The organism is Halosaccharopolyspora lacisalsi (assembly GCF_014137975.1).
Classification (GTDB): domain Bacteria; phylum Actinomycetota; class Actinomycetes; order Mycobacteriales; family Pseudonocardiaceae; genus Halosaccharopolyspora; species Halosaccharopolyspora lacisalsi.
The window spans coordinates 1-57,671 of the sequence record NZ_JACGWZ010000002.1; the positions used below are offsets into that span (position 1 = coordinate 1).

54 protein-coding genes, 2 rRNA genes and 1 pseudogene (1 of these 57 running past the window's edge) are annotated in these 57,671 nt (G+C 68.2%); 36 read left to right on the plus strand and 21 right to left on the minus strand.

Translation table 11 applies throughout. The features are described 5' to 3' along the window. From FHX42_RS07795 to FHX42_RS07850, 12 genes are all read left to right on the plus strand, one after another. Nucleotides 1-138, plus strand: a 23S ribosomal RNA gene (locus FHX42_RS07795); the annotation flags it as partial. A gap of 79 nt (nt 139-217) precedes the next feature. Beyond that, a 5S ribosomal RNA gene (rrf, locus tag FHX42_RS07800) occupies nt 218-335 on the plus strand. A gap of 721 nt (nt 336-1,056) precedes the next feature. Beyond that, on the plus strand, nt 1,057-1,842 hold the full coding sequence (locus FHX42_RS07805; protein ID WP_182543589.1) for a tetratricopeptide repeat protein: 786 nt from the start codon (nt 1,057-1,059) through the stop codon (nt 1,840-1,842). Continuing rightward, on the plus strand, nt 1,839-2,879 hold the full coding sequence (locus FHX42_RS07810) for an HAD-IIA family hydrolase (protein WP_182543590.1): 1,041 nt from the start codon (nt 1,839-1,841) through the stop codon (nt 2,877-2,879). The genes FHX42_RS07805 and FHX42_RS07810 overlap by 4 nt, the downstream gene beginning before the upstream one ends. Nucleotides 2,880-2,962: 83 nt before the next feature. After that, a complete protein-coding gene (locus FHX42_RS07815; protein WP_235987135.1) occupies nt 2,963-3,208 on the plus strand; it encodes a hypothetical protein in 246 nt (81 codons plus the stop codon). A gap of 4 nt (nt 3,209-3,212) precedes the next feature. Beyond that, nucleotides 3,213-4,097, plus strand: coding sequence for a TlyA family RNA methyltransferase (locus tag FHX42_RS07820; protein WP_182543591.1), 885 nt, complete (start codon nt 3,213-3,215; stop codon nt 4,095-4,097). Further along, nucleotides 4,094-4,984 carry an NAD kinase gene (locus tag FHX42_RS07825; protein ID WP_182543592.1) on the plus strand — a complete coding sequence of 297 codons (891 nt, stop codon included), beginning with the start codon at nt 4,094-4,096 and terminating at the stop codon, nt 4,982-4,984. The genes FHX42_RS07820 and FHX42_RS07825 overlap by 4 nt, the downstream gene beginning before the upstream one ends. An 82-nt stretch (nt 4,985-5,066) precedes the next feature. Beyond that, nucleotides 5,067-6,836 (plus strand): DNA repair protein RecN, encoded by a 1,770-nt coding sequence (gene recN / locus FHX42_RS07830; protein WP_182543593.1) that lies wholly within the window; start codon nt 5,067-5,069, stop codon nt 6,834-6,836. 154 nt (nt 6,837-6,990) lie between these two features. Further along, the gene (steA, locus tag FHX42_RS07835; RefSeq protein WP_182543594.1) at nt 6,991-8,187 is read left to right on the plus strand and encodes a putative cytokinetic ring protein SteA; all 1,197 of its coding nucleotides are present in this window, start codon (nt 6,991-6,993) and stop codon (nt 8,185-8,187) included. Then, nucleotides 8,184-9,116, plus strand: a complete 933-nt coding sequence (locus FHX42_RS07840; RefSeq protein WP_182543595.1) for a copper transporter — start codon at nt 8,184-8,186, stop codon at nt 9,114-9,116. Before steA ends, FHX42_RS07840 begins: the two co-directional genes overlap by 4 nt. A gap of 232 nt (nt 9,117-9,348) precedes the next feature. Next, a complete protein-coding gene (locus FHX42_RS07845; protein ID WP_182543596.1) occupies nt 9,349-11,058 on the plus strand; it encodes a CTP synthase in 1,710 nt (569 codons plus the stop codon). Between the two features lie 24 nt (nt 11,059-11,082). Further along, nucleotides 11,083-11,754, plus strand: coding sequence for an NUDIX domain-containing protein (locus FHX42_RS07850; protein WP_182543597.1), 672 nt, complete (start codon nt 11,083-11,085; stop codon nt 11,752-11,754). A gap of 12 nt (nt 11,755-11,766) precedes the next feature. On the opposite strand, the gene FHX42_RS07855 is transcribed toward FHX42_RS07850, so the two are convergent. After that, complete coding sequence (locus tag FHX42_RS07855; protein ID WP_182543598.1) at nt 11,767-12,306, minus strand: DUF1707 domain-containing protein; 540 nt, start codon at nt 12,304-12,306, stop codon at nt 11,767-11,769. Between the two features lie 118 nt (nt 12,307-12,424). Here FHX42_RS07855 and xerD point away from each other — a divergent pair, with 118 nt between their 5' ends. The 5 genes from xerD to FHX42_RS07880 all read left to right on the plus strand — a co-directional run bounded on the left by xerD (nt 12,425) and on the right by FHX42_RS07880 (nt 16,877). Beyond that, nucleotides 12,425-13,366 carry a site-specific tyrosine recombinase XerD gene (gene xerD / locus FHX42_RS07860; RefSeq protein ID WP_328795970.1) on the plus strand — a complete coding sequence of 314 codons (942 nt, stop codon included), beginning with the start codon at nt 12,425-12,427 and terminating at the stop codon, nt 13,364-13,366. 187 nt (nt 13,367-13,553) lie between these two features. Beyond that, nucleotides 13,554-14,501 (plus strand): ParA family protein, encoded by a 948-nt coding sequence (locus tag FHX42_RS07865; RefSeq protein ID WP_182543600.1) that lies wholly within the window; start codon nt 13,554-13,556, stop codon nt 14,499-14,501. A gap of 84 nt (nt 14,502-14,585) precedes the next feature. Continuing rightward, a complete protein-coding gene (locus tag FHX42_RS07870) occupies nt 14,586-15,449 on the plus strand; it encodes a segregation and condensation protein A (protein ID WP_182543601.1) in 864 nt (287 codons plus the stop codon). Continuing rightward, on the plus strand, nt 15,446-16,102 hold the full coding sequence (gene scpB / locus FHX42_RS07875; protein ID WP_182543602.1) for an SMC-Scp complex subunit ScpB: 657 nt from the start codon (nt 15,446-15,448) through the stop codon (nt 16,100-16,102). Before FHX42_RS07870 ends, scpB begins: the two co-directional genes overlap by 4 nt. Then, the gene (locus tag FHX42_RS07880; protein ID WP_182544192.1) at nt 16,095-16,877 is read left to right on the plus strand and encodes a pseudouridine synthase; all 783 of its coding nucleotides are present in this window, start codon (nt 16,095-16,097) and stop codon (nt 16,875-16,877) included. Before scpB ends, FHX42_RS07880 begins: the two co-directional genes overlap by 8 nt. Nucleotides 16,878-16,889: 12 nt before the next feature. On the opposite strand, the pseudogene FHX42_RS07885 reads toward FHX42_RS07880, so the two are convergent. Together FHX42_RS07885 and FHX42_RS07890 are read right to left on the minus strand one after the other, a co-directional pair. After that, nucleotides 16,890-17,670, minus strand: a pseudogene (locus FHX42_RS07885) (cation:proton antiporter); the annotation flags it as partial. 153 nt (nt 17,671-17,823) lie between these two features. Next, complete coding sequence (locus FHX42_RS07890; RefSeq protein ID WP_182543603.1) at nt 17,824-18,306, minus strand: cation:proton antiporter regulatory subunit; 483 nt, start codon at nt 18,304-18,306, stop codon at nt 17,824-17,826. A gap of 161 nt (nt 18,307-18,467) precedes the next feature. On the opposite strand from FHX42_RS07890, the gene cmk reads away from it, so the two are divergent. The 4 genes from cmk (at nt 18,468) to FHX42_RS07910 (ending at nt 22,291) form a co-directional block, all read left to right on the plus strand. Further along, entirely contained in the window at nt 18,468-19,193 is a 726-nt protein-coding gene (cmk, locus tag FHX42_RS07895; RefSeq protein WP_328795971.1) for a (d)CMP kinase, read from the plus strand. Beyond that, entirely contained in the window at nt 19,190-19,918 is a 729-nt protein-coding gene (locus tag FHX42_RS07900) for a lysophospholipid acyltransferase family protein (protein ID WP_407926210.1), read from the plus strand. The genes cmk and FHX42_RS07900 overlap by 4 nt, the downstream gene beginning before the upstream one ends. After that, nucleotides 19,915-21,369 carry a ribosome biogenesis GTPase Der gene (gene der, locus FHX42_RS07905; protein ID WP_182543606.1) on the plus strand — a complete coding sequence of 485 codons (1,455 nt, stop codon included), beginning with the start codon at nt 19,915-19,917 and terminating at the stop codon, nt 21,367-21,369. Before FHX42_RS07900 ends, der begins: the two co-directional genes overlap by 4 nt. Nucleotides 21,370-21,457: 88 nt before the next feature. Next, entirely contained in the window at nt 21,458-22,291 is an 834-nt protein-coding gene (locus tag FHX42_RS07910; RefSeq protein WP_182543607.1) for an aldo/keto reductase, read from the plus strand. Between the two features lie 46 nt (nt 22,292-22,337). Here FHX42_RS07910 and FHX42_RS07915 read toward each other — a convergent pair whose 3' ends face one another. Then, nucleotides 22,338-24,431, minus strand: a complete 2,094-nt coding sequence (locus FHX42_RS07915; protein WP_182543608.1) for a S9 family peptidase — start codon at nt 24,429-24,431, stop codon at nt 22,338-22,340. 179 nt (nt 24,432-24,610) lie between these two features. On the opposite strand from FHX42_RS07915, the gene FHX42_RS07920 reads away from it, so the two are divergent. The 3 genes from FHX42_RS07920 (at nt 24,611) to FHX42_RS07930 (ending at nt 27,962) form a co-directional block, all read left to right on the plus strand. Next, nucleotides 24,611-26,824, plus strand: a complete 2,214-nt coding sequence (locus FHX42_RS07920; protein ID WP_328795973.1) for a family 43 glycosylhydrolase — start codon at nt 24,611-24,613, stop codon at nt 26,822-26,824. 105 nt (nt 26,825-26,929) lie between these two features. Next, the gene (locus FHX42_RS07925) at nt 26,930-27,574 is read left to right on the plus strand and encodes a class II aldolase/adducin family protein (protein WP_407926222.1); all 645 of its coding nucleotides are present in this window, start codon (nt 26,930-26,932) and stop codon (nt 27,572-27,574) included. A gap of 55 nt (nt 27,575-27,629) precedes the next feature. Next, complete coding sequence (locus FHX42_RS07930) at nt 27,630-27,962, plus strand: glyoxalase superfamily protein (protein ID WP_182543609.1); 333 nt, start codon at nt 27,630-27,632, stop codon at nt 27,960-27,962. Nucleotides 27,963-27,970: 8 nt separating this feature from the next. Here the strand turns inward: FHX42_RS07930 and FHX42_RS07935 are convergent, their stop codons facing one another. The 3 genes from FHX42_RS07935 to FHX42_RS07945 form a co-directional block, all read right to left on the minus strand. After that, a complete protein-coding gene (locus FHX42_RS07935; protein ID WP_328795974.1) occupies nt 27,971-29,305 on the minus strand; it encodes a NupC/NupG family nucleoside CNT transporter in 1,335 nt (444 codons plus the stop codon). A gap of 200 nt (nt 29,306-29,505) precedes the next feature. Further along, the gene (locus tag FHX42_RS07940; protein ID WP_220480075.1) at nt 29,506-29,826 is read right to left on the minus strand and encodes a hypothetical protein; all 321 of its coding nucleotides are present in this window, start codon (nt 29,824-29,826) and stop codon (nt 29,506-29,508) included. Nucleotides 29,827-29,869: 43 nt separating this feature from the next. After that, nucleotides 29,870-30,355, minus strand: a complete 486-nt coding sequence (locus tag FHX42_RS07945) for an Asp23/Gls24 family envelope stress response protein (RefSeq protein ID WP_182543610.1) — start codon at nt 30,353-30,355, stop codon at nt 29,870-29,872. Between the two features lie 563 nt (nt 30,356-30,918). Between FHX42_RS07945 and FHX42_RS07950 the strand changes: the two genes are divergently transcribed. The 4 genes from FHX42_RS07950 (at nt 30,919) to FHX42_RS07965 (ending at nt 37,598) form a co-directional block, all read left to right on the plus strand. Beyond that, the gene (locus FHX42_RS07950; RefSeq protein WP_182543611.1) at nt 30,919-33,273 is read left to right on the plus strand and encodes an arylsulfatase; all 2,355 of its coding nucleotides are present in this window, start codon (nt 30,919-30,921) and stop codon (nt 33,271-33,273) included. After that, on the plus strand, nt 33,266-34,201 hold the full coding sequence (locus FHX42_RS07955) for a formylglycine-generating enzyme family protein (RefSeq protein ID WP_182543612.1): 936 nt from the start codon (nt 33,266-33,268) through the stop codon (nt 34,199-34,201). The genes FHX42_RS07950 and FHX42_RS07955 overlap by 8 nt, the downstream gene beginning before the upstream one ends. Before the next feature lie 16 nt (nt 34,202-34,217). Further along, the gene (locus tag FHX42_RS07960; protein ID WP_182543613.1) at nt 34,218-35,126 is read left to right on the plus strand and encodes a LysR family transcriptional regulator; all 909 of its coding nucleotides are present in this window, start codon (nt 34,218-34,220) and stop codon (nt 35,124-35,126) included. An 888-nt stretch (nt 35,127-36,014) separates the two neighbouring features. Beyond that, a complete protein-coding gene (locus FHX42_RS07965; protein ID WP_182543614.1) occupies nt 36,015-37,598 on the plus strand; it encodes a BCCT family transporter in 1,584 nt (527 codons plus the stop codon). Nucleotides 37,599-37,809: 211 nt separating this feature from the next. Here FHX42_RS07965 and FHX42_RS07970 read toward each other — a convergent pair whose 3' ends face one another. Continuing rightward, nucleotides 37,810-38,049: a hypothetical protein gene (locus FHX42_RS07970; protein ID WP_182543615.1), complete on the minus strand. Its 240-nt coding sequence runs from the start codon at nt 38,047-38,049 to the stop codon at nt 37,810-37,812. A 53-nt stretch (nt 38,050-38,102) separates the two neighbouring features. On the opposite strand from FHX42_RS07970, the gene FHX42_RS07975 reads away from it, so the two are divergent. Further along, nucleotides 38,103-38,597 (plus strand): hypothetical protein, encoded by a 495-nt coding sequence (locus tag FHX42_RS07975; RefSeq protein ID WP_182543616.1) that lies wholly within the window; start codon nt 38,103-38,105, stop codon nt 38,595-38,597. Nucleotides 38,598-38,771: 174 nt separating this feature from the next. Continuing rightward, a complete protein-coding gene (locus FHX42_RS07980) occupies nt 38,772-39,458 on the plus strand; it encodes a DUF4383 domain-containing protein (protein WP_182543617.1) in 687 nt (228 codons plus the stop codon). Between the two features lie 59 nt (nt 39,459-39,517). On the opposite strand, the gene FHX42_RS07985 is transcribed toward FHX42_RS07980, so the two are convergent. Continuing rightward, nucleotides 39,518-40,036: an Lrp/AsnC family transcriptional regulator gene (locus FHX42_RS07985; protein WP_182543618.1), complete on the minus strand. Its 519-nt coding sequence runs from the start codon at nt 40,034-40,036 to the stop codon at nt 39,518-39,520. 75 nt (nt 40,037-40,111) lie between these two features. On the opposite strand from FHX42_RS07985, the gene FHX42_RS07990 reads away from it, so the two are divergent. Next, nucleotides 40,112-40,774 carry a LysE family translocator gene (locus FHX42_RS07990; RefSeq protein ID WP_182543619.1) on the plus strand — a complete coding sequence of 221 codons (663 nt, stop codon included), beginning with the start codon at nt 40,112-40,114 and terminating at the stop codon, nt 40,772-40,774. An 11-nt stretch (nt 40,775-40,785) separates the two neighbouring features. On the opposite strand, the gene FHX42_RS07995 is transcribed toward FHX42_RS07990, so the two are convergent. From FHX42_RS07995 to hisD, 7 genes are all read right to left on the minus strand, one after another. Next, nucleotides 40,786-41,121, minus strand: coding sequence for a hypothetical protein (locus FHX42_RS07995; RefSeq protein WP_182543620.1), 336 nt, complete (start codon nt 41,119-41,121; stop codon nt 40,786-40,788). Nucleotides 41,122-41,161: 40 nt separating this feature from the next. Further along, nucleotides 41,162-42,004: a class I SAM-dependent methyltransferase gene (locus FHX42_RS08000; RefSeq protein WP_182543621.1), complete on the minus strand. Its 843-nt coding sequence runs from the start codon at nt 42,002-42,004 to the stop codon at nt 41,162-41,164. A 110-nt stretch (nt 42,005-42,114) separates the two neighbouring features. Further along, entirely contained in the window at nt 42,115-42,738 is a 624-nt protein-coding gene (locus tag FHX42_RS08005; RefSeq protein ID WP_182543622.1) for a maltokinase N-terminal cap-like domain-containing protein, read from the minus strand. A gap of 224 nt (nt 42,739-42,962) precedes the next feature. Next, nucleotides 42,963-43,235 (minus strand): hypothetical protein, encoded by a 273-nt coding sequence (locus FHX42_RS26465; RefSeq protein WP_235987137.1) that lies wholly within the window; start codon nt 43,233-43,235, stop codon nt 42,963-42,965. Between the two features lie 90 nt (nt 43,236-43,325). Then, nucleotides 43,326-43,481 (minus strand): hypothetical protein, encoded by a 156-nt coding sequence (locus FHX42_RS26470; protein ID WP_235987138.1) that lies wholly within the window; start codon nt 43,479-43,481, stop codon nt 43,326-43,328. A 284-nt stretch (nt 43,482-43,765) separates the two neighbouring features. Then, nucleotides 43,766-45,106, minus strand: a complete 1,341-nt coding sequence (locus tag FHX42_RS08015) for an MFS transporter (RefSeq protein ID WP_182543623.1) — start codon at nt 45,104-45,106, stop codon at nt 43,766-43,768. 41 nt (nt 45,107-45,147) lie between these two features. Beyond that, complete coding sequence (gene hisD / locus FHX42_RS08020; protein ID WP_182543624.1) at nt 45,148-46,467, minus strand: histidinol dehydrogenase; 1,320 nt, start codon at nt 46,465-46,467, stop codon at nt 45,148-45,150. A 107-nt stretch (nt 46,468-46,574) separates the two neighbouring features. Here hisD and FHX42_RS08025 point away from each other — a divergent pair, with 107 nt between their 5' ends. From FHX42_RS08025 to purU, 3 genes are all read left to right on the plus strand, one after another. Continuing rightward, complete coding sequence (locus tag FHX42_RS08025; protein WP_182543625.1) at nt 46,575-47,594, plus strand: LacI family DNA-binding transcriptional regulator; 1,020 nt, start codon at nt 46,575-46,577, stop codon at nt 47,592-47,594. 363 nt (nt 47,595-47,957) lie between these two features. After that, complete coding sequence (locus tag FHX42_RS26480) at nt 47,958-48,266, plus strand: hypothetical protein (RefSeq protein WP_235987139.1); 309 nt, start codon at nt 47,958-47,960, stop codon at nt 48,264-48,266. Between the two features lie 284 nt (nt 48,267-48,550). Then, a complete protein-coding gene (gene purU / locus FHX42_RS08035; RefSeq protein WP_182543626.1) occupies nt 48,551-49,435 on the plus strand; it encodes a formyltetrahydrofolate deformylase in 885 nt (294 codons plus the stop codon). An 830-nt stretch (nt 49,436-50,265) separates the two neighbouring features. Here the strand turns inward: purU and FHX42_RS08040 are convergent. The 4 genes from FHX42_RS08040 to FHX42_RS08055 all read right to left on the minus strand — a co-directional run bounded on the left by FHX42_RS08040 (nt 50,266) and on the right by FHX42_RS08055 (nt 55,488). Further along, nucleotides 50,266-51,738 (minus strand): mannitol dehydrogenase family protein, encoded by a 1,473-nt coding sequence (locus FHX42_RS08040; RefSeq protein WP_182543627.1) that lies wholly within the window; start codon nt 51,736-51,738, stop codon nt 50,266-50,268. Between the two features lie 61 nt (nt 51,739-51,799). Continuing rightward, complete coding sequence (gene manD / locus FHX42_RS08045; protein WP_182543628.1) at nt 51,800-53,008, minus strand: D-mannonate dehydratase ManD; 1,209 nt, start codon at nt 53,006-53,008, stop codon at nt 51,800-51,802. A gap of 54 nt (nt 53,009-53,062) precedes the next feature. Beyond that, nucleotides 53,063-54,088, minus strand: coding sequence for an alcohol dehydrogenase catalytic domain-containing protein (locus tag FHX42_RS08050; RefSeq protein ID WP_182543629.1), 1,026 nt, complete (start codon nt 54,086-54,088; stop codon nt 53,063-53,065). Continuing rightward, nucleotides 54,088-55,488, minus strand: coding sequence for an Nramp family divalent metal transporter (locus FHX42_RS08055; RefSeq protein ID WP_182543630.1), 1,401 nt, complete (start codon nt 55,486-55,488; stop codon nt 54,088-54,090). The genes FHX42_RS08050 and FHX42_RS08055 overlap by 1 nt, the downstream gene beginning before the upstream one ends. 69 nt (nt 55,489-55,557) lie before the next feature. On the opposite strand from FHX42_RS08055, the gene FHX42_RS08060 reads away from it, so the two are divergent. Next, nucleotides 55,558-56,286, plus strand: coding sequence for a GntR family transcriptional regulator (locus FHX42_RS08060; protein WP_182543631.1), 729 nt, complete (start codon nt 55,558-55,560; stop codon nt 56,284-56,286). A gap of 553 nt (nt 56,287-56,839) precedes the next feature. Here the strand turns inward: FHX42_RS08060 and FHX42_RS08065 are convergent. Beyond that, complete coding sequence (locus FHX42_RS08065; RefSeq protein WP_182543632.1) at nt 56,840-56,995, minus strand: hypothetical protein; 156 nt, start codon at nt 56,993-56,995, stop codon at nt 56,840-56,842. Between the two features lie 337 nt (nt 56,996-57,332). On the opposite strand from FHX42_RS08065, the gene FHX42_RS08070 reads away from it, so the two are divergent. After that, nucleotides 57,333-57,671 carry the 5' portion of a Gfo/Idh/MocA family protein gene (locus FHX42_RS08070; protein ID WP_182543633.1) on the plus strand. It continues 843 nt past the right edge of the window, so the window shows 339 of its 1,182 coding nt (coding positions 1-339); its start codon is at nt 57,333-57,335; its stop codon lies off the right edge, out of view.

The following is a 57,671-nucleotide window of genomic DNA, read 5'->3' on the forward strand; positions in this document are numbered from 1 at the left end:
GGGAAGCCCGTTCCCAGATGAGGTCTCCCACCCCCAGTGGGTTAAGGCCCCCACCCGACCAGTGGGTTGATAGGCCCGACATGCACGCACAGCAATGTGTTCAGTGGACGGGTACTAACCGGCCGAGGACTTACCCCACACCACACCGCACAGCACCACTACTCGCATCCACCATCCGGCTCTGAAACAACAACCCCCAACCCCATACAGACTTGTGGTCGGTGGCCACAGCGGGGCGGGACACGCCCGGACCCATCCCGAACCCGGAAGCTAAGCCCCCCAGCGCCCAAGGTACTGCACCCCCACGGGTGTGGGAGACTCGGACACCGCCGACCACATTCACAAGGAAGGGGCTACCGGTGGTTCCCGCGAACAGCGGGACCCCGGTAGCCCTTTTTCGTCGTGTACACGACGAGATGCTTCGTTCGTCACGGTTGCTCGACGTCCCCGAACTCGGCGGAGGACGAGCGGCTAAGCTGGTAAGTAGCCATTCTTTCGATGCTGCAGGAGGATCCGGTGGCCGGTTCCGAGGAGAGGTACGGCGAGGACCGCCGTGGAGCTGGAGCCGGTCGAGGTGACTCGAAGCGCGGTCACTCGCCGAACAACGGCACGGGTGGGAAGGACCGCCGCGACCAGGGACGAGGTTCGTCCGGTCGCGACGATCGTGGTGGAGGTCGACCCTCCGGCAACCGAGGTGCGGAGCGGGGCCGGTCCGGCGCGAACCAGGGACCGCGCGACCGCGGTGGCGCTGGTTCCGAGCGCAAATCCGGGGATCGGCGAGAGGGTGGCCCCCAGCAGCGCAACCGTAACCAGGGCTCCTCTTCTCAGGGCGACCGTCGTGGAAAGTCGTTCGACCGGGATCGTCGTGGTGGTCCGCCCGGCGGAGACCGCCGGAAGGACGAGCGTGGTGGTTCGGCCGGCGGCGACCGTGGATCCCGCCACTCGAACGAGCGGCGGGGCAAGCAAGGACCCCCTCGAAAACAAGGCGACCGTCCGCAGCGGGATCGACGTCGCGATGACCGGTCCGGTAGGGGTGCTTCCGGTGACGCGGCGGACATGAAGCCGGAAGCGCCGGAGCTGCCGGAGGACACCGACGCCTCCGAACTGCACACCGAGATTCGGCGTGAACTCCGTGCGCTCTCCAAGGGCTTGGCGGACAAGGTGGCCGGCCACCTCGTCGCAACCGGAAACCTGATCGACACCGATCCCGAGCAGGCGTTGACGCACGCGCGTTACGCGCGTAAGCGCGCTTCGCGGGCCCCCTCCGTGCGGGAGGCAGCCGGACTCGCCGCCTATCGAAGCGGTGAGTGGAACGAGGCGCTGTCCGAACTTCGTGCGTCCCGCCGCATGGGCGGAGGTTCGGGACACTTGGCGATCATGGCCGACTGCGAGCGCGCGCTGGGACGACCGGAACGCGCCATCGACCTCGGTCGTAGCCCGGAAACGGCGGAGTTGTCGCAACAGGAAGCGGTGGAGCTGCGCATCGTGACGGCCGGAGCCCGACGTGACCTGGGCCAGGTCGAGGCTTCGGTGGTGAGTTTGCAGACGGCCGAGCTCGATCCGCAGCGGCAGGAGTCGTGGAGTGCGCGGCTGTTCTACGCTTACGCCGACAATCTCCTGGCCGCCGAGCGCGTGCAGGAAGCGTTCACCTGGTTCGTTCACGCCGCTCATGCCGACGACGACGGTGAGACCGACGCCCCCGAGCGTCTCGACGAGCTCGTCGTGCGACTGGGCGGTCCCGAGATGGCCGAGGAACTGGTCGCCGAGGCCGAGTCCAATGATCCGAACGTCGTCGAATCCTCGGAGGACGAGGGCCCGGAGGGAGGCTCCGCCACATCGTGACGGGCACATTGCTCGATCATCACGACGCCGTACTGCTCGATCTGGACGGCACGGTGTATCGCGGCGGCCGACTCGTTCCCGGTGCGGGGGAAGCGATCGGTGCCGCGCACGGTGGTGCGGCCGTGCTGCGCTACGTGACCAACAATGCCTCGAAGCCGCCCGAAGCGATCGCCCGGCAACTGACCGATTTCGGCCTCGAAGCCGAGTCGGCCGAGGTCAGCACGAGCGCTCAGGCCGCTGCGGCGCTGCTGGCCGCTGAACTCCCGCCCGAAACACCTGTCCTCGTGGTCGGTACGGCCGCGCTGGAGTCCGAGATACGCGCGGTGGGGCTCGCCGCGGTGCGCGAGCACTCCGAGCACCCCGCCGCCGTGGTGCAGGGGCATTCACCCGAGACGAGCTGGCGAGACCTTGCCGAGGCGTGTCTGGCCATCCGTGCCGGTGCGCTGTGGGTGGCCTCCAACGACGACGCCACGTTGCCCGGCGAGAGTGGGGAGTTGCCCGGCAACGGAGCGATGGTGGAGGCACTGACCGCTGCCACCGGTCGGACCCCCCGGGTGGCGGGCAAACCGCAGCGGCCGTTGCTGGACCGCGCGGTCGATTCAGCAGGGGGATCTCGACCGGTGATGGTGGGTGATCGGCTGGAAACCGACATCGCCGGAGCGGTACGGGCTCGGATGCCTTCGCTGATGGTGCTGACCGGAGTCAGCACCCCGGCGGACCTGCTCGCGGCCGCCGAGGACTGTCGCCCTGACTACGTCGCCTCCGACCTGGCCGCACTGCACCGTGCCCCCGAGGAGTCCGCGATCGGGGAGCATCCGGCCTGGAAGGTCCGGGTCCAGGACTGTACCCTCACGCTCGCCAGCGCCACCGCTTCGGAAGTCGCTCCGTTGCCGGCGCTGCGAGCCCTGTGCTCGGCATGGTGGTCGGTGGGTTCCGGCCCGGTGCGGGTACGGGGTGATGACGATGACGCCCGCGAGGCGCTACGGCGGTTGGAACTGACTGATACGGACACTCCTCGGCTGTCGACGGACGACTGACAGCGGTCGAGCGTCACGTTCGATACCGTGGAGAACACCGTCGTGCATCATCCGACGGCGTGAGAAATGGAAGCGGGGAGAAGATGACCTCTCCAGCAGGCCGGCATGGCGATACCGATCCGGCGGTGTTGTCCGCTGCGGGTGGTTCGGAGGAGACGCAGGGTGCCGAACAGGCCGTCGCCGAGGCACTCGCCGGGTTGAACGGCTTGGACGAACTGCCCGTCTCCGAGCATGTTTCGCGGTTCGATGCCGTGCACACCGCGCTCACCGACGCGCTGAGCAAGGCCGAGAACCTGCTGTCCGGTTCCAGTAGCGAAGCCGGGAGTTGAAGCGGTGCCACGAAAGGTGCGCCTGGACGCGGAACTGGTACGGCGTGGACTGGCTCGCTCGCGCGAACACGCTTCGGAACTCATCTTCGCGGGACGAGTCACCATACGCGGGTTCGCCGCGCACAAGGCGGCCACGGCGGTGCAGACCGATGCGCCGGTGGTGGTCGCCGACGACGTCGACGATCCGGGATGGTCCTCCCGGGGGGCGCACAAGTTGTTGGGTGCCCTGGAAGCGTTCGAGCCCGCGGGACTGACCGTCGCCGACCGGCGCTGCCTCGACGCGGGAGCCTCGACTGGAGGTTTCACCGACGTACTCCTGCGCCGCGGGGTGCGCGAGGTCGTGGCGGTCGACGTCGGATACGGCCAGCTGGATTGGAAGTTGCGCACCGACGAACGGGTGCGGGTCCACGACCGAACGAACATCCGGGCCCTGTCGAGCACCGACATCGACGGTGCGGTCGACGTGGTCGTGGCCGATCTCTCGTTCATTTCGCTGCGGTTGGTGCTTCCGGCGCTGACCGCGTGCAGTCGTTCCGGAGCCGACCTGGTGTTGATGGTCAAACCCCAGTTCGAGGTGGGAAAGCAGCGACTGGGGGCCGGCGGTGTCGTGCGTGACTCGCAGCAGCGGGCCGAGGCGGTGCTGGAGGTGGTGAACCTCGCCGAGAACAACGGGCTCGGGCTGATGGGAGTCGTGGCCAGTCCGTTGCCCGGTCCCTCCGGCAATGTCGAGTACTTCCTCTGGCTACGGGACGCGGCAGCGGGTCGCGGTGACCCCGAGACCCTGGTCACCGAGGCGGTCCGGCAGGGACCGCAGGGGCCGCAGACCCAGGGCACACCGGGCGGCGCCGGTGGTCGAGCCGAGCAGCAACGCCAGGGGGGTGCGGGGTGACCAGGGAAATACTGCTGGTGGTGCACACGGGAAGGCAGCACAACCTCGGTATGGCGGAGAAGGTCGCGGGCCAGCTGATCGGGTCCGGGATGCGGCTGCGCGTGCTGGCCGGGGAAGCGCCCGATCTCAGCCCTGAGTGCTACACGGAGGTGGTGGCACCGAGCTCGAAGGCCGCGGAGGGCACTGAGCTGGTGCTCGTCCTCGGGGGTGACGGGACGCTGCTGCGCGCCGCCGAGCTCGCTCGCGTGGCGGGCGTTCCGGTTTTCGGTGTGAACCTGGGCCGGGTCGGCTTCTTGGCCGGTGCGGACTTCGACGCCCTGGACGAAGCGGTCGATGCCGTGATCGAGGGGCGCTACCACGTCGAGGAGCGGATGACGGTCGACGTGACGGCGTGGCTGGACAGCCGAGTGCTGGCCCGTACCTGGGCGCTCAACGAGGCCAGCGTCGAAAAGAGCAGCCGGGAGCGGATCCTGGACGTGGTCGTCGAGGTGGACGGACACCCCGTGTCCGCGTTCGGCTGCGACGGAGTGCTGTGCTCGACCCCCACGGGATCCACCGCTTACGCGTTCTCGGCGGGGGGTCCGGTGATCTGGCCGGAGGTGCGGGCGCTGCTGGTCGTACCGAGCAATGCGCACGCGCTGTTCTCGAGGCCGTTGGTGGTCTCGCAGGATTCCCTGTTGGCGCTGGAGATCGACGCGCAGGGGCACGATGCCGTGCTGTGCTGCGACGGCCAGCGGCACTTCGATCTCCCGGCCGGTGCCAGGGTGGAGGTCGTGGAGGGCGAGACCCCGCTGCGGCTCGTGCGGTTGTACGACGCCTCGTTCACCGATCGGCTGGTGCGCAAGTTCGAACTCCCGGTACACGGGTGGCGCGGTCCGGGGCGGTAGTCGATCACCGCGCTCGTCGGTGAGGTTCAATACGGGTGTGGCAGGCGTCGTCGGGTGGTCCGGCCAGCTAGGGTGCGGAACTGTGTTGGCGGAGATGCACATCCAGGGGCTTGGGGTGATCGACGACGCCACGCTCGAACCGCACCGCGGCTTGACCGTGGTGACGGGTGAGACCGGCGCCGGAAAGACGATGGTGGTCACGGGGCTGCACCTGCTCGGAGGGGGGAGGGCGGACAGTTCCCGGGTGCGGGCGAGTTCGAAGCGGGCGGTGGTCGAGGGCCGATTCCTGACGGCGAGCGACGCACCCGCTGTGCGGGTCGCGGCGGATGCGGGGGCCGATACCGACGATGACGGAAGTCTGATCGCGCTGCGGCAGGTCACCGCCGAAGGCCGGTCGCGGGCGCACCTGGGGGGACGGTCGGTGCCCAACGCGGTGCTGTCCGAGCTGGCCGAACAGGTACTGGCGGTGCACGGGCAGAACGATCAGCTGCGGTTGCTGCGCCCGGCCGAACAGCGAGCCGTGCTGGACCGCTTCGCCGGGGACGAGGTCGCCGGTCCGCTCGCCGAGTACCAGCGGGTCCGAGCGAAGTGGACCGAGACGGTACGGGAGCTGACCGAGCGCACCGAGCGCTCCAGGGAAATGGCCAGGGAAGCCGACTTGCTGCGGCACGGGGTTTCCGAGATCCGCGCCGTGGCACCGGAGCCGGGCGAGGATCACGCGCTGGTGGACGAGGCCGCCAGGCTCGCCGACGTCGATCAGCTTCGTGACACGGCCGCCGGTACCCAGGCCGCGGTCAGCGGCACCGCGGACGACGACTCCGACACCGCCAGCGCGTTGAGCCTGGTCGCCGAGGCGCGACGTCGTGTGGCCGCGGTCGAGGACCCCGCCCTTCGGGAACTCGAGCCGCGACTGGCCGAGGCCGCCGCGGTTCTGGTCGACGTCGGTGCGGAGCTGGGAAGTTACCTCGACCGGCTGGAGGCCGATCCGGACCGGTTGGAGCAGGTGCTGGCCCGACAGGCCGAGTTGAAGCAGCTGACGAAGAAGTACGCCGCCGACGTCGACGGTGTGCTGGCCTGGGCCGCGGAGGCGGAGGAGCAGCTGTCCGGCATGGACACCTCGGAGGAGGCCCTGGCGGCCTTGGCCGCACGGCGTGACGAGCTGGCCGAGGAACTCGCCGGGCACGCTCGGGACCTGTCCGCGGCGCGTCGTCGGGCGGCCGGCGATCTTGCCGCGGCCGTCACCGAGGAGCTCACGGGGTTGGCCATGGGGCAGGCCCGGGTCGAGGTCGGCGTGGAACCCCGGCAGGCCGAACGCGGTGATTCCGCCGCCCTGCCCGTCGACGGCAGCACGCTGCACGCCGGACCGGAGGGAGTCGACGAGGTCGAACTGCGTCTGGTCGCGCATTCCGGGGCTCCGGCGCTGCCGGTCCACAAGGGTGCTTCCGGGGGCGAGCTGTCCCGTGTGATGTTGGCGCTGGAGGTGGTGCTCGCCGGGGCAGACACCGTGCCGACCCTCGTTTTCGACGAGGTCGACGCAGGAGTGGGAGGACGCGCCGCCGTGGAGGTGGGACGGCGGCTGGCGCGGTTGGCCCGCACGCACCAGGTCATCGTCGTCACGCACCTTCCCCAGGTGGCGGCCTACGCCGATCGGCATCTCGTCGTCGACAAGGGATCCGGCGAGGGGGGTCTGACGCGCAGCGACGTGCGTGCTGTCGCCGACGAGCAGCGGGTGACGGAGCTGGCTCGGATGTTGGCCGGACTGGATTCCACGGAAACGGGGAAGGCCCACGCGGAGGAACTGCTCGCCACGGCGGCCAAGCACAAGAGCGAAGCTCCGCCCGCGGCCTCCTAGGGGCGCGGCGAACGCTTCGGGGACGGTGGATCCGGCGCTGATACCGCGGTCCGCACGATGTGGCGCGAGTGGGTGAGCGATCACTGGTCCGAATGGACCAAGAGTCCCGGCGTGGCGCGCTGTCATTGGGTCACATGTTTGTCACCATCGGTATATGAGAATCAGCGGCCTGCTTGGCAACAGGCAGGAGGACCTGCCCGGTGTCGTCGGACCCGCCAGGATCCAGCGGCGACCGGGTGGCCTGCCGGAAAAGATCGGCCCCGGTGACATCGCCGTGCTCGATCAGGCGGACTTGGACCGGCGAACCGCGGAAGCCCTGATCGAGACCGAGGTGGCGGGAGTCATCAACGCGGCTCCCTCCATCTCGGGGAGATTTCCCAGCCTCGGTCCCGAGATACTGCTCGCCGCCGGGGTGACGTTGGTCGACGGCGTGGGCAAGCAGGGGCTGGAGCACATCAGGGACGGTGCCGTGCTGTGGCTGCACGAAGGCGGTGTCTTCCTGGATGAGCGATCCGGCCAGCGGGAGATCGCTCGCGGTACGGAGCAGGACGCCGATTCCGTGGCCGAGGCGATGATCGAGGCCAAGGCCGGGATGTCGGCGCAGTTGGAGGCTTTCTCGGCCAACATCGTCGAGTTCCTGAGCAGGGAACGCATGCTGGTACTCGAAGATATCGGCGTGCCCGAGTTGGTGGTGCCGATCGAGGGCAGGCATGCGTTGGTGCTGGCGCCGGGATACGGCCACACCGAGGACCTGCGGCGACTCCGGCGCTACATCGGCGAGCAGCGGCCGGTGCTCATCGGTGTCGACAGGGGCGCCGACACCCTGTTCCGGGCCGGCTACCGTCCCGACGTGATCGTCGGTGACCCCGGCGGGATCGACACCGAGACGCTTCGCGGGGGCGGGGAGGTCGTGGTGCCGGCCTCCCTCGACGGTCATGCCCCCGGCCTCGAACGGATCCAGGACCTCGGTGTCGGAGCGGTCACGTTCCCCGCGTCGGGGAACGCGGAGGACCTGGCCCTGTTGCTGGCCGACGCCAACGGTGCCGAGCTGGTGGTCACGATCGGTTTCCAGGCGACGCTGCACGAGTTCCTCGACGGGGGGCGCTCGGGTTCGAACCCCTCCACCTTCCTCACCCGACTGAAGTTGGGCAGCAAACTCGTCGACGGCGGGACCGTGGCGAGCCTGCACCGCGGCGGGGCCTCCGTCGGCGTGGTGACGTTCCTGGTGCTGGCCGCGATGCTGGCGATGCTGGCGGCGCTGGCGGTGTCCGGACTGGCCGCCCCCTGCGTCGACGTCGTCGTGGGTACTGCCGAGACCTTGATCGACTTCGTCGGGGGGTTTTTCGCGTGATTTCCTTGCGATACCACGTCGTTTCGATCGCCTCGGTGTTCCTGGCCCTGGCCGTGGGCGTGCTCATGGGATCCGGCTCGGTCAGCCAGACTCTGTTGTCCGGTGTCTTCGGTCAGCGGGACTCGCTGAGCAAGCAGGTGAGTCACTTGCGTGGCGAGCTCGATACCACCCACGGTGAGCTCGCCGACGCGCGGCAGTTCGGTTCGGCCGTGGCACCGTTGGCGGTTCGGGGAGCGCTGGAGAAGCGCAGTGTCGTGGTGATCACGGCGCCGGACGTGGCTCCGCGGCACCACGACGCGATGAAGAAGCTGCTGACCTCGGCGGGCGCGGAGGTGACCGGTACGCTGCGATTCACCGACAGGGTTACCGACCCCGCCAGGGCCGGACAGTTGCGCGACGTGGTCACCCGGCTGCTTCCCGCAGGTGTACGACTTCCCGTGACGGCGGACCCGGGCACGCTGGTCGGTGGTCTGCTCGGTCCGCTGGCGTTGCTGGATCCACGCACCGACCACCCGCAGTCGTCTCCGCAGGAACGCGCGGCGGCACTGTCCGGGTTGTCCGAGGGCGGCTTCCTGCGTGCCTCGCCGGAGCTCCGTCCCGCGCAGCTGGCCGTCGTCCTTACCGGTGGAGATCGGACGGACAGCGGTCCGCGGGCCGCGTCGACGATGTTGGCCAGGTTGGCCGCGCAGGTGGACCGATCCGGGGCAGGTGCCGTGTTGGCCGGTATGGCCGCCTCGGAGAACGGCACGGTGGAGATCGCGCGTGCGGACAGGGCGATCTCGTCGACGTTGTCCACCACGGATCACGCGGGCACGGCATCGGGTCGGGTGGCCACCGTCCTGGCGTTGCGCGAGCAGCTGAGTGGGAAGTCCGGTCACTACGGTGTGTCGGGAAGTGCCGAAGGACCCGTCCCGCGACTTCGTGGTTGAGCTTTCCCGTCTGATTACGGAGAGTTGTTTCGAGTGGCCGTGCGGCACCGGTGACGTGTCGCCCGGAGGGGCGTTGAGCAGCGAATTGGCCGATTTCGGCGACTGGCCGGGGGCACTGCGGACGCCGCTGTTCGTGGGATAGACTGGAATCCCGTGGGAGCGACGGTACCGGCCGTCCTGCCAGCGCAAATCATCGGCCCGGCGACAGCGTTGACCACGGGAGCCTTTTTTGGTGTCGCAAGCACACACGATCAAACACGTTTTCGTTACGGGAGGCGTGGCCTCCTCGCTCGGTAAGGGGCTCACGGCTTCCAGCCTGGGTGAGCTGCTGACTTCCCGTGGACTGCGGGTCACGCTGCAAAAGCTCGACCCCTATCTCAATGTCGATCCCGGAACGATGAACCCGTTCCAGCACGGCGAGGTGTTCGTCACCGAGGACGGCGCCGAGACCGACCTCGACATCGGTCACTACGAGCGGTTCCTGGACCGCGCGCTGACCCGCAACGCCAATGTCACGACCGGCCAGGTCTACTCCTCGGTGATCGCCAAGGAGCGCCGGGGCGAGTACCTCGGTGACACGGTCCAGGTGATCCCCCACATCACCGACCAGATCAAGTCCCGCATCTACGCGATGGCCGACCCCGACGAGGACGGGCTCACTCCCGACGTGGTGATCACCGAAGTCGGCGGCACCATCGGTGACATCGAGTCCCTGCCGTTCGTGGAGGCCTGCAGGCAGGTTCGGCACGACGTCGGCCGGGACAACTGCTTCTTCCTGCACGTGTCCCTGGTGCCGTACCTGGCGCCTTCGGGGGAGCTGAAGACGAAGCCGACCCAGCATTCCGTGGCCGAGCTGCGCAACATCGGTATCCAGCCGGACGCCCTGGTCTGCCGTGCCGACCGCGAACTGCCGGAGGAACTCAAGCGCAAGATCGCGCTGATGTCCGACGTCGATTCCGACGGGGTCGTGACGTGCCCGGACGCGCCCTCGATCTACGACATCCCCCGCGTGCTGCACTCCGAGGGGCTCGACGCCTACCTGGTTCGCCGGCTCGGGCTGCCGTTCCGTGACGTGGACTGGTCGGTGTGGGGCGACTTGTTGGAGCGCGTGCACAACCCCACCGAGAAGGTGCGGATCGCTCTGGTCGGCAAGTACGTCGACCTGCCCGACGCCTACCTCTCGGTCACCGAGGCCCTGCGCGCCGGTGGCTTCGCCCACCGTGCCAAGGTCGAGATCTCCTGGATTCCCTCGGACACGTGCGAAACCGAGTCGGGCGCGGCTCACGCGCTGGCGGGGATGGACGGGGTCCTCATTCCCGGCGGGTTCGGCGTGCGGGGTATCGAGGGCAAGCTCGGAGCCATCCGCTACGCCCGTACTCACAGCATTCCGACCTTGGGGCTGTGCCTGGGGCTGCAGTGCATGATGATCGAGACCGCTCGCGACCTGGCCGGACTGAATCAGGCCAACTCCACCGAGTTCGAGGAGCCCTGCCAGCATCCGGTGATCAGCACCATGGCCGACCAGCACGACGTGCTGGCCGGGGATCGCGACATGGGCGGCACCATGCGGCTCGGTTCCTACCCGGCGCGTCTGCAGGCCGGTTCGATCGTGGCCGAAGCCTACGGCGAGTCCGAGGTGGCCGAACGCCATCGGCACCGCTACGAGGTCAACAACGCCTACCGGGATCGGTTGAGCAAGGCCGGACTGGTGTTTTCCGGGACGTCACCGGACGACAGGCTCGTCGAGTTCCTCGAACTCCCGCGCGAGGAGCACCCCTTCTTCGTCGGTACTCAGGCCCACCCGGAGTACAGGAGCCGCCCGACCCGTCCGCACCCGCTGTTCGCCGCTTTCGTGCGTGCCGCGCTGGATTACCGGGCGGCCGAGCGGTTGCCGGTGGAACTGCCCGAGACCGGTCAGACCACGGTGGCCGCGAGCGTGTGAGCACGTGCCGCCTAGAGTGGCCGTGTGCAGACGAGTGACAACAGCGCCGATGGTGGCGAAGCGGTGACACGGACCAACGGCGAGCACGAGTTCCGGGCGTTGTCCAGCACCGACCTGTACGTGGGGGGCATTCTGGCCCTGCGGGCCGACGAGGTCGCCATGCCGGGAGGCAGGCGGGCTCGTCGTGAGGTCGTGGAGCATTCGGGGGCGGTGGCCGTCGTCGCGCTCGACGAGCACGATCGGGTCGTGCTGATCCACCAGTACCGGTACCCGCTCGATCGCAGACTGTGGGAGCTTCCGGCCGGCCTGCTGGACGTCGCAGGTGAGGACCCGCTGCACACCGCGCAGCGGGAACTCGCCGAGGAGGTCGGTCTCGCGGCCAGCGACTGGTCGGTGCTGGTCGACATCGCCTCCTCCCCGGGTTTCACCGACCAGTCCGAACGGATTTTCCTGGCACGGGGACTGTCCGAGGTGGACCGGCCGTCCGCCGTCGGTGACGAGGAGGCGGATCTCGTGATCCGCCGCGTACCGCTGGACGACGCGGTCCGCGACGTCTTCGCCGGTGAGATCGTCAACGCTCCGGCCGTCTCCGGCCTGCTGGCGGCTCAGGCCGTGCGGGCGGGACGAGCCACCGCCCGTTCCGCCCAGGCGCTGTGGCGTGATCGGCCGACCCGGTTCACCGCGCGGGAGCGGTGACGGGACGGGGGATCAGTCCCTCAGCCGTCGGCCGGACGCGTCGGTGGTCGGGTTGGACAGGATGACGATCCCGTCGACCACGCACCACACGAAGGCGGCGAGCGTCCCGAGTCCGCAGGGCAGGATTCCCACCCAGAAGAGCAGCAGCTGTCCCACGGCGATGCCGGTGTGTCCGGTGTAGAAACGTCCCACCCCGAAGGGCAGGAAAATCTGCAACAGTCCCGCGGCGAGCTTCGACTTGTCCGAGGTCTGGTACTGCGGAGGAAACCCGGGCTGGGGGACGGGGTGAGCGGAGCCGGGAGGAGCGGGAGCGGGCGGCGGCATGGGCGGGACGAAGGCGACCGGTGGTGCGAGTGGATGCGGACCGGGAAGATCCTCGAACAACGAGCCGAGCTCGTTGGCGGTTCGAGCGCTCACGGCCTTGGAGACGCGCTCGTCGTACTCGTGGATGTCGATGCGGCCTCGGGAGGAGTGCTCCTGTAGCGCGCGCATCGCCCGTTCCCGTTCGGCGTCGCCGATGCGCTGCTCGCCGGATTGTCCGGGGGTGGTCACGGACGCTACGGTAGTCGACTTCGCGGTGTCACGGGCCGGTTCGCCCGTCGCGTCACTCTTACGGCCGACTGTTCGTATCCTGCTGTCGGTGAGGACCTTTCGCGAAGGAGCTGCGGCGGTGCGAGGCTTTGAACATCTGCCGGACGGGTTGCGAGCAGTGATCACCGATTACCTGCACCACCTGGCGGTGGAACGCGGAACGGCCCGCAGCACCCTGGATTCCTACGCCCGGGACCTGCGGCGCTACGCCGACCACCTGCTCGCCGACGGTGTCCGCGCACTCGGCGACGTCGGTGCCGAACAGGTCACCGATTTCCTGGTGCGACTCCGTCGGGGTGATGCGGACCGGACTCCGCTGGCGCCGTCGTCGGCGGCCCGCGCCCTGGTGGCGGCACGTGGTCTGCACCGCTTCGCCCAGGCCGAGGGAGTGGTGGCCACGGACGTGGCGCGTGAGGTGTCTCCTCCCTCCCCACCACAGCGGCTTCCGAAGGCGTTGCCGGTCGACGACGTGCTGCGACTGCTCGACAGCGCTGGTGGCGACGATCAGCGCGGGCTCCGGGACCGCGCCCTGCTGGAGTTGCTGTACTCCTCGGGCGCCCGCATCTCCGAGGTGGTGGGATTGGACCTCGACGATGTCGACGCCACGGAACGAACGGTGCTGCTCGACGGAAAAGGCGGACGACAGCGGCTGGTCCCGGTAGGACGTCCCGCTTTGCGAGCTCTGGACGCGTACTTGGTGCGCGCGCGTCCGACGCTGGTGGATCGCGGCGGGGGGAGTGCTGCCGTGTTCCTGAATTCGCGCGGCACCCGACTGTCGCGGCAGAGTGCCTGGAACGCGCTGAAAACCGCTGCACGACGTGCGGACATCACCGAAGAGGTCTCCCCGCACGTACTGCGTCACTCTTTCGCCACCCACTTGCTGGAAGGCGGTGCCGACGTCCGAGTGGTGCAGGAATTGCTGGGGCACGCCTCGGTGACGACGACGCAGGTGTATACCTTGGTTACGGTGAACGCGTTGCGCGAGGTGTATGCGACGGCGCATCCGCGCGCGCACGATTGAGCGGCGTGTTCGGCGGAAAGTCCGGACTGTGCGGGCCGCGGGAGGAGCATGTGGTGGGGAGAACCACTGCCAACACATTGAGGACGTCACGGCGAGCCGCGTTGCCGCTGGTCGTGAAAGCCGCTTAGGCTGCGCTCGTAGAGCCACAGGCCCGATTGACACCGGCAGACGAAGGAGTCGGATCGCCATGTCGACACCGCAGCCCTCCGCCGACGGGCGGTCCCGGGGCGCGGTCGACCTGAGCATCGCCCCCGAAAAGACCGACGCCCCCGGTGGGGAGGTTGGCAATTCCCGCGGCCTCGGCGAGACCGCGGGGCCCACCGGTAGGCCGCGGCGCCACATTCCCGAACCGCCGATGCTGGACAAGCACGGACCAGCGGTGGTGCTGGCCATGTGCAACCAGAAGGGCGGTGTCGGCAAGACCACCTCGACGATCAATCTCGGGGCCGCGCTGGCCGAGTACGGACGACGGGTACTGCTGGTCGACTTCGATCCCCAGGGCGCTCTTTCGGTGGGCTTGGGAGTCCAGCCCCACCAGCTGGAGCAGACGGTCTACAACGTCATCATGGAGCGTTCCGTCGGCCTCTCCGACGTGGTACGTGGCACCAGCGTGGCGGGGATGGACCTGTTACCCAGCAACATCGACCTCTCCGCGGCCGAGGTGCAGCTCGTGTCCGAGGTCGGTCGGGAGCAGACGCTGGGACGTGTGCTGCACCCGGCGACGAAGGAGTACGACTACATCCTCGTGGACTGCCAGCCGTCCCTGGGGCTGCTCACGGTCAACGCGCTGGCCGCGGCCGACGCGGTCATGATCCCGCTGGAGTGCGAGTTCTTCAGCCTCCGCGGGGTCGCGCTGCTGATGGACACCATCGAGAAGGTGCAGGACCGGCTCAATCCCCGGCTGGAGATCAGCGGCATCCTGGCCACGATGTTCGATCCGCGTACGTTGCACTCGCGGGAGGTGATGTCCCGGGTCGTCGAGGCCTTCGGCGACATCGTGTTCGACAGCGTCATCAATCGCACGGTGCGCTTCCCGGAGACGACCGTGGCGGGGGAGCCCATCACGCGCTGGGCGCCGCAGTCGTCCGGCTCCGAGTCCTACCGCTCGCTGGCCCGCGAAGTGATATCGAGGTGATGGTCCCGTAGCGCGGTCGGCGAGGTCTGGCATCCTGGAGTGGGGCCGAGGTGCCGCGTCGAAATCCGGGTGGGGGCGTGCGAAATGGTTGTGGCATCCGCGCCGGATGAGCCAGCAGCCGAGCAGGAGCTGTCGTCGTCCGGCCGTTTCACCGTGCGGCTGGAGAATTTCGAGGGCCCCTTCGACCTGCTGTTGCAGCTGATCTCACAACACCGGCTCGACGTGACCGAGGTGGCGCTGCACCGGGTGACCGACGAGTTCATCGCCTACACCAAGGAACTGGGTGAGCGCTCGGACCTGGATGAGATCACCGAGTTCCTCGTGGTGGCCTCGACCCTGCTCGACCTCAAGGCAGCACGACTCGTGCCCTCCGCGGAGGTGGAGGACGAGGAGGACCTCGCCCTGCTGGAGGCACGCGACCTGCTGTTCGCCCGGCTGCTGCAGTATCGCGCCTACAAGCAGGTGGCGGCGGTGTTCGCCGAGTGGGAGGCCGGCGCACTGCGTCGCTATCCTCGTTCGGTGTCGGTGGAGGACCGCTTCGCCGGGCTGCTGCCCGAAGTCGTGCTGGGAGTGGACCGGGACGGGCTCGCCGAAGTGGCCGCGGCCGTGTTCCGGCCCAAGCCGCCACCGGAGGTCTCGCTCGAGCACCTGCATCAGCATCGGATCTCGGTTCGTGAGCACGTGGCCGTGCTGCGCGTGCTGCTCGCCGAACGCGGGACGGCGGCCTTCACCGATCTGACCACCGACTGCGATCACGGTATCGAGGTCGTCGCGCGGTTCCTGGCGCTGCTGGAGTTGTATCGGGACACCGTGGTCCTGTTCGAGCAGGAGGACCCGTTGGGGGCGTTGACGGTGCACTGGGTCGGCGGCAGTGCGCAGCAGGCTCGCGAGCAGGCCGAGGTCGAGGCGGCAGGGGCCGGCGGTGACGAGGAAGAGGAGTACGGGTGAGCGAGAGCGGTGCTGTCGACGCGGTGGGGGAGCGGAGCACTCCGGAACCGGGTGAGTCGGAGGAGTCCGAACGTCCGGACCCGGCGCAGGACGCACGGACACCCCCGGATCTCGACACGGACGCGGCGCTGGACTCCGCGTTGGAGGCGCTGCTGCTCGTGGTCGACGTGCCCGCCGCGGAGGAGCTGCTGGCAGATGTGCTGAAGCAGCCCGTCGAGCGGGTCGGTACCGCGCTGCGGCGTTTGGCCGAGCAGTACACGCGAGAGGAACGGGGCGTCGACCTGCGCAAGGTCGGTGACGGGTGGAGGTTCTACACCCGCGACACCTACGCCCCCTACGTGGAACGTTACTTGTTGGACGGCCGACGGGCGAAACTGACGCGGGCGGCGCTGGAAACCCTGGCGGTGATCGCCTACCGCCAACCGGTGACGCGTTCGCGGGTGGCGGCGGTACGCGGTGTCAACGTCGACGGGGTCATCCGTACCCTATTGGTACGTGGCCTTCTCGAAGAGGCCGGAACCGACCCGGAAACCGGCGGTCTCCTGTACTGCACGACCGAACTGTTCCTCGAACGGCTCGGCCTGTCCTCACTCAAGGAATTGCCGCCGCTCGCCCCGTTGTTGCCCGAAGTGGATGCGATCGATGATGTCTGAACACCCTGACCGGACCGGGAAGCCCGGTACGGGTTCCGCCGGTACCGCCGAGGGCGGAGTACGCCTGCAGAAGCTGCTGTCCCAAGCCGGTGTCGCCTCCCGGCGGGCCTCGGAGCAGATGATCACCGAAGGTCGGGTCGAGGTCAACGGCCGGCCGGTCCTCGAGATGGGAGTGCGCGTCGACCCGGCCGTGGACAAGGTCCACGTGGACGGGACCCGTGTGGTGGTCAACCGCGAGGCGACGTATCTGCTGCTGAACAAGCCGACGGGGATCCTGTGCGCGATGTCCGACGACCAGGACAGGCCCTGCATCGGTGACTACCTCGGTGAGCGGCAGGGGCGCCTGTTCCACGTCGGCAGGTTGGACGTCAACACCGAGGGCCTGCTACTGCTGACCAATGACGGTGAGCTGGCGAATCGGCTCATGCACCCCTCTTATCAGGTGGCCAAGACGTATTTGGCGGAGGTTCCCGGGCCGGTGCCCAAGGACCTGGGGCGGACCCTGAAAAACGGCATCGAGCTCGACGACGGGCTGGCCGCCATCGACGGTTTCCGGCTCGTCGACGTCGAGCAGGGACGCGCCCTCGTCGAGGTGGTCCTGCACGAGGGACGCAAGCACATCGTGCGCCGGCTGTTGAAGGCCGCCGGGCACCCGGTTCAGCGCTTGGTGCGGACCGCGGTGGGCACCGTGCGGCTGTCCAACGAGCGCCCCGGCGCGATTCGTCGGCTCGACGGCAACGAGGTCGGCAGCCTCTACAAGGCCGTGGGCATGTGAGTTCGGCCGGAGGCGGCTCCGGCGCTGGACGAACCGCCGTGTCACCGGTCCGATGACGGCCATGAGCAGCCCGTGGGCCGTGGGGAGAGCGGCGAGCTCACCGGTGATGGCACCGGATCCCACGGCCGGCCAGGCCCGCGATGACGATGGAGACCTCGGGCGACCGGGGCCGGCCCCGGCTCGGGCGCACCCCAACCGGTCGCCCCCTGCATCCGGGCGGTGAACCATCCCGTGGCGACCTTCGTGACGGTGGTGGTCACGGCCAGCATCAGGGCGAGCGCCCGGAGGAGGAACACCTCGGGGTCGGGACTGCGCACCAGGGTCGAGACGTGCTTGCCGAAGCGCAGGGCGATGACGAGCACCAGCGTGATCACGATCGGGGAGATCCCCACGGCGGTCAGACCGCCGAGAAAGCTGACTCCCGCCAGCAGCGCGGTCAGGATCGGTGGGTACACCGCCATCGCGAGGCCCTCGAAGACCGGGATCGACAGCACCACCGGGGTTTCCCGGTTACCGAGTCGCCCAGGACCTTGGCCACGATCCCCGAGGACGAGATGTAGGTGATCCCGGCCACGGCCAGGGCGCCGAGCGGTCCCCACCCGAGCAACAGCGCCACGAGCGCTCCGGGAGCGGCGTTGAGGACGAGATCGAGCAGACCGGCCAGCCACGAGCGCCGTAGGCCGGTGACCAGCTCGCTCGCGGAGCACTCCAGCCCCGGCAGGAGCAGCAGGAGCACGACCTCCGTCTCCGATGCGATCTCGATGAAGGGCTCGGTGCCCTCCAGCGGAACCAGCTCTCTCCCACGCCTGCGAAGTTGTTCCGGTGCCGCGCCGCACCCTGCCGGTCGTGTCGTCGCGGACCGGCGGCGAACTCACTCGTGCCCGGGGTGAGGCCCGGTGCATGACACATCCGGCCGCTCCCCGCTTCTGCCGGCGGTGTCGCGCGCTCAGCCCTTCTCGAGGATCTCGTTGGCCGCGCGCAGCCCGTCGACGGTACCGACGACGACCACGAGGTCCCCGCCGGCGAACACGAAGTCCGGACGCGGTGAGGGGTGAGCGGTCCCCTCGCGAGCGACCGCCACCACGGACACGGAAGTGCGGGTACGCAGCTCCGTTTCCCCCAGTTGCCGACCGGCGTAGGGCGATCCGGAAGCGATCGGTAGCTGCCAGGTGGTGATTCCGCTGACTTCCCGCTGTTGCTCGCTGAGCTGGGAGACCAGCTGCGGAGCGCCCAGCAGATTGGCCAGCGTGCTGGTCTCGGCCGTGGTCAGCTCGACCGAGGCCACGACCTTGTCCGGGTCCTCCTGCTCGGAGGCGATCAGTTCGAGCCGACCGTCGCGGTAAGTGATCGCCCCGACTCGGTTGCCCACGTGGGTGGTGAAGTCCTGCTGCGTACCGAGTCCCGGCAGCGGGGTCACTGTGACGTCCACGTGTCGAACTCTAATTCGCTGAACCTGAACATGGTCAAGCGCATTCGCGGCGTGTCCGTGTGCGAAACCGGGACGCGATTGTCCGCCGAACGGCGGAGGCAGGCAGAATGAATGGTTGGTCCGGTGTTGTCGCCGGTTGTCGGTGCGTTAAGGAGGAGGGTGTGGCCCACCCCGAGCTTCGCGGTGTCGTGGCGCTCGACGGCCCCTCGGGGACCGGTAAGTCCACGGTCGCCCGGCGGCTGGCGTCCCGATACGGTGCCGCCTACTTGGACACGGGGGCGATGTACCGGGCGGTCACGCTCGCGGTGTTGCGAGCGGGGGTCGTGCTCTCGGACGCCGAGGCCGTGGCGCGCGGCGCGCGGTCGGCCGAGTTGACCATGGGGACCGACCCGGAGCACCCGTGCGTGCTGCTCGCCGGTGAGTACGTCGACGACGAGATTCGCGGGGCTGCCGTGACCGAGGCGGTGTCGGCCGTCTCGGCGATTCCGCAGGTCCGGCGAGCGCTCGTCGCCGAGCAGGTCCGGCTGATCGAGGCAGCGATGAGCGAGCCGGGCGGTATAGTCGTGGAGGGACGCGACATCGGCACCGTCGTCGCGCCCGATGCGGGCCTGAAGGTTTACCTCACGGCCTCGTCCCAGGTACGCGCGCAACGGCGAAGCGCGCAGGACACCGCAGCGGGCCGCGAGAGCGATGTCGACGACACCCGTGCCGACGTGCAACGCCGCGACAAGCTGGATTCCGGCAGGCAGACCTCGCCGTTGCGCATGGCCGAGGACGCCGTCGAACTGGACTCCACCGGCCTGGACGTGGCAGGAGTCCTGGAACATCTGCACAAGCTCGTCGAGAGTCGAGGACTGCTCGTGTACGCGGAACGGACGGCCCGGTGAGCGCCGAGGAGCACGCGGCGGCCACGAGTAACGGAACCTCGACGCGAGAAGGTACCCTGCCTGAAGGGGCATCGCCCGCATGGCACCGGGTGGGCCGGTGGATCGGAACCACGTTCGTCCGCCTGCCGTACCGGGTGCGCATGCACCATCGTGAAAGGCTCCCGAGATCGGGCCCGGTCGTGCTGGTGGCCAACCACAGCTCGATGATCGACGGCCCACTGTTGTTCGGCATGCTGCCGCGTCGAGCGGTGTTCCTGGTCAAGTACGAGATGTTCCGGGGACCACTGGGATGGTTTCTGCGCAAGATAGGCCAACTGCCGGTCCGTCGCGGAGAACCCGACCGGACCCCGCTGCTGGCGGCGGTGCGGGTGCTGCGTGCCGGTGGCCTCGTCGGGGTGTTTCCCGAAGGGACCCGGGGCGATGGCGCGGTGAGCAACGCGCAGCACGGAGCCGCCTGGCTGGCTCGCTCCTCCGGGGCACGACTGGTGCCGGTCGCCTGCCGCGGTACGCGGCGTCCCGACGGCCGAGGGCGCAGGTTGTTGCCGAAGGTGGACGTGCTGTTCGGCGAGCCGGTGACGCTGCCCGTGGCCAAGGGACGAACCGGGTTGGCCGCGGCGACCGAGCAGGTGCGTGGCGAGCTGGTCGAGGTGCTCGACGAGCTGGACCGCCTGACCGAGCGCAAGCGCGACGACCATGATGAAGACGTGAGAGGGAACCAAGCGTGACCGAGGAACCGCTGGCGGACGCCGGCGAGGGTGACGAACTGGACGGGACTTGGACCGACGAGTCCGAGTGGACCACGTTCGACGATATCGAAGGAGCCCCGGAGGAGGGGGCGGTGCCGGCGCAGCCGGTGCTGGCGGTGGTCGGCCGCCCCAACGTGGGCAAGTCCACGCTGGTCAACCGACTGCTGGGGCGCCGCGAGGCTGTCGTGCAGGACACACCGGGGGTGACCCGGGACCGGGTGGCCTACGACGCGCTGTGGAGCGGGCGACGCTTCACCGTCGTCGACACCGGTGGCTGGGACCCGGACGCCAAGGGATTGCAGGCGTCGGTGACCGAGCAGGCCCGGATGGCGATGTCCACGGCGGACGCGGTGCTGCTGGTGGTGGATGCCACCGTTGGTGCCACCGCCACGGACGAGGCGGTGGCCAAGGTGCTGCGGCGCTCGCAGCGGCCGGTGCTGGTGGTGGCGAACAAGGTCGACAACCAGCGGACCGAGCAGTCCGAGGTCGCGCCGCTGTGGTCGCTGGGGCTGGGAGAACCGCAGCCGGTCAGCGCTACGCACGGACGGGGATCCGGTGACCTGCTGGACAAGGTTCTGGAGTCCTTCCCCGAGACCCCTCGTGAGCGGTTCGGCACTACCGGGGGGCCGCGCCGGGTCGCCCTGATCGGCAAGCCCAACGTCGGCAAGTCCAGCCTGCTCAACCGGCTGGTCGGTGAACAGCGTGCCGTGGTGGACGAAGCAGCCGGTACCACCGTGGACCCGGTGGACTCGTTGGTCGAGCTCGACGACGAGGTGTGGCGCTTCGTGGACACCGCCGGCCTGCGCAAGCGGGTCAAGACCGCCAAGGGCACCGAGTACTACGCCTCGCTGCGCACCAAGGCCGCGATCGAGGCGGCCGAGGTCGCCATCGTGCTCATCGACGCCTCGGAGCCGCTGAGCGAGCAGGACCTGCGTGTGATCGGCATGGTCGTCGAGGCGGGGCGGGCGCTGGTGCTGGCCTACAACAAGTGGGACCAGGTCGACTCCGAGCGCAGGCGCAAGCTCGAGAAGGAGGTCGACCGCGAGCTGGTGCGCGTCCGGTGGGCCGCGCGGGTCAACGTCTCGGCGGAGACGGGCCGGTCCGTGAGGAAGCTGGCACCGGCACTGCGCGAGGCGCTGGATTCCTGGGACCAGCGGATCTCCACGGGACGGATCAACTCGTGGCTGTCGGAGGTCATGGCGGCCCATCCGCCGCCGGTCCGGGGAGGCAAGCAGCCGAAGGTGCTGTTCGCGACCCAGGCCCATCCGCGGCCGCCGACGCTCGTGCTGTTCACCACCGGTTTCCTGGAGGCCGACTACCGCCGGTTCCTGGAACGCAAGTTCCGGGAGACCTTCGGTTTCCCCGGCAGCCCGATTCGTCTCTCGGTACGGGTACGCGAGAAGAAGGACTCCAGGTCCTCGCGGCGCTAGGCGATCCCGTCGACGCTCCGTGACCCGTAGGCTGTGGGTGCGCCCGGCACGATCTGCGGATCATGGCGAAAAACGGAGTGTGCGAGAGATGCGACACCTGCGGTTGCCCTCCGGTGCCGAGCTGCCCGTGCTGGGGCAGGGCACCTGGGGGATGGGAGAACGCGGAGGCGACCGCCGTACGGAGGTCGCCGCGTTGCGACACGGCCTCGACCTGGGGCTGGGACTGCTGGACACCGCCGAGATGTACGGCAACGGCGGTGCCGAGGAGGTCGTGGGTGAGGCGATCTCCGGGAGGCGGGACGATGCCTTCCTGGTCAGCAAGGTCTTCCCGCACAACGCGACCAGGCGCGGGACCGTCGAGGCGTGCGAGCGCACCCTGCGGCGGTTGGGCACCGACCACGTGGACCTGTACCTGCTGCACTGGCGGGGCGGTACACCGCTGGAGGAGACCCTGGAGGCGTTCGAGGGGCTGCGCGACAGTGGCAAGATCGGCCACTACGGCGTGAGCAACTTCGACCCCGACGACATGCGGGAGCTGTTCGCCACCGAAGCCGGGCGGCGGGTTCAGACCGACCAGGTGTTGTACAACCTGACCCGCCGCGGTGTGGAGTTCGACCTGCTGCCCTGGTGCCGGCAGCAGCGGCTGCCCGTGATGGCCTACTCGCCCATCGAGCAGGGGCGGTTGTTGAACGACACCGTGCTGCGGGACGTCGCCGAACGGCATCGCGTCCCCGCCGCTCAGGTGGCCATCGCCTGGGTGCTGCATCAGGAGGGGGTCTGCGCCATTCCGAAGGCGGCCACGGTCGAGCACGTCGAGCAGAACCACGCAGCGCTCGGGGTACGACTCGGCGACGAGGACCTGAAGGCACTGGACGCCGAGTTCCCGGCTCCTCGGCGGGCCACGCCCCTGGAGATCCTGTGAGGTGACGGTGGCCTTCCGGGAACGGTCGCCCGGAAGGCCCACCTGCTTATGCGGATCCGTCGCCGCCCAGCGCTGTGCGCAGGAAATCCAGCTGCAGTAGCAGCAGGTTTTCCGTCGTGCTCTCGGCCGTGGGCATGTGACTGACGCCCGGCAGCGGCAGCAGCGAGTGCGGCCGGCAGGAGGCGGTCAACGCCTCGGACAACCGCAGCGAGTGTGCCGGTACGACGTTGTCGTCGACGGTGCCGTGGATGAGCATCAGGGGCCGTTGGAGGCGGGACGCCTCGTCGAGCAGCGAGTTCGCTCCGTAGGTCGCGGGCACCTGGTTCGGGTCACCCAGGTAGCGCTCGGTGTAGTGCGTGTCGTAGAGCCGCCAGTCGGTGACCGGGGCTCCGGCGATGGCGGCGTGGAAGACGTCGGGACGCCGCAGCACCGCCAGGGCCGCCAGGTATCCGCCGAAGGACCAGCCGCGAATGGCCACTCGTGTCGGATCCAGCTCGTCGCGCTCCGCTGTGAGGGCTTGCAGCGCGTCGATCTGGTCGTCCAGCGGCGGTCCCGCCAGGTCGCCTGCGATCGCGCGGTCCCACCCCGGTCCGCGTCCACCCGTCCCGCGGCCGTCGGTCACCACGACCGCGAACCCCTGGTCGGCGAACCACTGGGAACTCAGGTAACCGGCCTGCCGGGCGAGCACGCGCTGTGCCTGGGGGCCGCCGTAGGGATCGAGCAGCACCGGAAGGCGGCCTTGGTCCGGTTCGTACCCGTGGGGCAGCAGGAGCGCGCTGCGCAGGGAACGTTCGCCGGAACGGAGCAGTTCCACGTGGGCACGAAGCTCGGGCGACTCGGCGTACGAGTCGATTTCGGTGAGGGTGCGGGTGCCGTCGACCACGGAGACGGTGGTCGACGGTGTGTCGAGTCCGGAGGAGGACAGCACCACGGTCGATCCCCCTCGCGTGGCCGTGTGCACTCCGGGGGTGGGGGAGAGTCGCTCGGTTCCGTCGGGGCCGACCCGGTAGACGTGGATCTCGGCCGGGTCCTCCTCCGAAGCGGAGACGAGGATGTCCTCGGTGCCGATGTGCAGCACGGCACGGACCTGCACGTGCGGTCCGGTCCGTTCCCGGTCCCCGACGACGAGCCGGTAGGCCCCGTCGCGAGCGCTGATCCGGACCAGGTGACCGTCCGGTGTCCACGCGGGCCAGCCCGCCTTGATCTCCACCCAGTGCGGGTCGGTTTCCCTGGCGATCTCGCGCGTGCGTCCGGTCGTCGGGTCCACCTCCAGGACGAGCTGGCAGCGCTGGTCGCGGGTCTGCACCGCCACCAGGGGTGGGCCGTGCTCGGACCAGTGCGCGGTGACCACGTAGGGGAAGGTCTCCCGGTCCCAGGAGAGCTCCACCGGCCGGTGCTCCGTGCCGACGAGGAAGAGACCGACCTCGGCGTTGGGGGTCCCCGCGGCGGGGTAGCGCATGGTGGTCGGCGGTTGTGCCGGCTCGGCCGGATCACCGAGGTACCAGTGCCGGACCTCGGAGTCGTCGACGCGAGCCACCAGCAGTTCCGTGCCCTCCGGCGACCACCAGTACCCCCGGTTGCGTCCCATCTCCTCTGCGGCGATGAACTCGGCGACGCCCCAGCGCACGGCATCCTCGTCGGGGGTGACCAGTGCCCGGTCGCCGGTTCCGTCGAACCCGATCAGGCGGAGCTCACCTTCCGAGGCGTAGGCGATGTGACTTCCCGTGGGATCGGGTCTGGGGTCGGCTACGGGCCGCTGAGCCGGTAGCTCCCGCACGTCCCCGGTGGAGAGGTCGGCCGCGAACAGTCGTCCCGACAGGCTGAACGCGATCCTGGTGACGGTCCGGTCCGTCGCGTAGCCGGTGATGCCCGTGGCACGTTCGCGGAGGCGTTCCCGGCGGGCCCGCTCGGCGGCGGGCACGGTCTCGTCGCTCTGGAGTCGTCCCGGATCCGCGACGCAGCGCGTCTCCCCCGTGCGGGCTTCCAATATCCACAGGGCGTTGCTGCGGTCCGTTCCCGCCGACGAGCGCAGGAAGAGCACCGAGGTTCCCGCGGGATCGACCGTGAAGTTGCGCGGGACGCCGAGTGTGAATCCCTGCGTTCGAGCACTGTGACGGGGGAAGGATTGGGCTGCCGACATGGAGTCAGACTGTCAAACCGCACCGTATGGCGCCGAGTCCGGGTGGCGAGGTTGTTGTGGGGTCGTGACCCATTACCACGCTCGGGTGGTAATTATTGACATTGCTCGCACGGTCGGGAACAGTCTGCTTACAGCGCCCGCCCGTTCCCGGTGCGTCCGGTGGTTACCGAGGGGGATCGGTGTCCGTACGTCTGTCCCGCCTGCTGAGCGTTCTCATCACCGTGCCGTGGGTGATGACGGTGGCCCTCACCGGTGCCGCTTCCGCGTCCGGTCAACCGGGGGACCGGATCACGACCAACGCGACGTACCACAACGATGCCGGGGTCGTCGGCGCCGATCCCCACGTCTTCTTCGACGAGGACAGCGGCTACTACTACGCGTACACGACCAAGGGGGCCGATCCCGGCTACCGGTTCGGTATCTATCGCTCACCGGACCTGGTGACCTGGGAGCACGTTCCCGGCGGCGCGCTGGACGTGGACGACGGCACCCAGTGGGGCCACGACTGGTTCTGGGCGCCGGAGGTGTACCACAATTCCGAGACCGACCTGTACTATCTGTTCTACTCGGCTCGGCTGAACGAGAACGTCGCCGAGCACTTTCGTCATCCCGACTTCGAGGAGCCCTCCAAGCTCGGCGTGGCCGTCGCGGAATCCCCCCGGGGGCCTTTTCGGAACATCACCGATCACCCGATCGATTACCGTCCTTACGACCCGGAGTACCACGACGTCAACCAGATCATGGGACCGGAGCAGAAGAAGCCCCCGGAAACCCTGGCCGAGGGACGTACGGCTCCGCTGGGAACCTACATCCCCTCCATCGATCCCAACGTGTTCTTCGACGACAACGGCAGGATCTACCTCTACTTCTCCCGCAACGCCTACCGCAACTGGGTGTGGGACCACGAGCGCGGCAAGTACATCGAGACCTCCAACATCTACGCCGTCGAGCTGACCACCGAGTGGTGGCACGATCCGACGGGCCGCACGATGCCGACCGTGCGACCGCGCTACGTCAACGCGAACAAGGACCCGCAGGACCCGCCCGGTGTGCGCAAGGACGGTTTCACGCCGATCCTGAACTACCGCTCGGACAAGCAGGAATGGGAGAACGCCCACGTCAACGACTACCGGGAATCGGGAGGCGAGCTGAAGGATCGACGTTGGGAAGAGGGATCGACGGTCGTCAAGCGTTACCGGAATGTCGACGGGAAACGAGTGCCCGTCTACTACCTTCTCTACTCGGCGAATCACTACAAAAGCAGTGAATACGGTGTGGGGTACGCGGTTTCCGACAGTCCGTTGGGACCGTGGAGGAAAAGCGACGACAATCCGATCCTGCGGCAGGACCCGCGACTGCCGATGTATTCCACCGGACACGGCGACGTGGTGCGTTCGCCCGACGGTTCCGAGCTCTACTACGTCCACCACGGTCGCCCCTCGCCCACGAGCAACCGTCGGCTGTACACCGAACGGATGCGGTTCCTGCCCGAGCAGCCGGACGTGAGCGGGGCCGCGTCCCTGGCGATCGACCAGTCGGTCGGTGACGAGCCGATCCCCTCCGGGGTGGCGCCGTACTCGCTGACCACCGACGAATCCCTGATCGACGTGGGCGGGAGGGAACCGACCGAACTGCGGTGGACCGTCAGCAGCGCCGCCGGTGCGGCGATGGACCTGTCCGACCCGCTCAACCGGGTGGCGGTCACGCTCGGCCCGAGTTCCTCGGTCGTGGTGGACTCGGATGCCGACAGTGCGACGGTCTCGGGAGATCAGGCCGGGGTCACGGCGCTGACCCTGCGGTATCAGCGCCGGCGTGCCGGCGGGGACCACGCCGATGTCGACAACATCTTCGCCGCGGGCACCGCCGGGGAAAGGCACGAGCCGGTGGCGGCCACGATTCCCGTCGTCGGGTGCACCTCGACCATCACGGGGACGCGTACCGCGGCGCTGCGGATCGACCGGGGGGTGATCTGCCTGAAAGGTGCCACGGTCACGGGACCGGTGCACGTCGCTTCGGGAGCGTCGCTGGTCGCCGTCGGTTCGACGATCGCGGGGCCGGTTCGGGCACGCGATGCCGGTTCGGTGTGGTTGTCGGACACGACGGTGTCGGGCCCGGTCGACATCCGCGGTGCGACTGGGCTGGTCCGCTTGGACGGGACGACGATCACCGGCCCGGTGGCGGTCACCGCTTCACCCGCGGCGATCACGATCGCGCGGTCGGTGGTGCACGGTTCGGTGACTCTGCGCGGGAATCTCGGAGAACGAGCGATCAGCGTGGGCGACAACATCATCGACGGCCTGCTGAAGTGCACCGGCAATGCCTCGAAACCGACCGATGTGCTGCATCCGAACTCGGTGCACGCGTCCTCGTCGGGGCAGTGCGGGAAGGTCTGAACCGTTCCCTCCTCGGGCCGGGCCGGTATTGACGTCGGCGTGGCCGGGACTGTTGAGTTCGGGTCGAAGCAGCCGCGAGTGGACGGAGTCGCCGTGACCGAGCAGATCCCGCTAGCCGACGAACGTCACGAAGTGATCAGGATGTCGCGGCGGATGGTCGCCGACGGATTGGTCGTGGGTACCGCGGGCAACGTATCGCTGCGCAGGGGCGGACTCGTCGCGGTGACTCCGAGCGGGGTGGAGTACGACCGGCTCACCTTCGCCGACGTGCCGATCGTGGACCTGGACGGAAATCCCGTCCACGGCTCGCTCAAGCCGACCTCGGAACTGCCCATGCACCTCGCGGCCTACAACAGGCACGAGACCGGGGCGGTGGTGCACACCCATTCCCTCTACGCCACGGCGTTGTCCCTGGTGCGCGACGAGGTCCCGGCCGTGCATTACCAGCTCGCGGAGTTCGGGGGCGGTGTCCGGGTCGCCGAGTACGCCACCTTCGGCACCGCCAGGTTGGCCGAGAACATGTCCGCGGCACTGACCGGTCGTGGCGCTTGCATCCTGCGCAACCACGGTACGGTCGCCGTCGCGGACACGCTGGTTCACGCCTACAACCGGGTGCGACAGCTGGAATGGCTCTGCCAGCTCTGGTTGACCGCTCGCCAGGCCGGGGAGCCGGTGCTGCTCGACGAGGCCGAGCTGGCGCGCAGCGCCGAGCAGTACGCCACCTACGGCCAGACCGGCACCGAGCACTGAGTCCGCGAGCGCCGCCTCGTGGCGCGGGCCTGCCGACAGTGCCATGCTCACCCGCGTGGACGAGGAAGTCATCCCGATCCTGCGCGTCGAGGATGCCGACGTGGCGGTCAGGTGGTACGAGCTGCTGGGATTCACGGCCCAGTGGAAGCACCGTTTCGAAGCGCGGCTGCCCGCCTTCGTCGAGGTCGCGCGCGGTCGGATCCGTGTCTTCTTGTCCGAGCACGAGGACGACGCTTTCCCGGCTGCGTTGGTCTATCTGCGGGTGCACGATGTCGACGCGATCGCCGCCGAGTTCGGCATGTGTCCGGAGGAGGCGCCGTGGGCTCGCGAGATCGAGCTTCGCGACCCCGACGGCAACCGCCTGCGGATCGGTACTCCCGTGGGATGAGGGCCGACTCAGCCGATGAGCATCCCAGCGATGGTGGCGCTCATCAGGTTGGCCAGCGTTCCCGCCAGCACCGCGCGAACGCCCAGCTGGGCGATCAGCGGGCGCCGCTTGGGGGCCAGCCCGCCGAGCCCGCCGAGCAGGATCCCCAGCGAGCTGAAGTTCGCGAACCCGGTGAGCGCGAAGGTGACGATGACGCTCGTCTTGTCGCTGAGCTGCCCGACGACGTCCCCGAAGGAGGCGAAGGCCACGAACTCGTTGAGGGCCAGCTTCTGGCCGAGGAAGCTGCCCGCCTGGATGGCCTCGTCCATCGGCACACCGATGGCCACCATGATCGGCGAGAAGATGTAGCCGAGGATCTGCTGGAATGTCAGGTCCGGGATCCCGACCAGCCCGCCGAGACCACCGACGATCAGGTTGAGCAGGGCGATCAGGGAAATGAACGCGAAGAGCATGGCGCCGACGTTGAGGGCGAGCTTGAGCCCGTCGGAGGCGCCGGTCGCGGCGGCGTCGATGACGTTGCGCGGCTTCTCCGGTTCGTCGGTCGTGTCATCGCCCCGCGACTCCTGGCGGTCGTCCTGCGACTCCTGGTGCTCGGAGTCGGCAGGGGGCTCTTGTGAGCTTGAGGCCGTACTCGCTCCGCCGGGTTTCGACGAGGCCAGCACCTCCTGGTCGCTGGCCGGTTGTTCGGTCTCGGGAACGATGATCTTCGCCATGAGCAGACCCGCCGGGGCCGCCATGAAACTCGCCGCGATCAGGTACTCCAGTTGCGCCCCCAGCAGCGAGTAGCCCACCAGTACCGTGCCCGCGACGGTGGACAGCCCACCGGCCATCACGGCGAAGAACTCCGACCGCGTCATCCCGGCCAGGTAGGGACGGATGACCAACGGTGCCTCGGTCTGTCCGACGAAGATGTTGGCCGTGGCGTTGAGGGACTCGGCCCGGGTGGTGCCCAGCAGTTTCTGGAGACCACCACCGATGATGCGCACGATCCACTGCAGGATGTTCCAGTGGTAGAGCACGGCCGTGAGCGAGGCGATGAACACGATGATCGGCAGCACCTGGAAGGCGAACAGGGTGCTGTTCTCGTCGAGGAGGTCCAGCAGCGGACCGACCATGAAGTCGATGCCCTCGTTGGCGGAGTCGATCACCTTGCCGACCCCGTTGGCGACCGTCTGCAGGACCTGCTGCCCGGTGTCCCAGCGCAGCACCAGGAACGCGAAGACCACCTGGAGCACCAGTGCGCCGACCACCGTTCGAGGTCTGACGGAGCGAGGGCTGGTGGACAGCGCGAAAGCGAGCAGTAGCAGCAGGGCCATGCCGCCGATTCCCCATAGCACTTGCACGTGTAAACCGCCCTTTCCGAGCCGCGTACCACCACGGCTCACCCGATCGGGGGCACCATGGCGATGTTGTTCGTCGAGCGGGAATGCTCGCACCCCCTGGCAACCGGCGGTGACACGGATGACCTTTTCGCAATGATCGGCGGTTTATTCTTCCGCTGAGCGGAAGTACCGGAGCACGTGCTGTCGGAGCTGCGAGGCGTTCATCGCCGACGCCGGACCACGGCGGCGAGGTGATCGATCAGCAGGTAAAGGAGCGGGAACGCGCCCAGCACGGCCCACCGGCCGTCGTCCGTCCACAGCCAGAGGGCGAGACCGGCGGGCAGGGCCAGCACGCCGGCCGTCGTCGAGACCTCTCCACCACGTCGCCACAGCACCGTGGCCGCGATGACGGCACCGGCGATGAGCAGGCCGGTGACCGACCAGCGCCACTCGTCGGTGAGTATCCACACCAGCAGTCCCACCATGGACGTTCCCGCCGCGATGTGCGGGCCGGTGCGGTCGGGAAGCGGGGACCTGTTCATCCGCCGTCCTCACCACGCGTCGACGGATGAGCGTAAGCGGGCGCTACTCCGCTCGGGCGGGTGCTTCCTGCTGCTCGGTGCCCTCCGAGGGCACATGCACGTCGTTGACCGCGATGTTGACCTCGGTGACCTCCAGACCGGCCAGCGTTTCCACGGCGGTGATCACGTTGCGCCGTACGGCGCGGGTCAGTTCGACGAGCGAGGTTCCGTACTCCACGGTCACCTCCAGGTCGATCGCGGCCTGCTTCCGCCCCACCTCGACCCGCACTCCGGGGGTCTGGGTGGTGTCACTGCCGGGAATCCGTTCGCGGACGGCGCCGTAGGCACGGGCGCCCCCGCCGCCCATCGCGTGAATCCCGGTCATCTCTCGCGTCGCCAACGCCACGATCTTCTGCACCACCTGGGGAGCGATGCTGATGGAGCCCTGGGACTCCTGCTCGCTCGGGGTGGTCGTGTGCTGGCGGGGCACCTCGGTTCCCGAGGACTGCCCGGCTTCGCTCCGCGACTGCGTCGATTCGGTTCGAGACATGCTCCCACTCTCCTCTCGCCAGTGCTGAGCCGCACGTGCTGAGGCCCGTGCCGCGGCGGTGTTGATGGTTGGCACTGCGGGGTGCCGGGACTCGGGTCTCGGGACTCGGGGGGACCGGCACTGCGGAAGACAGCACGGCCGCTCTGTGCCGCATTTCACACCATACGCTTTCGACGCCGTCGCGGCTTCCGCGATGGACGTGATCGCGAAGGCCTCGTTGGGTCGTCGGAGTACGACCCGGGGTTAGTCATAGACAGCTTCTATGGCCCACATTGAAAAATAGTCTCGTTCGTTTGTCTCCCTCGGTGACCAGGCGTCGTCGCGGTGTTCTTGTGACTCAGCACTCAGCTCTTTTCCGGAGTTGCTCGCCGACATGGTTGCGTGTGCGCACTGCGGCACTAGTATCCGATCGCGACGCAAAAGGCCCGGTGAAAGTTTTTCGGGCAGTCTTTCGGTCCGGTCCGCACCGTCGCGGAATTCGGTACCGGCTACAACGCGACCGAATCGGTTTCCCTCCGGTCGAGCCCGCGTTGGCAAGGCCGATTTCACACAGGAGGTAGGTAGTGTCCGTTCCCAGCCGTGAGCAGCTCCCCATTACCGAGGAACAGCAGTCGTCCCCGACCTCGACGGACATACGGGACCAGGATCCGGCTTACGAACCACAGCAGCCGGTGCGGCCCCCGGAGGGGGCCCCGAACGTGGTGGTGGTCCTGCTCGACGACATGGGTTTCGGTGCGCCGAGCGCCTTCGGGGGGCCCTGCGAGATGCCCACGGCCGATCGGTTGGCCCGGGACGGGTTGCGCTACAGCCGGTTCCACGTGACCGCTGTCTGCTCGCCGACGCGGCAGTCCCTGCTCACCGGCCGCAACCACCATTCGGTCGGCATGGGGGTCACCACCGAGATGGCCAGTGCTGCCCCGGGGTACAGCGGCATCCGTCCCCGCAGTGCGGCCACGATCGGTCAGGTGCTGCAGGGCAACGGGTACAACACGGCCGCGTTCGGGAAGTGGCACCAGACCCCGGCGCGCGACGTCAGCGTAGCGGGGCCGTTCGATCGCTGGCCCACGGGCGAGGGATTCGACAAGTTCTACGGGTTCCTGTGCGCGGAGATGAACCACTGGTACCCGGTGCTGTTCGACAACACCACCCCGGTGGAGCCCTCCCGCACGCCCGAGGAGGGGTACCACCTGTCCGAGGACCAGGTGGACCAGGCCATCGACTGGGTGCGGGATCAGCGCGCGCTCAAGCCGGAGAACCCCTTCTTCACGTATCTCTCGTTCGGTGCCACGCATGCGCCGTACCACGTGCCCCAGGAGTACCGGGACAAGTACCGGGGGCAGTTCGACCACGGGTGGGACCGGCAGCGTGAGATCACGCTCCAGTGCCAGAAGGACCTCGGCGTGGTTCCGCCGGACGCGGAGCTGGCGCCGTGGGCCGAGGGCGTGCCGCACTGGGACGAGCTCTCCGAGGCCGAGCAGCGTTCGGCCGCCTCGCTGATGGAGCTCTACGCGGGTTTCGCCGAGCACACCGACGTGCAGATCGGCCGGTTCGTCGACGCGCTGGAAGAGATGGGCGAGCTGGACGACACGCTGTTCGTCTACATCCTCGGTGACAACGGCGCCTCCGCCGAGGGCGGTCTCGGCGGCACCCTCAACGAGCACCGGGTCGCCAGCGGCATCGAGGACAGCGCCGAGTTCATCAACGAGCACTCCGAATCGCTGGGCGATGCGACGACTCACGCGCACTACCCGGTCGGCTGGGCGCTGGCGATGAACACGCCGTACCAGTGGACCAAGCAGGTCGCCTCCCACTTCGGCGGTACCCGCGACGGCATGCTGGTGCACTGGCCCAGGGGCATCGCCGAGCGCGGAGGGATCCGCCACCAGTTCCACCACGTCATCGACGTGCTGCCGACCGTGCTGGAGGCGGCGGGACTGCCGCAGCCCCACAGCGTCGACGGTGTCTCGCAGCAGCCGGTCGAGGGCACCAGCATGCTCTACAGCTTCAACGACGCCCAGGCGCCGGACCAGCACCGGGTGCAGTACTTCGAGATGGTGGGCAACCGGGGCATCTACCACGACGGCTGGATGGCCGTGACCCGCCACGGCACGCCGTGGGAAATGGTCCAGGAGGGCCAGCGCCGTTACTTCGACGACGACCGCTGGGAGCTCTACGACACCAACACCGACTGGACCCAGGCCCACGACCTCTCCGCCGAGCACCCCGGCAAGCTGCGTGAACTGCAACAGCTGTTCCTCATCGAGGCCTCCAAGCACCAGGTGTTCCCGCTGGACGACCGGATGACCGAACGGGAGAACCCGAAGGAGGCGGGACGGCTGGACCTCATGGGCGAGCGCCGCTCGGTCACCTTCCACGCCAACGCCAAGCGGTTGACCGAGGAGACCGCTCCCAACGTCAAGAACCGGTCGCACTCGGTGACCGCGGTGTTCGACGTTCCGGAGGGCGGCGCCGAGGGTGTGCTGGTCGCCCAGGGCGGTCGCTTCGGCGGCTGGTCGCTGTACGTGCACGAGGGCCGGCCCACCTATGCCTACAATTACTTCGGGCTGGAGGTGTACAAGGTCCGGGGTGCGGAGTTGACCCCGGGGCGGCACGAGGTGCGAATGGACTTCGAGTACGACGGCGGCGGTGTCGGGAAGGGCGGTAACGCCACGCTGTACGCCGACGCCCGCAAGGAGGGCGAGCAGCGGGTTTCGGGAACGATCCCGTACTACTTCGCCTTCGACGAGACCTTCGACATCGGCGTGGACCGGGCCTCACCGGTCACCGACGACTACGAGCCGGTGAACAACGGCTACGGCGGGCGGTTGCAGTCCGTCCGCGTCGACCTCAGCGGGGACGTGGACAGCGACTGGCAGGACTCCGACGCACGCGAGCGATTCAGGACAGCACATGAGTGAGTTTTCGGGTAGCTGTTGCGCCCCTGAGGGCGGGCACGGTGGCTCGACCGCGACGGAAGAACCTCTTGCCGGTGACTCGGGTAGCACCGAGGGCATGGCGCTGCTGGACGGTGGCGAGTTCCTGATGGGGTGCGAGGACTCCCGGGCCTACCCCGACGACGGGGAGGGGCCGGTACGTCGGGTCACCCTCGATCCCTTCGCCATCAGCACCACCGCGGTCTCCAACGCCGAGTTCGCCGAGTTCGTCCGGGTCACCGGCTACCGGACCGAGGCCGAGCGCTTCGGGTGGTCCTTCGTGTTCGGCGGGCTCCTGCCGGACGACTTCCCACCCACCCAGGGCGTCGCGGCGGCACCGTGGTGGCGGGTTGTGGAAGGCTCCGACTGGTCGCGCCCGGAAGGCCCGCAGTCCGACATAGAGGGACGTGAGCACCATCCCGCCGTCCACGTGACCTGGGCCGACGCGCGAGCCTACTGCCAGTGGGCCGGGCTGCGACTTCCGACGGAAGCCGAATGGGAATACGCCGCCCGAGCAGGTCTGCGGGGATGCGCCTTCCCCTGGGGCGACGAACTGGAACCCGACGGCCGGCACCGGATGAACGTCTGGCAGGGAGAGTTCCCACAACGCAACACCCGCGCCGACGGGTGGTACGGAACCTGCCCCGTCAACGAGTTCCCACCGAACGAGTTCGGCCTGTACAACACGACGGGTAACGTCTGGGAGTGGTGCCAGGACCGGTTCGTCGCCTCGCGCGGAAGCCATGATCCCGCTCAACAGCGCCGAGTCGCCAAGGGTGGCTCCTACCTGTGCCACGATTCCTACTGTCTGCGCTACCGCGTGAGCGCACGTCAGGGGATCACCCCGGACTCCTCGACCGGAAACACGGGGTTCCGTGTGGCCGGTTCCGTGGAGAGCAATCGAGGCGGGTGACAGGAAGGGCGAGGAGATGGAACGCCGGGAGCTGGAGTACTTCTTGGCGATCGCCGAGCACGGCAGCTTCACTGGAGCGGCCCAGGCGCTGCGGGTGGCTCAGCCCTCCCTGTCGCACGCGATCGGTGCGCTCGAACAGAAGCTGGGTGGGCGGGTGTTTCACCGGCTGGCCCAGGGAGTGAGCCTGACCCCGGCGGGCGAGGCGTTGGCCGAGCCCGCGCGGCAAGTGCTGCGCGACCTGGACACGGCCGGTGACTCGGTCCGTCAGGTACTGGGCGTCACCGGCGGAAGACTGGACATCGTGGCGCAGACGACGCTGGCGGTGGACCCCCTGGCCGCGCTGGTCGGACAGTTCCTGCGGGACCGTCCGCTGGTCTCGATCCACATCTCCGACCCGGAACTCGGCTCGGACATCACCGGCTCGGTCCGAGCGGGTGAGTGCGAGCTCGGCATGATCGACTCGCACTCGCCCGTGCGTGAGATGGACAGCATGGTGCTGCCCGGCCGCGAGATCTTCGCCGTGCTGCCGCCGTGGTGGTCGAGCTCCGAGCGGGCCAGGATCAGCGTGGCCGAGCTGGCAGCGCTGGACTTCGTGACCACCCCGGAGGGCACGGCGACCCGGGAGGTCATCGAGGACGTCGTCGGTACCCGCTCGGCTCCTCCTCGCGTCGCCGTCGAGACAGCGCACCAAGCCATGATCGTTCCGTTGGTGCTGGCGGGTGCCGGCGCCACCCTGTTGCCGAGATCGATGGCTCAGGACGCCGCGCAGCAGGGAGCGGTGGTGCTACCGCTGCGCCCGCGAGTGGTGCGGCGTGGCGTGCTGTTCTGGCGCAGTGGACCGCTGTCACCGGCCGCGGCCGAATTCGTCGAGCTGGCGCGCGGTCTCTCCGGCGAGCCCACGCGGGGAACTCGCCGAGAACCCTGACACGAAAAAGCGGTTACCTCACGGTATAGTCTTTTTCTATCCATTCCATCGATGATTGGTATGCTGAATCGCATGACAGTGTATTGACTGTTCCGGCGCTGGAGTGTATCGGCGTTTCGGTGAAGGAGTAGGGTGATCGGCGGAAGTCGATCAAAACACATCATTTAGCCATTGCGGACAGAGTGACAAAAGCAGGCATGTACATCTGCACATGGGCTGTGTTAACTTTTTCCGATAGGAATGAGCTACCGCTTTGACGGAGGAGGTCGCCCCCGGTCTCGAGTCCGCGTGGACGGGATGCCTCCCGTGTTCGTAGAGCCTTCTCGGTTTCTTCGGGGCGGGTCCGGCGATAACGTCGATCACATTTGTCGATGTTCCCGACACGGCGAGAACCCCCTCCCGAGGGGAGGACGACGGGCAACTATCATGTCGCGCACTGAAGTCTCTCCGGACGGTGTTGAAAACGTCGGGTCGGTCCTCTCGAAGGCCGCCCCACCGGTAGTGGCCGGGCACCGCGCCGAGTTCGAAAAGCACGTCGACAAAGCTCTCGACGAGAGTGCCGTGCACCGAGGTCCTCGCCTCGCTGTCGACGAGGAGTGTTCGAGCTTACTCGCATCGGAACCTCGATCGCCCCGCGAGGAGGTCGGAGGGTCTGTCGAACTCGCGAGTGGTGCTGCCTCGAACGAATCAGGAGCCCCGTCGTCGCGAGCCGACTGCGGTGAGCCCGGAGCGACAGCACCTCCGAAGTCGCCGACCTGGCACCGGAATGCATGAACTCGTGGCGAGTCAGCCACGAGTTCGTCACCCTTATCGGGCCACCGTGCCACCGGACCGTCGGCAGCGTCCGCTTTGTCCGCACTTTTCCAAACTTGTAAGATAGTGGTCTCCATGCAAACATCAAAAATGAAGCAGACCGCGATAGGGCCCGTTTTTTGGGTCTCGGTCGTGGCCTCGGCGCTGATCGTCCTCTGGGGTGCGTTGGCGCCGGATAACTTCGCGGCCGTCACGGATCGACTGTTCGGCCACGTCGTGTCGGGCTTGAGCTGGTTCTTCCTGCTCGCGGCGAATCTCTTCCTGGTGTTCGTCATCTACCTGGGCGTGAGCAAGTACGGCAGGATCAAACTCGGCAAGGAGAACGACAGACCCGAGTTCGGTCGCCCGTCCTGGTTCGCCATGATGTTCCAGGCGGGCATGGGTCCCGCCATCATCTTCTGGGGGCTGGCCGAGCCGCTGTCGCACTATGTCAACGTGCCGTTCGACCTCGCCAAGCCCGGCTCGGACGAGGCCGCCGGGCTCTCCATCCAGTACTCCTTTTTCCACTGGGCACTGCACCCCTGGGCGATCTACGCCACCGCAGGTCTGGCCGTGGCCTACTTCACCCACCGCAAGGGTGAAAAGGGACTGCTCAGCGCCATCTTCCGCCCCCTGATCGGTGACCGCGTCGACGGACCCGCGGGGAAGGTGATCGACATCCTGGCCGTGCTGGCGGTGGTGTTCGGCATCGCCGTGGCCCTGGGGCAGGCCGGACTGCAGATGACGGCAGGACTCGGCCAGACGTTCGGGCTGTCCACGGGGATAATCGTGCAGCTCGTGGTCCTCGGGCTCACCACAGCGGCGTTCATGGTCTCGGCGACGACGCGGATCGAGCACGGCATCAAGTGGCTCGCCAACATCAGCATGCTCATCGCCCCGCTGCTGCTCGTCTTCTACTTCGTCGTCGGACCGACCATCACGCAGCTCAACGTCTTCACCGAGGGCACGGGTAACTACCTGAGCAACCTCATCCCGATGAGTTTCCGGCTGGACGCGTTCAGCCCGGACAACGAGTGGATGGGGAGCTGGACCGTGTTCTACTGGTCCTGGTGGATCGCCTGGGCTCCCTACGTGGGACTTTTCATGGCCCGCATCTCCCGCGGACGCAGCATCCGCGAGTTCGTCGCGGCCACCGTTCTCGTCCCCAGCGTGGTCAGCATGATCTGGATTTCCGTGTTCGGCGGATCGGCGCTGCAGCTGGCCGGCAGCGGGCAAGCATCCGCCATCGCCGAAACCGTGAAGCAGAGCCCGGCCGCGGGGATGTTCGTCTTCATCCAGGAATACCCGCTCCCCATACTCCTGTCGATCATCTCACTGGTGGTGCTGTGGGTGTTCTTCGTCGCCGGTGCGGACGCCGGTACCGTCGTGCTGGGAGAGCTGTCCACCGGAGGGGACCAGAACCCCAAAACCTGGATCCGGCTCCTGTGGGGAGCTCTGCTGGCGTGCGTCGCGGCGATCCTGCTGGTCTCCGGCGGACTCGGAGCACTTCAAAAAGCCTCGGTGCTCATCGGGACACCGTTCACGATCGTCCTGGTCGCCATCTGCGTGGCCTTCTACAAAACCCTCTCGAGAGAATACGTCGAACCCAGGGGAGAGCGCTCGCACGAGCAACTCGTCGAGCAACCCACGGAATCCGAAGGCCGGAAAACGCCTCAGTGATCGCGCGGGTCGGAGCTGTTCGCGCTTTCCGGGCCAGGGCACCCAGGATGATGGAGTCGGCGCTGTCGGAGTAGGCGTCGATGACGATGCCGTGACGTTCGTAGCAGCGTCGCAGCCGGTTTCCGGACACGACGTCCTGACACGACACATGGCTGCGCGGGGCATGGTTCCACCACGCCCCGCGCAGCTCTTTTCGTAGTGGAGATCGTGATCAGTAGTGCTTCATCATGCGGTCGAAAGCCGCCGTGGCGACTTCCCAGTGACTGGTGATGGTTTCGGTGGGAACTTCGAGGTCGGCGCGCGCGTCGACGGTGACCACGAAACCCGGCGTGGTCGTGCGCCGACGCATCAGCACCCGTCGTCCGCCGGTGGAACACCCGATCCGCTCGCCGTTGTCCCGAGCCACGCTCTGCCCGGGCGTCAGTGAACCCGTCTCGCTTTTACCGGCCATACCCCTTGTTTGTAGTGCATCACTCTCCTTCGCGCGCGTCGTGTACGGGCGGGATGCTCGCCACTGTCGGGACTTGGCACTTCCGCGCACCCGCCGGGGCGGGCATCATGCTCGCCACTGTCGGGACTTGGCACTTCCGCGCACCCGCCGGGGCGGGCATCATGCTCGGTATGAAGACGATGACGCTGGCCGGGGCCAGTACGGTGTTCATCGACGACCGTGGTCGCCACCGGGTGCTGCGGATGAGTTGGCATCCCCACCACCGGATAGCGGTGCTCAGCATTTGGAACGGAGACCAGTGCACGGCGACTTTCCGGTTGCCCGTGGAACAGGTCCCGGACTTTGCTCAAGCGCTGAGCAGTGGGCTCGTGAACCTGGCGAACACGGCCGAAGCCACCGCGGCCCATCGTGATCAGGTCACCGAGTCCCTGCTGCGCGAACCGACTCCGCCGTCCCGTGCCGACGTCGTCAGCAGCACCGTCGCGCGTGGTCTGGACGTGGTCATTCGGGGATGTACCCGGCTGCGTGACAGGTTCGCGCGCCACTGACGTGTCCGCGAGATGCATCCCCCGAGAGAGCGTCCTACACTCGAAGAGGAGGGGTGGGAGCAGACGGGATCCGTTGGAGTCCGTCGAAATCGACCCCGCCGACGTGGTCGCGAGGGGTTGAGGTAAGTCGCTCACCCCCGGTGCCCCGGTGCAGCCACTCGGAGGTTATGGATCATGGAGGAACGGAAGCCGCGACAGCACCCGGTGCACGTAGTCCATCGAGTCAGCGCGGCAGTGCTGGGGCTCGGTCTGTGGGTGTTCGCGGGGCTGGGCTTCGCCCACGGCTTGCGGTTCCTCACCACAGAGGGACAGACGGTGCTGGGGCTGTCCTCCAACGGGCTGCTCTCGACGATCTCGGTGGTGGCCGGCGCACTGCTGCTCGGTGCCGCGTTCTGGGGCGGGCCCGTGGCCTCCATGGTCACGGGAGTGCTGGGCGCGCTGTTCCTGCTCTCGGGCATCGTGCACCTGGGCGTCCTGCACACCGAGCTCAACATCCTGGCGTTCCGGCTGTCGAACGTCTTCTTCAGTCTCATCGTCGGGATGCTGCTGTTGTTCGTGGGGCTCTACGGGAGGGTCAGCGGCGGCCTTCCTCCGGACAACCCCTATCGGCAAGCTCACCCGCGCCGCAAGGACCGGCCGCTTCCGCAGGAGCAGGAGCAGGAGCAGGATGCTCCGGAGGACGAGAACGAGCAACGGTTGGAGGAAGCCGAGCTCGCGATGGGGGAGGGGCACGCCACGCCCGAGCAGACCGCTCTGGTCGAACACGACCAGGCCAAGCGTCGGGAGAAGGAGTACGACCGGGCCTATCGGCACCTCGCCGAAGACCAGCCCGAAACGCCCCACGGTACCCGAGGCGAGTAGCTGATCCCGACGTGTCCGCACCGCGAGTGACATCGCTCGTGGTGCGGACGGTCGTGTGGTCATCCGTTCAGGTCGCGCTTCCCGTGCGAGCGGGCGTGTCCGTCGTCGCGGGGTGGTAGGAGCGGGCCCCCTTCCCACTTCTGGAAGATCAGGTTGGTGTGGACGAGGGCGACCTCGTCGCGAGCGGTGTACTCGTCGAGAACGAGGCGTTGGAGGGCTTGGGCGTCTTCGGCGGCCACGTGCACCAGAAAGTCGTCGGGGCCGGTGAGGTGGTAGAGCGCTCGTGTTTCGGGCTGATTCACCACGCGTTCGACGAAGGGCTGCACCAGCGGGCGCTTGTGCGGCTGCACCCTGATGAACAGCAGTGCTTCGATGGGGCGGCCGAGCTTGGCGGAGTCGACCTGCAGGCGGTAGCCGGTGATGACTCCGGACTCGCGGAGCCTGTTCATGCGGTCCAGGCAGGTCGAAGGCGCTATTCCGGCAGCGGCGGCGAGTTCCTTGTTGGACAGCCGGGCATCGTTCTGAAGCGCGGCCAAGATATCGAGATCAACCGGGTCGAGTTGCACGGTTTGGTCCATACGCCGAATTTTATCCGACAATATTGCTTCGGTTTCGGCGTGGATTCACTCTGAAGGCGTGGTGTTCGGAGATCTTTGTCCAAGCGGACGACGCTGCGAGCCGGCATGATCGGTCAGCTTCCCGTCTTCGTCGGAACCACGGCGCTGATGTTGGTCGTGCCCGGCCCGGACTTCGTGCTGGTCACGCGGAACACGCTGGTCGGTGACCGAAGCCGGGGATTTCTCACGGCCGCGGGGATCTGCACGGGTCTGGGGTTGTTGACCGTCCTGACCGCCGGCGGCGTTTCCGCGCTTGTGGCGGCGAGTACGACCACGCTGGTCGTGCTCCGCATGGCCGGAGGTGCTTACCTGCTGCTGTTGGGAGCGCTGCTGTTGCGTTCCGCTTTCCGGCGGCGTCGGAGGACGAGTTCGGCCGAAGAGGACTCTTCGGCCGAGCGGCGAACCGGATCGCCGATGATGCAGGGATTCCTCAACAATGTCGTCAATCCGAAGGCGCTGGTCTTCTACCTCACGTTCATGCCGCAGTTTCTGGTCCCGGGGACGCCGGTGTACGTTCAGACGCTGCTCATGGGCTTGATCGTGATGCTCTGCGCGGCGATCTGGTGGACCGCGTACGTCGCCGCGGTCGGAGTCCTGGGCCCTGCCCTGCGGCGAAGCGCCGTACGTACAGCCCTCGACGCGGGTGCGGGGACCGCTCTGGCGGTGTTGGGAGTCCTGTTCATGTTCGGTCGGATATAGGAGCCGGGAGGTCACGGTGACTCGCGTGATCGGTTCCGCACGAGAGTCACCGCATCCACCAGCGAGATTCCGGGGAATTCCTTCCGCGATTCCCGAGTCGCCGTCACCTCGCCCACTTCGTCGCGGAGCCGGTGGAACCTGCTCAGATCGTGTGTGTCCCGGATCTGCTCGACGGAGTGGAACCTGGCGCGGAACCCCCGCTGTCGCCGGAGCTTGGCCTGTCGACTGCTGAACAGGGAAAACAACACGATCACCAGGGGTGCGGCGGAAGCCATCATCGAGTGGTCCGACAGCACGAGGGCGAGCGCGCCGACCGCCGTCAGCCCGCTCAGGGCTGCCCACACCATCGACGCCCCCCAGTTCTGATCATGACTCAGGGCGGTGACCCTACCAGTCGGCTCGACCGAAGTGAACGGTTTTCGCGGTCAACAGGAACAGGTCCGTGCGCCGGTCGACGCTCGCCGGGTCGGCCGGATCGAGCAGCCGGTCCAGCGTCGTCACGTCCTCGGCGTCCAGGATCTCGTCGAGCATCGTGCGTTGTCGCTCCAGCAGCCGCCGCACCGACAGTCGCGGAGCGTCGGCCAGGGGAGCGGGGTGGTCCACGAGGAAGGTCCTGCTCCGTACCTCGGTGAGTCCCGTCGCTCGCAGCATGCCGGGCCAGTCCTCGACCTCCGCGACCGATCCGGGGAGTTCCTCCCGCATCCGGCTGAACCGGTCGGCTGTCGCCGCGTCCATCCGCTCCTGCAGGCCGGGACGCCCGAACCCCAGGTCGCGCGGTAGCCAGCGGGCAGGCAGGCCGCCCTCGACGAGGGCCAGCACTCCGCCGGGGGCGAGGAGTCCGGCCAACTGGTTCAGCGCCCTCCGCTGGTCGCCGACGTGGTGCACGACCTGCCCCGACCACACCAGGTCCGCCGGTTCCAGCTCGGCGATCCCCTCCGGGAACTCGGCGGTCCGGGTGCGCAGTCGGAGGTCGAGTCCCTCGGCTCGCTTCTCGGCGCGGGCCAGCAGTTCCGGCGACCCGTCCACCGCGGTGACTTCGGCACCCGGAAACGTCGCCGCCAATCGGCAGGCCGCCACACCGGGGCCGCTGCCGATGTCCAGGATCCGGCGCGGTGTCAGGTGTTCGAGTTCCCCGAGGGCCTGGCGCACGTAAGGGCTGTGCGTCTCCCCCTCGAGTTCCAGCATGTCGGCCATCGCGGCCCAGTCGAAGTCGTCGGTCGAGTGTCCCATGGCACCGACTGTGAGCGCGGGTGTGACACTTTGACAAACTTTGTTGCTGTTTTCGCAAAAAAGGGGGTGCGGACGCGTTGCCACGGTGTCGGGTCGTGCCGGAGCCCTTCTCAGGGCCGAACCGGTGACGGCTCGCTTCGACGGACGGTGGCGAGGCAGCCCTCGACAGGAGGGGCTTCGTCCCCATCGGGGTACCAGGTACCCATGACGGCACCGATCACGTCTCGTCCCCCGGGGCGAGTTCCGGGACGGATCGAGCGGTTGAGCTCGATGACGGGTTCGGTGACCGCCTCCGACGTCGTCAGTCGGTGTCCACGCGCGTACGCGGGCGCGGAACTGTGCCTGCCGCTCGGTTCGGAAAGTTTCTCGTTCCGCACCAGCCGTAGCAGTTCGTTCCTCCAGACAGGGTCCGCCACGGCATCGTAGATCCAGCGGGTTCCGAGCACGCTGTGCTCGGCTGTCGTGATGAGCGCGTCGGCGTCGCATGGTCGGAGTGCGGTTTTTCCTATCGGAGCGCTGCGGTAGGACATCGGGATTTGGTAGCGCTCGGATCCGGTGCTGACCAGGTGCGTCTCCATGCCCACCGCACCGGCGGGGTCCTCGAATCGGAAGTAACCGATCGGCGACGGCGACGGAGCTCCGCTGCCCGAGTACCAGGGCTGCTGAGCCAGCCATGCGGGGAGGAAGTCGCTGAACCGTGGGGTGAGAGTCGCACCAGGATGGATCTTGGGCATGGTTCGCACCTTATCGCGATTTCGACACGACGGTGCTGGTCGAAGTTCGCTTGCTGATCCGCTTGCGAAACACGAGCGGGGGCAGGATCCCGCGATCCTTGCCCTCGAAATCGGCGCCGACTTCTGCCGACCGGCTCCGACCCGCGCCACCGCGCAGTGATCACCATCAACAGCCGCGAAGAGATCGCACGGGCGTGATGCGGAGGAGCGGGCCAAAGCCCTGTTCAACGCACCGGTGGCCTGCGCCAGTCCCCGCGTCCGCTGATGGCCAGGGTCGTCCTCAGCCCGATCATCGCGAGTCCGCCGCCACCGCCGATGGTGGTCAGTCGCTGTGGTGACCGAGCGAACCATGCCCGGGCCGCACCGGCGCCGAGCGCCCAGAGGCCGTCGGAGAGAACCGCGATCACTGCGAACACGTTCCCCGGGGCGAGGAGACGCACGATCACGGGTCCGGCGGTGCGATCCACGAATCGGGGCAGCACGGTCGCGAAGAACACGAGGGTCCTGGGTTGTCCACCCCGACGAGGAAACCATCGGTCAGCACCCCGCGGTCCCGTGCTGGTGACCCCGGGTGGTCACAGCCTCGGTCAGCGACCGGCGATGCCGAAAGGCCTGAACACCCAGGTACACCGCTCCGACATCTTGAGCACCGTGAAAGCGACGACAGAGTGCTGCACCAGCGTTCCCAGACCGAAGGCGTCCGCGAGCACGTACTCACCCACCGCGTTGCCCACCACGGTCAACAAGGCCCCGGCGGCCGACCGTCAATGCCCGGCTGACCGTGAACAGCACGCTCGGCCCCGGCACGGCGATCAGCACGGCGGGACGACAGCGAACGTCACAAGATCTCCCAGGAACACCATGTGGACAAACTCCCCCGGGGGGCTGGGGGCCTCCGTGAGCGGTGGACATGGGACTCCGCCGTAAAAGGGCCGTTGTCGCGCGTTGACATCGGCTCTCGAGGCGGTGAGCGGGCCGTTCCCGCGTCGAGGGCCGGAACGGCCCGCTCACCACGGAAGGTTCGGGGTCAAACCCGGGCGGTCACCTTCTCGGTGGACCTGGGGCCCTCGTCGAGGCGGCGACGGAAGGTCTCCGGGGCGAGAGCCATCGTCGCCCCCGCGATCACCGCACCGGCCGCGACCAGAGCGATCACCGGCCACGCGCTGCCGCCGGACCAGAGGATCAGCGATGTCGCCGCCAGCGGCGTGAACCCGCCCAGCACCACGCTGCCCGTCTGGTATCCGATGGACAGTCCGCTGTAGCGCACCCGTGGGCCGAACAGCTCGGTGTAGAACGCCGACAGCGGCGCGAACACCGCCCCGTGCGCCACGCCGAGCATGATCATGAGCGCGAGGGAGATCAGGCCCGGCGAGCCGGTGCCCACCAGCCAGAAGAACGGCGCCGCGAAGACCGCCATGAACATCGCGCCGCCGAGGAAGACCGGGCGCCGACCGACTCGGTCCGACAGCGCACCCCACAGCGGTATCGTGACGATATTCGCCGCTGCGGCGACCATCACTCCGGTCAGGCCGAACTCGCGCGGTAGGCCGAGGTGCTCGGAGACGTAGGTGAGGATGAAAACGGTGAAGATGTAGTAGTTGCCGCCCTCGGCGAACCGCGTCCCCACCGCGATGAGCAGCTCCTTCGGGTGCGTGCGAAGAACTTCCACGAGCGGACGGCGCGATGGCCCGGCTCCCTCGCTGAGCTTGAGGAACGCATCGGGCTCGGTGACCTTGAACCGGATGTAGAGACCGAGCAGCGCGAGCAGGGCACTCATCAGGAACGGCACGCGCCATCCCCACGCGATGAACTGCTGCTCGGGCAGCAGGGACATCAGGCTGAACACGCTCGTCCCGAGCAGGAGGCCCGCCGAGACACCGGTTTGCGGCCATGCGCCGAACAGTCCGCGTTGCCCGCTCGGAGCGTGCTCGACCGCCATCAGGGCGGCGCCACCCCACTCGCCACCCACGGCGAAGCCCTGCACCAGACGCAGGAGCACCAGTAGCGCGGGTGCCCCCAGGCCGATCTGCGAGTAGGTCGGCAGCAACCCGATCAAGGTGGTAGCCAGGCCCATCAGGGTCAGCGTCAGGACCAGCGTCGCCTTCCGGCCGATGCGGTCGCCGTAGTGGCCGGAGACGAATCCGCCCAACGGGCGGGCGATGAACCCCGCCGTGAACGTGCCGAACGCGGCGAGCGTGCCCGCCGCCGAGCTGATGTTCGGGAAGAACATCTGGTTGAACAGCAGCGCGGCAGCGGTGCCGTAGATGGTGAAGTCGTACCACTCGATGACGCTGCCGATGGTGCTCGAGATCAGGGTCCTCCTCGGCGAGGATCCGCTCGAACGCTGCGTGGCGTTGGAGGTCGTCAACGGCGTGCCTCCGTTCCCTTCTCGATGCGGATCTCGGGGAGTCAGGACTGCTGGTCGGTTTTGGCGGGCGCCCACGGCAGGGCGGCGTCGGCGTATTTCGAGGCGCGGAGGTCTCCCGACCGTGCGTGGCCCTCGAACTGCTCGACCCGGGCTGCGCGCCCGCACACCTCGCCGAGCCGGGCGCTGGATCCCTGGTCGGTGACCTCCTGGTAGGTCACGGTTTTGAGGTACTTGCCGACCCAGAGCCCGCCGGTGTAGTTCGCGGCGCCGCGGGTGGGCAGTACGTGGTTGGTGCCGATCACCTTGTCGCCGTAGGAGACGCAGGTGCCCTCGCCCAGGAACAGGGCGCCGTAATTGCGCATCCGCTCCAGGGCCTGCCGCGGCTCGGCGGTCAGGATCTGCACGTGCTCACTGGCGTAGCGGTCGGCGAGCTCGTAAGCGGTGTCGAGGTCGTCGACGACGTGTATCTCGCCGTGATCGCGCCAGGCGGGCTCGGCGTTGTCGCTGGTCGGCATGTCCGGCAGGAGCCGGTCGATGTGTTCCATGACCTCGCGGCCGAGGGCCTCCGAGGTGGTGATCAGCACGGCGGGGGAGTCGGGGCCGTGCTCGGCCTGGCTGAGCAGATCCACCGCCGTGACGAACGGGTCGGCGGTCTCGTCGGCGACGACGAGGATCTCGGTGGGGCCGGCGAACAGGTCGATGCCGACCTCGCCGTAGAGCAGACGCTTGGCCTCGGCGACGAAGGCGTTGCCGGGACCGGCGAGCATGTCGACCGGTGCCATGTCCTCGGTGCCCAGTGCCATGCTCACCACCGCCTGCACGCCGCCGAGCAGGTGGATCTCGTCAGCACCTGCCAGGTGCATCGCGGCCACGGTGGCGTCCGGGACCTCGCCGCGGATCGGCGGGGTGCAGGCCACCACGCGCGGCACACCGGCGGCCTTCGCGGTCACGATCGTCATGTGCGCCGAGGCCAGCAGCGGGTACCGGCCGCCGGGGACGTAGGCACCGATCGCGCCGACGGGGATGTGCTTCTGCCCCAGGTGCACGCCGGGCAACGTCTCCACCTCGAACTCCTTCATAGAGTCGAGCTGGTGCTCGGCGAACGTGCGCACCTGGTCCTGCACGAAGCGGATGTCGTCGAGGATCTGCCGGGGGACTCGGGCGACGATCTCCTCGATCTGCTCGGCCGACAGGCGGAACGACTCCGGCTCCCACCGATCGAACCGCGCGGAGTGCTCGCGTACCGCCGCGTCGCCGCAGGTCCGGACGTCCTCGATGATCGCGCGGACCTTCTCGCCGACGTCGGGGTGTGAGGCGGTGGGTGCGCCTGCGGCCGCGGGGGTCTTCAAGGACTGTGCCACGGGATGCTTCCCCTCGTTGTGTGTACGTATTCATGGAACGGTAGGCGGCTAGTATGTGTACGTAAACCTGAAGGAATCCCTCCCTCGATTCAGCAGCTGGAGGAACGGTGGTCACGAGTCGGCAGGTCGCGCAGCTCGCGGGGGTGTCCCAGGCGACCGTCTCCCGTGTTCTCCAGGGCAGTCTCCGGGTTTCCGGCGACACGAGGCAGCGTGTCGAGGCCGCGATGGCGCAGGCCGGCTACCGTCCTCACGCGGCCGCGCGCGCTATGCGCACCCGTCGTTCGGGCACGGTCGGCGTCGTCGTCGCCGACATCACGAACCCCTTCTACCCGCAACTGCTCGAGGCGGTCAGCCACGCGCTCGACGCCGCGGGCCAGCGGATGATCCTGTGGAACGCGGGTGGGCCGAGCGAGACGAGCGCGCTCGAGGCGATCGGCGAGGGCTCGGTCGATGGACTGGTGTTCACCACGATCACCGAGGGTTCGGACCCCCTGGAAGAGGCGCTGCAGCAGGACCAGCCCGTCGTGCTGCTGCATCGCGGCCTGGAATCGGCGCGCTGTGATCAGGTCACCAACGACAACGTGGCCGGCGGACGGCTCGTGGCCGAGTACCTGGCGGGCCACGGTCACGAGCGCATCGCCTACTTGCAGGGGCCGGAGCTGCCCAGTACCTCCCGGCACCGCGAGCGGGGGTTTCGCGAACGTCTGGCGGAACTCGGCGTTGCCCTCGCCCCCGAGCTCACCGTGCGGGCGCACTTCTCGCACGACAGCGCGCGCCGGGCGATGCGCGGATTGCTCGATCGGCAGGACCCACCCACCGCCGTCTTCTGCGCCAACGACCTGACGGCTTTCGGAGCCGTGGACGGAGCGCTGTCGCTGGGGTCGCACGTCCCGGAGGACGTGTGGGTCCTCGGTTACGACGACATCGAGATGGCTTCCTGGGACTCCTTCGACCTGACGACCGTGCGGCAGCCGATCGCGGAGATGGCCCGTACGGCGGTGGAGCTGCTGCTCGAACGCATCGATGATCGATCGCTGTCACCGCGTCGGCGGAAGTTCCCGAGCGAACTGGTCGTCCGGGGTTCCACCGCCCGCGCCCCTGTGCCGGTGCGGGCGGTGGACCGCTGACGGCGGCTCCCCGCCGCAGCCGGCCGATCGCGTCGTGTCCGGCGACGTGGTGCCGACATCGAGGTGTTCCTGTGGTGTTCTCCGCACGAACGCGGTGACCGGGTGTCCACAGGCGGGTCTTTGGAATCCCGGTCATTTGTCGCGGTCGGTTCGGACTCGATGCCGGACGAAACGCGATCTCCGTTCGGCTCTGCTGGTGTCGTCCGCACGAAGACCGAGGAGACGCCATGAGCATCCAGCGTGAGGCTGCCCGGAGCCGGCACCGACACTCCGCTCTCGTCGATCTGGTGCGCAACCATCGGTTACGAGGTGATGCCGTTCAACAGCACTTAGCAGGACGTGCTCGCCGAGGTGCCGACCACGGTGCCGCTGACCGTCACGGCCACCGAGTCGAAGGGGATCGAGGCGACCCTGGAGCTGACCGAGCACCTGCTGCGGCACGGATGCGGTGCGGCGCCGCACCTGCCGGCGCGGCAGTTCGTCGATGCCGACCATGTCGGTGGTGTGGCGCCCCGTCTTCGTGAGGCAGGGGCACGCGACGATCCAGCGGGACTCGATCGAGCTGGCGCTGAAGCAGAAGGCTCCGACGGCCACGCGCGTCATCACCCAGATCTGCTTCGACGCCGCAACGACAAGTTCGTGGGCGACGGGTGTCACCACCTCTGGTATTGAGCTCCCGGTCCACGTGGGTACGCCGGGGCCGGTGAGCCGTCGTAAGCTGATGCGGATCTCGGCCGGCATCGGTTTGGGCCAGTCGGCACGGTTCCTGCAAAAGCAACAGAGCCTGCTGTGGCGTTTCCTCCTGCCGGGCGGCTACAACCCGACGAAACTGGCCAAACGGCTCGGCACCGCGGGCAACGTTCACGGGCTGCGCATTTTCACCTTCAACGAGATACGCAGGACCGAGGCCTGGCGCCGAGAGCTGTTGGCCTCGGTCTCCGAAGGGGCGATCGGTCATGACGGAGCAGAACCACGAGCAGAACTACGGACGCCTCATCGTGTGGGGAGCGGACCGCCCCGGGATCGTGGCGAACGTGTCGGCTGTGCTCGCCGAGCACGGGGCCAACGTCATCTCGCTCGATCAGTCCTCGAGCGGCCCGGAGGGCGGTCGCTTCTTCCAGCGCACCGTCTTCCATCTCCCGGAGCTGTCGGCCGAGATCGGCGCGCTGAGCAGGAGTTTGGAAGCGAATCTGGGGGAGGAGCTGGGACTGGAGTTCCAGCTCGTCGAGGCGAGACGGCGGAAACGCGTCGCCGTCTTCGTGTCCAGAGCGGATCACTGCCTGCTCGACCTGCTGTGGCGGCAGCGGCGCGGAGAACTGCCCGTGACCGTGTCGATGGTGGTGTCCAACCACCCCGATCTCGGTGACGACGTGCGGCAGTTCGACATCCCCTTTTACCACGTGCCGGTGGACAAGGATGACAAAGCGACCGCCGAGCGGGAGCAGCTGAACCTGCTCAAGGACAACGTGGACCTGCTCGTGCTGGCGCGCTACATGCAGATCGTCTCCGGCGACTTCCTCGACGAGCTGGGCGTTCCGGTCATCAACATCCATCACTCGTTCCTGCCCGCGTTCGTGGGGGCATCCCCCTACCAGCAGGCGAAGGAGCGCGGCGTGAAGCTGGTCGGCGCGACGGCGCACTACGTGACGGAGGACCTCGACGAGGGCCCCATCATCGAGCAGGACGTGATCCGCGTGTCGCATCGGGAATCGGTGCGGGACCTGCAGCGCAAGGGTGCGGACGTGGAACGGTTGGTGCTGTCCCGCGCGGTGTCCTGGCACTGCGAAGACCGCGTCATCCGCGACGGCAACACGACGGTCGTTTTCCAGGGGGGACAGTGACCGCGCAGGCGGGAGCCGCGGTGATCGAGTACCTTGCGATCGGCAGTAACCACGGACGACCGCCCCGACAGCAGCACGTCCTCATCCTTCGCCGATACCGCGACGGTCCACTGTGGCTTGCGGCGACCGACTGATACGGGTCGGCCGGCTACGGGCGGGTTACTGAGCACGTCGGTGCCATCGGGGCACGTGGGTGGGCATGTGGGGTCGGACAGGGTTTTGGCGAGGTAGCGCTGGCCCCGGGGAAGTACTTGGGCGCAGTTCGCGGGCGCGGTGCCGGGGGAGGAACCCGATGGCTCGTTCGAGTTCCTCGCGGGTCATCGGACCGATGAATTCGGTGTCGTCGTTGTTCGGTGCACCCGGCTCCGAGCGGGGGCTCGAGGCCACTTTTTTGATCCGCTGCTGCAGCGCGAGCGCCACCGTATGCGAGGTGGTCTTGGGATTGCCCGGACGGTTCAGGGCGTGGCAGGTGCCGAGGGAGATTCCGTGGATGGCCGCTGTCGGCGTGGGCGCTGGTGGCCGGGTGCGCTGGGTGACCGGTTCGGGCACAAGCGCATCGTGCTGCCGGGAGCGGCCTTGACCGAGACCCTGCTGGCCGCGATCGTGCACGCGGTCCTGTGTCCGGTACCAGCGGATACCTGGCCCTGCTGCCCGCCGCCGACCGTGCCGGTACCGCGCCAGCGGCGTCGACAACGCCGCACGCCGAGCAGCCGGCGCCGCGGGCATCGTGCTCTGCGGCGTCGTTGTCGGCAGTCCCACCCACCCCGAACACGAGGGCTGAGCAGCCCACCGAGCGCGGCGCTCGCACTCGGTGGGCTGCTCGGCGATTCCTACCGCACCGCGGTGCGCACCGTGGCGCGTACGCCCGCTCGGTCGAGTTCGGCGTACCAGCCCTCGACGCGACCGGTGAACCGGCTGTCCTCGAGGAGTGCGTCCGGGATCCCTGCGGCGGCCAGGGCGGGGCGCAGCGAGGCGACGTCGGTGCGTCCCTCGGTGGCTTGCAGCATCGTCGGGGCCGCGGGGTCGTTGACCTCCAGGGCGAGTCCGTCGTCGGTGCGTTGGACCAGGACCTGCCGGAGCCAGGCGGCGACGACGAGCGTCGCCATCTCCGGTGCGTTCGACTGCCCCAGCGAGTCGGTAACGGTTCCCAGCAGGCGTGGACCGATCTTGCGCGAGCCGTCGGAAGCGACCTGGCTGGTGGTGTGCCGCAGTGCGGGATTGGCGAACCTGTGCAGCGTGGTCTCGACGTAGTCGTGGTGGTCGATGCCCTCGGCGGGGGGCAACGTCGGCCGCACCTCGGATTCGGCCAGCCGTCGGGCAGCACCGGCGAGATCGTCGATTTCCACTGCTTCGGCGATGGTGTCGATGCCGGCCAGCCCGCCGAGGTAGGCCAGTAGCGAGTGGCAGGCGTTGAGGGTGCGCAGCTTGGTCAGTTCGTACGGCCGCACGTCCGGGACGAGCCGTGCCCCGGCCCGCTCCCACGCCGGACGCGGTCCGCGGAAGTCGTCCTGGACGAACCACTGGCTGAACGGTTCGGCCAGCACTGTGGCCTCGTCCCGCAGACCGAGCGTGGAGGTGACCTCGGTGCGGTTGGCTTCGGTGGTTGCGGGCACGATTCGGTCCACCATGGTGCAGGGAAAGGTGACTTGCTCCTCGATCCACTCGACCAGCGCCTCACCGTCGGGCAACAGGCCGCAGTAGTCGGTGACCGCCTGTCGCAGCAGCGCACCGTTGTCGGCGAGGTTGTCGCAACTGATCACGGCCAGTGGTCCGGCATCGGTGCCACGGCGGCGGCGCAGGCCGGCGGCGATCCGGCCGACGACCGTGCCGGGTGGTCTGCCCGCGGCGTCGGCCCGAATTTCGGAGTCGCCTGTGTCGAGCCGCTGGGTGGCCGGGTGCAACCGGTAGGCCTTCTCCGTCACCGTCAGGGTCACCACCCGTACAGCGGGGTCGGCGATCCGGTTCAGTACCTCCTCGGCTTCCGACGGGCCGTCGAGGATCTCGCGCACCGAGGGAACCACCCGTACGCGGGTGTCCGTTCCATCGCGCAGCGCCAGCGCGTAGAGCCCGTCCTGGGGCTGCAACTGGTCGCGGACCCGGGGGCTTCGCTGGGTGACCGCGCTGATCGCCCAGCGGGTATCGCCCGTAGCGGTCATGGCATCGGCGGTGTGGACGGCCTGGTGCGCCCGGTGGAAGCCACCGATGCCCAGGTGCACGACGCCGGTGGTCAACTGGCTGGGGTCCAGGTCGGGGCGCGAGGATTTCGGGACCTCGCCGAGGGTGTTCAGACTGAGCCTGCGCACGGGAGCACTCCTTGTCCGCTGTGGTCTCGGCCAGCTACTTCCGGCTCTCGGTCCACTGTGGTCACCAATCGTGCATGGAGCCGTCGTGCAGTCGCGCGACCGGCAGGTAGGCGGGTTGGTAGGGGTGCTCGGCGGCGGCCTCCTCGTCGATGTCGACACCGAGTCCGGGGGCGTCGCCGGGGTGGAGGTGACCGTTGTCGAACCAGTGGCTCCGGGGGAACACCGCGTCGGTGGCCGGGGTGTGCGGCATGTACTCCTGGATGCCGAAGTTGGGCACGGCGGTGTCGACGTGGACGGCCGCGGCCAGGCAGACCGGGGAGAGGTCGGTGGCGCCGTGGGCACCGGAGCGCACCCCGTACAGCTCGGCCAGCGCCAGGATCCGGCGCAGGTGGGTGATCCCGCCGGCGTGGACCACCGAGGTGCGGACGTAGTCGATGAGCCGCTCGGTGATCAGACGCTGGCAGTCGATGATCGAGTTGAACACCTCGCCGGTGGCGATCGGTGTGGTGGTGTGCTGTCGGATCAGCCGGAACGCGGTCTGGTCCTCCGCCGGAGTCGGGTCCTCCAGGTACAGCAGCCGGTAGGGCTCCAGCGCCTTGCCCAGCCCGGCCGCCTCGATCGGGCTCAGCCGGTGGTGCACGTCGTGCAGCAGGTCGAAGTCGTTGCCGTGCACCCGGCGGATCTCGGCGAACAGCTCGGGAGCGTGGTCGAGGTAGTTGCGGGTCGACCACCGGGTCTCCTCGGGCAGCCCCGCCGATGCCGGCTCGTAGCGGTCGCCGTCGGAACCGATGCCGTAGGTCCCGGACACGCCGGGCACCGCCGTCTGGGCCCGCACCGCCCGGTAGCCGGCGTCGAGATAACGACCGACCTCGGCGACGGTCTCGGCGACCGTGGAGCCCTGCGCGTGCCCGTACACCAGCACCCGGTCCCTGCTGCGCCCACCGAGCAGCTGATACACCGGCAACCCGGCGACCTTGCCCTTGATGTCCCACAGCGCGGTGTCGACCGCGGCGATCGCGGTCATGGTGACCGGGCCGCGCCGCCAGTAGGCACCCCGGTACAGGTACTGCCAGGTGTCCTCGATGGCAGCGGGATCGCGCCCGATCAGCAGCGGGCGCACGTGGTCGGTGAGGTAGCTGGCCACCGCGAGCTCGCGCCCGTTGAGGGTGGCGTCACCGACCCCGTACACCCCCTCGTCGGTGACGATCTTGAGTGTGACGAAGTTGCGGTCCGGCGAAGTGACGATCACTCGCGCGTCGACGATCTTCATGACTTCCCTCCGGGATATGTGTGTCGAACGGGACAGCGGTCCGGTGTACGCCGCTCATGCGGTGTCCGTGGCAGTGAGGTCGACGACGGTCTTGAGGCCCTGCCCGCTCGCGGCACGAACGAAGGCGTCCCGCGCTCGGCGCAGCGGAAAGCGGTCCGTGACCAGCGAGCTCACCTCGAGCGCCCCGCGCGTCACGAGGTCCACCGCCACCGGGAAACTCGCCGCGTACCGGAAGGTGCCCACGAGGTCGACCTCGTGGCGTTGCACCAGGCTCAGGGCCGTCGCACTGTCCTCGGCCGGCATCGTGCCGACCAGGACCACCCGGCCGCCGGGGGTCGTCGCGGCCAGCGCGCCGGCGAGTCCCCCGGGAGATCCCGAGCACTCCAGACTGCGGTCCACGCGCAGCCCGTCGAGCTCCTCGGCGAGCAGGACGCGGTCGATGCTCAGGTCACGCGCGGCCCGCAGGCGTCCGGGGTCCACATCGCTGATCGCGACCTCACGCGCACCCCACGCCCGCGCTACTTGTGCGACCAGCAGGCCGACCGGACCCGCACCCGTGACCAGCACCGACTGACCGGGTGCGAAGCGGGCGCGCCGCAGCGCGTGCACCGCCACGGCCAGCGGCTCCAGGACCGGGACAGCGGCCGGGTCCAAGCCGGCCGGTGTCGGGTGCAGGTGGGTGATCGGAACCGTGACGTAACCGGTCAGCCCCCCGTCGACGGGCGGCGACCCCAGGCAGGTGCCGTGCGGGCACAGGTTGTACCGGCCCGCGACGCAGGCCGGACAGGTCCGGCACGGCACGGCGGGCTCGACGACCACCCGGTGCCCCACGAGTTCGTCCGGTGTTCCAGGACCGGTCTCGTCGACCGTTCCGCCGATCTCGTGCCCGAGCACAGCCGGTTCCCCGAGCGCGTTGGTGCCGTTGCGCCCGTCCAGGTAGTAGTGCAGATCCGAGCCGCACAGACCGACCGCCTCGACCGCCACCCGCGCCTCCCCCGCTCCGGGGGAAGGGACGTCGCGTTCCTGCAGACGCAGATCCTCCGCACCGTGCAACACGGCCGCGTGCGTTCGTTCCGTCATCAAAGCGCCCCTCCGAGTGCGCTGATCGCGGTGTAGATACCGAGCGCGACGATGAGCAGGCTGCTGACGGCCAAGGCCGCCGTGAACCACGTTCCCCCGCGCAGTTCCTCGTCCACTTCTGTCCGGCGCAGGTACCACGTGGCGACCGTGACCGCGATGAGGAACAGCCCACCGATGAACCCACCGGTCTGGACCATGAACACCGGTGCGGCGAAGAACAGGTACGCGCCGCCCCAGGCGGTCGGGAACAGCACGGTGAACACCCGCATCCACTTCTGCCGCTGTGCGGTGTTCCGCCAGTCGAAGACCCCGCACAGCGACACCGCGTTCGTGGCGACCCGGGCCCATCCGGGCAACGCGGCCCACAACGTGGATCCGAGCACCGCCACCGCTCCCACCAGGAAGACACCGCTCGCCCACTCGCCGAGGGTGTCGGTGTAGATGCGCGACAACGTGGTGATCATGGTGTTGCCCTCGGGGACCAGACCCGCCGGATGCAACACCGACGCTCCCATGACGAAGAACGCCATCGTCCCCACGGTGTAGACCACCCACGAGACCATCGCGTCCTTGTACATCACCCGGATCCAGCCCCGGGCGCGATGCTTCCACTCCGCGCTGCCGTCGTTCGGCCCCACCCAGCGGGCGTAGCCCTTCTCGATGCACCAGTAGGTGTAGTAGGTGATCTCGTCGGAGGTCACGCCGGTCAGTCCGAACATCGCGACGGCCGCCCCGACCGCCCCGGCGGGCAGGGACAGCCGCATCCCGGTGGCCAGATCGTCGAGCCCGTAACCGACCCCGGTGAACGGCAGCCCGAAGGCGATGGCGCAGGTGATCAGCACGAACAGCACGGTCAGTCCCACGGCGCCGCGTTCGATCAGCGAGTACTTGTTGGAGTACAGCGAAACGATGGCGCCGACGACCACCACGGTGGTCCAGATCGCCAGGGAGGGGAGCTCCAGCGGCCCGGAGCCCACCGGGAACAGGATGCTCAGCGCCGCGGCCAGACCGCCAACGACGCCACCGACCTGGAGGACCTTGATCAGGGCCATCAGCATCCACATCACGCTGACCCAGCCCAGCCGGCCCAACCGCGGGGGAACCTTGTCGTAGCCCTCCAGCGCGGGTTGGCCGGTGACGATGGCCCAACGACCGAGTTCGACCTGGACCGCGACCTTGAGCAGGGTGCTGACGATGACCAACCAAAGCAGCACGAAGCCGGCCTCGGCGCCCAGGGCGGTGGTGGCGATCAGTTCTCCGGAGCCGACGATCGACGCGCTCAGGATCAGTCCCGGGCCCAGGAAACGCAGCGAGCCGCGCCAGCCCGTGGGCGGATCCTTGGTATCGGCCTCCCGCAGGACGTAGGGGTCCTGCGGGGCGGCCTCCGTGTCGGTACTCAACACGACCTCCCGGTGAGTACTAGTATATTAGTGTGACACTGCAGCACATCAGCCCATAGGATTCAAGACATGAACGCTGGACGGAGAAGTCGCGGCACCACCACCAGGGACGTGGTCGTCGCGGATCTGCGGCGCCGCATCCTGGACCTGACCCTGCCTCCTGGTGGCGCGCTCGCGGAGAACGAGCTGGCCAAGGAGCTCGCGGTCAGCCGCACGCCCGTGCGGGAAGCGCTGATCCTGCTGGTCAACGAAGGCCTCGTGGAGATCTACCCGCAGATGGGAACCTTCGTCTCGCGGATCGACCCGGCCGCCGTCGCCGACTCCCAGTTCGTTCGGGAAGCGCTCGAGCTCGCCTCGCTCCACGAGCTGGTGCCCGTCATCGAACCGACGCAGATCACCACCCTGCGCGGCATCCTAGCGCAGCAGCGCCTCGCCGTGGACTCGGCCGACGTCGACCAGTTCTTCGATCTCGACGAACGGTTCCACCGCACCATGATGGAGCTGGCCGGCCACGGCTCGGCGTGGAGCGTGGTCGGCTCGGCCAAGGCGCACCTCGACCGCGCTCGGCGTGCCTGCCTGCCCGTGGCCGACACGCTCGAACGGATGGTGCAGCAGCACACCGACATCGTCGACCAGCTCGCCGCCGGTGACCTCGACGATACCGACCGCTCCCTGCGCTCCCACCTACGCGAGGTGTTCCGCGACATCGACGCCGTCAAGTCGCTCGCACCTCACTACTTCACCAACGGCGACCAGCGGCTCCCTCGCCGCACCGAACGTCCCGAAGCCTCACGCTGAACGGCGTGAAAGGAAAGTGGGGTCGACCGGACCGGCATTCTCACTCGGCTGTCCCGGTGTGGCCGACTTCGTCACCACCCGAATACCGATACCGGCTATGCCGCCGAAAAATCCGCGTCGAGCGAAGTGATCGCAGCGTTTTGATCGTCCCCGCTTGGTGGCGAGTGGAGGGGGATGGCCATTGCGACGCTGCACGCTAGCGCTCCGGATCACGCTGTGAGGGTGTGGTGGTGCTGTGTGCGCCGTTTGCGTGGTTGGCGCTGCAGTGCGGACACGAAAAGCCCGCTGGTCTGTGATCCCCGCATCAGGTCAGCGGGTTTTCCGCTGGTCGGGACGGCGGGATTCGAGTCCTCTGAGCCCAGGCCAGTTCTTGCGGAGTTCTGAACCGTGAGAACGAAGAATCCGCAGGACGTGCCGCGTCGGTTCGCGAGCGTTGAGCGCAGTCAACGCCGTTCGGCGCGCACCTGCCGCTCCGGCTCCGGCGGCGGGACTGAGCAGGACGATCGATCCTCGCGGTCCGGGCGTGTTGGCCAGTCCGCAGCCGCGGCCGCTGTTAAGCGGTCTTCATCGCCTCGACGTATGCCTCGTGTCGGGTGGAGCTCATAACCGTGGTTCCGCGGTCGGTGTAGGTGATCTCGTGGTGCCCGAGGCCGGCAAGATGGTCGACGGCGTCGACAGTGGCCTGGTGGTCGTCGGAGCGTGACGGCACTCGAGGTGCATGCGGCATGCACTGCGTCGACGACCCGGTCCGGCCGGTTTTCTCGCCCACGTACTCCCCGCCCTTCATGCTCCTGTGCTCGACAGCCTCAACTCCCGTCCAGCTGAAGCACAACCTGACCTTATGTATTGACATAAAGACACAAGCTGCATAGTGTCTGCCATCACACGTCGTCGGAACCTTCCGGCGAGAGCCCGGAAGTTCCTGCGTCAGGCAGGTCAGCTCGCGTGTGCTGAGCCCCTGACCGGGCAGCACGGAAAGCACTCGAAGTCGCCCTGCGCTTTCCGACGACTCACGTTGAGCCACCGAGCAGAAGGGCACGGAAGCTATGTCGAAGCAGCCACTGTCCGTCGCGGTCATCGGCGCCGGGATGGCGGGGCGCAGCCATGCCGCGGGCTATCGCCAGGTCAACACCGTCTTCGGCGATGGGCTTCCGCCTGTCCGCCTGGCAGCCGTCGCCGATGCCAACACCGAACTGGCCGAGGACGCCGCACGTCGGTACGGCTACGAGAGGGCAGTGGCAGGCTGGGAGGAGATCGTCGACGATCCGACGATCGATGCGGTGAGCATCGTCGTCGGCAACACCCTGCACCGGTCGATTGCCGAGGCACTGATCCGAGCCGGCAAGCACGTGCTGTGTGAAAAGCCGCTGGCGGGATCCATGGAG

Bases quoted from the DNA above. Each gene is read 5' to 3' on its own strand.
- FHX42_RS07880 (WP_182544192.1), top strand. From the start codon at position 16,095: ATGTCTGAACACCCTGACCGGACCGGGAAGCCCGGTACGGGTTCCGCC.
- FHX42_RS07910 (WP_182543607.1), top strand. From the start codon at position 21,458: ATGCGACACCTGCGGTTGCCCTCCGGTGCCGAGCTGCCCGTGCTGGGG.
- FHX42_RS07985 (WP_182543618.1), bottom strand. From the start codon at position 40,036: ATGGACCAAACCGTGCAACTCGACCCGGTTGATCTCGATATCTTGGCC.
- FHX42_RS07940 (WP_220480075.1), bottom strand. From the start codon at position 29,826: ATGAACAGGTCCCCGCTTCCCGACCGCACCGGCCCGCACATCGCGGCG.
- manD (WP_182543628.1), bottom strand. From the start codon at position 53,008: ATGAAGATCGTCGACGCGCGAGTGATCGTCACTTCGCCGGACCGCAAC.
- FHX42_RS07970 (WP_182543615.1), bottom strand. From the start codon at position 38,049: ATGGCCGGTAAAAGCGAGACGGGTTCACTGACGCCCGGGCAGAGCGTG.
- FHX42_RS07865 (WP_182543600.1), top strand. From the start codon at position 13,554: ATGTCGACACCGCAGCCCTCCGCCGACGGGCGGTCCCGGGGCGCGGTC.
- FHX42_RS07995 (WP_182543620.1), bottom strand. From the start codon at position 41,121: ATGGTGTGGGCAGCCCTGAGCGGGCTGACGGCGGTCGGCGCGCTCGCC.
- FHX42_RS07945 (WP_182543610.1), bottom strand. From the start codon at position 30,355: ATGTCTCGAACCGAATCGACGCAGTCGCGGAGCGAAGCCGGGCAGTCC.
- FHX42_RS08060 (WP_182543631.1), top strand. From the start codon at position 55,558: ATGAACGCTGGACGGAGAAGTCGCGGCACCACCACCAGGGACGTGGTC.
- purU (WP_182543626.1), top strand. From the start codon at position 48,551: ATGACGGAGCAGAACCACGAGCAGAACTACGGACGCCTCATCGTGTGG.
- steA (WP_182543594.1), top strand. From the start codon at position 6,991: ATGAGAATCAGCGGCCTGCTTGGCAACAGGCAGGAGGACCTGCCCGGT.
- FHX42_RS07955 (WP_182543612.1), top strand. From the start codon at position 33,266: ATGAGTGAGTTTTCGGGTAGCTGTTGCGCCCCTGAGGGCGGGCACGGT.
- FHX42_RS07980 (WP_182543617.1), top strand. From the start codon at position 38,772: ATGGAGGAACGGAAGCCGCGACAGCACCCGGTGCACGTAGTCCATCGA.
- FHX42_RS07915 (WP_182543608.1), bottom strand. From the start codon at position 24,431: ATGTCGGCAGCCCAATCCTTCCCCCGTCACAGTGCTCGAACGCAGGGA.
- FHX42_RS07975 (WP_182543616.1), top strand. From the start codon at position 38,103: ATGCTCGCCACTGTCGGGACTTGGCACTTCCGCGCACCCGCCGGGGCG.
- FHX42_RS08000 (WP_182543621.1), bottom strand. From the start codon at position 42,004: ATGGGACACTCGACCGACGACTTCGACTGGGCCGCGATGGCCGACATG.
- FHX42_RS07815 (WP_235987135.1), top strand. From the start codon at position 2,963: ATGACCTCTCCAGCAGGCCGGCATGGCGATACCGATCCGGCGGTGTTG.
- FHX42_RS08005 (WP_182543622.1), bottom strand. From the start codon at position 42,738: ATGCCCAAGATCCATCCTGGTGCGACTCTCACCCCACGGTTCAGCGAC.
- FHX42_RS08050 (WP_182543629.1), bottom strand. From the start codon at position 54,088: ATGACGGAACGAACGCACGCGGCCGTGTTGCACGGTGCGGAGGATCTG.
- FHX42_RS07870 (WP_182543601.1), top strand. From the start codon at position 14,586: ATGGTTGTGGCATCCGCGCCGGATGAGCCAGCAGCCGAGCAGGAGCTG.
- FHX42_RS07805 (WP_182543589.1), top strand. From the start codon at position 1,057: ATGAAGCCGGAAGCGCCGGAGCTGCCGGAGGACACCGACGCCTCCGAA.
- FHX42_RS07960 (WP_182543613.1), top strand. From the start codon at position 34,218: ATGGAACGCCGGGAGCTGGAGTACTTCTTGGCGATCGCCGAGCACGGC.
- FHX42_RS07965 (WP_182543614.1), top strand. From the start codon at position 36,015: ATGCAAACATCAAAAATGAAGCAGACCGCGATAGGGCCCGTTTTTTGG.